Origin of the sequence: uncultured Pseudoflavonifractor sp. (assembly GCF_944387275.1) — a bacterium.
Lineage (GTDB): Bacteria > Bacillota > Clostridia > Oscillospirales > Oscillospiraceae > Pseudoflavonifractor > Pseudoflavonifractor intestinihominis.
In genome coordinates, this window is the sequence record NZ_CALXEG010000015.1 from 1 (window position 1) to 56,455 (window position 56,455).

Sequence of the window (56,455 nt, forward strand, 5' to 3'; positions counted from 1 at the left end):
GTTGCCCAATCCTGCCTGACAGATGCCATAATCATAATTCTTTCAAATCACTTTCTTATGAGCACCTGTCCCATGGCAGCGGGTATTTTTTGCGCAAAGATTCGGGTTCAGCCGGACATGGGCACGCCGTACCCGCCGCAGAAGCCGCCGGGACAGGCGGCGCTGCCCATGGCGGTGCCGCTGTTGGTGATGGGGGTCGTGTCGGGCTGGGAGGTCCAGCCCGTGCCGGGCATGGACGGCGTACCCGGCATGGCCACGCCGGGCATGGGGGCCGCACTGGGGGTGTACATGCTGCCCGGGGCGTAGGTGGCCGCGGGCACCCGGTAGGGCCGCTGACCGGGGAGATAGAAGGTGACGAACTTCACCGAGAAGATGTCGCAGACCACAAAGGTCTGACTGGTCTCCTCGTACAGGGTGAGCACGCTGCGGCCCACGGAGTAGAGCACGCCCTGCTTCCGGGTGAGGGCGTTGGTGCCGATGAGAAACTCCACCACCACGTACTCGCCCAGATTGTCCGCCAAAAACTGCTGGAGCGAGCCCTGCATGGCGGGGGTGTTGAAGTTCTCCTCCGGCGGCACCACCAGGGAGCCGCCATTGCCGGAGCTGTTGAGGGCCGTGTCTCCTGCTGTGCCGGGATAATACTGTGCCATAGGGGATAACCTCCAGATTTCAGGTGTCCGCATAGGCGGCGGTGGGGTTGTAGAAGCAGTGGTCGCCGATGCGGATCGCGAATTCTCCCACCTGGGAGGGGAAAAAGGGACGGCACTCGGGGCTGTACGGGTTGAAGAACCACAGGGCGAAGCCCAGGTTGGTCAGGCGGTTGCCCGCCATGGCCCACTCCGCCACGTCCCAGTGGGTCTGCTCCAGGGACATGTTGTAGAGGTTCTGGGCGTTGTACTGTCCACCCACGGTCTCCATGGCGCACACGAACTGCCGGGGCTGGAAGACCACCTCCCGGACGGTGTGGAGCCGCCCGTACTCGCCGTATGTAATGTTGACCCGGTTCATCACCACCGAGGCCACCGCCCGCATGCCGTTGAGTCCCTCGCCGCCCGCCTCGCACTTGACAATGCGGGCCAGCAGCTCCAGGTCTGAATATGCCATTGAATGTTCCTCCTGACAGGGCCGGTCAGCCCGCAAGGGTGTGGGAGGCGGGAGATGAGGCGGAGTCGTCCAGGTCGTCCAGCCGCACCACCGCGGCGGCCAGCACCAGCATGGAGGCCCACAGGTTGCGCCCGGCCGACCGGCGGGCGGCACAGCCGCTCTCCGGGGTCAGGCTGTGCCAGGCCTGGACGGCCAGACAGAGGAAAAAGCCCAGGGACCCTACGGCCAGCGCGCTGGCCCGCCGCCGCACCGGCAGTACCGACGGCACGGCTGCCGCCTCCTCCGTCCTGCCAGCCAGGGCCAGACACAGCTGCCGCCGTTGGGTGAGGGAGGCGCTGAGGGAGAGCAGCAGAGAACCGAGCAGCACCAGCAGAAAGAACACCGCCCCGTCGGCGTCTGAGAGCTGCCGCGCCAGGGTCTCCCGATCCGTCTCTTCCATCCGACCGCCTCCTCTCGTCCGGCAGGCTCCGCCCGCCTCCGCAGTATCCTATGCACGGGGGAGAGGAGATGTCACATGCCGCCGAAGGCCTGGGCCAGGTCGCCCACCGCCTTTGGGGCGGCGGCCACGTCCAGCCCGGCGAAGCCCAGCACCAGGGAGCCGGGCAGGGGAGAGGCGCCCCGGCAGTACTCCCCCAGGGTGCGCACCCGGTAGCCAGCCGCCGCCGCCCTGGCGGCCAGATCGGCTTCATCCCGGCCGGGCAGGGTGAGGAGCAAGTGGAGCCCGGCCCCGGCTCCAGACACCCGGCCCTGGGGAAAGGCCTCCTTCAGCGCGGCGGTGAGGGCGGCGCACCGGGCCCGGTACAGGCTGCCCGCCCGCCGCAGGTGCCGCCCGTACTGCCCCGAGGACAGGAAGCGGCAGAGCACCTGCTGCTCAAACCGGGACACCGTGGACGCGCCGTGGGCAAACCGGGCCCTGTACACCTCCAGCAGCGCCTCGGGCAGGATGAGGTAGGCGGCGCGGATGGAGGGGGCCAGGGTGCGGCTGAAGGTGCCGGTGTACACCACCCGGCCGCCGGTGTCCATGCCCTGCATGGCGGGGATGGGCCGGGAGGCGTAGCGGAACTCGCTGTCGTAGTCGTCCTCAATAATATAGCGGCAGGGGGCGGCGTAGGCCCAGCGGAGCAGCTCGGTCCGCCGTCCGGCGGGCATGGCCGCGCCGGTGGGGAACTGGTGGGAGGGGGTCACATAGGCCACCCCTGCCCCGGAGGCGGCCAGTGCGGCGGGTACCATGCCCTGTTTGTCCACCGGCACGGGGACGGCGGAGCGGCCCAGATTCTCCAGGGTGCGGTAGGCGGCGTTGTACCCCGGGTCCTCCAGGGCCACCGGGGTGGCCGGGTCAAAGAGCTGGAAGAGCACACTGAGCAGGTATTCCATGCCCGCGCCCACCACTACCTGCTCGCTGCGGCACCGCACGCCCCGACAGGACTGGAGAAAGTCACACAGGGCCTCCCGCAGGGGCAGATCCCCCTGGGGATCCCCCCGCTGGAGCAGCTCCGGGTCCTTCAGGGCCTCCCGGGTCAGGCTGGCCCACACCGAGGAGGGGAAGATGTGGGTGTCCACGGCGGCGGTGGAGAAGACGTCGCTGAGGGCGGGGGCCGCCGGGGCGGGCTCAGAGACGGTGGGCTGAGGGGCCGCCGCCGGAGCGTCCAGGGGCAGCAGGGAGCACACCCGGTATCCGCTCCGGGGCTGGGATTGCAGGTAGCCCTCGGCCACCAGCATGCCGTAGGCGGTCTCCACCGTGGACAGGCTCACCCCCAGTTGGGCGCACAGCTGCCTTTTGGAGGGGGCCCGCTCCCCGGCGGCCAGGCGGCCGGTGCGGATCTCCTCCACCATGCGGCGGTAGATCTGCTCGTAGAGGGGGAGAGCCCCCTCCTGGGGCACAAAGAAGGATGTGGACATCAGAACCGCCTCCAAACTGACCTGATAAAAAATAATAAAACTGGATATTTTAAAGATGCCAGTTGCGTGTATAATACAGCATCAGAGAGTACAAGTCAATCCTCAGGAGGGAAGCGTTATGATTCTCAATTCCAGAAACACAAGGGACCAAAAGCTGATGTTCGCCGTCATGGCGGGCCTGATGGCCGCCCTGGTGGCGGTGGGCTCCGCCCTGCGGATCACCCTGCCCGTGAACGTGGGCACCACGTCCTTTCACCTGGGCAACATCATGTGCGCCCTGTCGGGCATTTTCCTGGGCCCGGTGGGGGGCGGCCTGGCGGCGGGCATCGGCTCGGCCATCTATGATATGACCAACCCCCTGTACATCTCCGAGTGCTGGATCACCTTTATCACCAAGGGCGCCTACGGCGTGGCGGTGGGCCTCATCGCCTGGAGCGCCGGCCGCCGGGGTGAGCGGTACGGCTGGAATCTGGCGGGCACGGTGACCGGCGCGGTGGTGTACGCGGCTTTGTACCTGTTCAAGGGCTTTGCCTGGGACGGCCTGCTGCTGGGCGGCCTTCAGGCGGGCCCCGCCCTGGCGGCCCTGGTGCCCAAGCTGCCCGCCACCACCTTCAACGCTGTGGTTGCCATTGTCTGCGCCCCGGCCCTGGCCGCTGCGGTCCAGAAGGCCCGGCATTCCGTGACTGCCGCTCAGCAGGGGTAAAGAGAGACAAAAAAAGCGCTGTCCCGTACCGGGACAGCGCTTTTTTGCCGGTTCAATCGGCGCGTTCCTGCTCCACCCGGTGGGCCAGCCGGACCTTCAGCTCCAACTCGCCGGGGGCGTACCCCATGGCGGTCATCATCTTCCGCAGGTCGTTGACCTTGGTGTGGCTGGAGCTGTTGACCTCCACGTCCACCCCGGCCTTCGGTACCCGGGCTGTCTTGGAGGAGTCCCGTTTGCAGTCGAAGAGGGTGGACAGGTCGTGAGCGGCGGGGGAGGCCTGGATGGCCCGGAATTTCTCCGGGTCCCGCTCATAGAGGATGTCCAGCACCTGGGTGAGCAGGGCGCTGTATTTGCGGACAGGCGTCTCCTGACCGAAGAGGCGGAAGGCCTCCAGCTGGGAGCCGTTCCAGCCGGGGAGCTTCCGCAGATTGTCAAAGACAATGGGCTCGTCGATCTTGTGATAAGCGGCCGTATCGTCCAGCCGGTTCTGGTAGCGTACGCCCTTGCCGGTGTTGCCGTTGGCGGAGATAAACCGGCTGACCGGGACGTCCGCCTCGGCGGTAGTGGTGGCGGAGAAATTGAGGATGTTCTCCAGCAGCCTCAGATCCTCCCGGGTGAGGGCCTGATCGGAGGCCGCCAGGGCGGTGCGGAAGCTCTCCATAAAATCGGTGATCCGGTTCACATCGGCGGAGCCGTCCAGGCCCCACTGTTCAAACAGCTCCTGGAGCAGGGGGTCGGTCTCCTCCATGTCCTCGTCCAGCTCATCGCCGGAGAGCAGGGCGGCGTACCGCTCAGGCTGGGCCAGCTGGTTGAAAAACTCCGGCGTCAGCCGGCCGCTGCTGCGGACCACAAAGTTGTATACCTCCTCGTAGGACAGCTGGAGACAGAGCACGGCAAAGAGCAGCCGCTTTTCGTGGTCCTGATCCAGATGCTCGCCGCTGTGGATGCGCTGGAGCAGGAGAAAGGCGTTGAGCAGACGCTTGATGCCGCGGGGATTGTAGCCGATGGAGGTGCGGATGAGGGCCACATAGGGGGCCGCGTCTGCCACGGGCAGGCGCATCTGCTCCATGGCGGCCCGGACGAATTTCTCAATGTCGTAGTGGGCCACCGGCATCTTGAAGGGAACCTGGATGATCTTGTCGAAAAAGCTGCGGCCCTTGTCCATGCCCAGGCTCTCGCCGTACTTCTGCCGGATGCCCTGGGAGACCACGGCGTAGTCGATGGCCAGAAGGAACACGCACTTGTCGCAGTCCAGGAAGAGCTTGAGCACCTCCAGCAGCTCTACCGCCCGGGCCGGCTCCAGCCGGTCCAGGTCGTCCACAAAGATGACCACCCGGTCCTTCTTCTGCTCCTTCAGGGCCTGCTTCACGCAGTCCTGGAACCGGGCCTTCAGGGTGGAGATGGCCTCGGTCACGTCCTCCTCTTCGGAGTTCATGGCGGACTCCGCCGCGCCCGCCACATCCAGACCGGTGACGGTGCTGGCCGCCGACAGGCCAACCCGGAACAGTACGCTCCCCAGAGTGCGCAGGGAGCTCTTGATGGAGTCGGCCTGGATGCCCTTGAGGCCCAGGGAGGCCGTCAGCCGGGACACCAGCAGCAGGGGCAGCCGGTCCCCCAGGTTGAACTGGGAGAACTGCCAGGTGTTGAACCAGACGGGGAGCACCTTGTCCTCCAGCTCCTCCCGGATGAGCATCATAAAGCTGGTCTTGCCGCTGCCCCAGTCCCCCTGGACCGCAACGGTCATGGGCGTGTCGCACTCCAGAATAAAGCTGCTCAGGCCCTTGATGTACTTCTCCACGTCAAAGATGTCTTCGCTGCGCCCGCTGAGTGGCTTGTCTGTAAAGCCGGCCATGATCCTTCCTCCTGATTTGACAGAAATAGAGGGTATCCGCTGTTATTTTCCATCATAGCAGAGCGGAGGAGGGATGGCAAGGCGGGATTGAAACAATCAGGGAGTGTGCTCCGGCATCGGAGCACACTCCCTGATTGTTTCAGATAAACTTACTTCTGCCAGCCGCCGCCGAACTCCAGCAGGGTGAGCTGCTTGTTGCGCTCGCTGGTCCAGTTGATGGCCCACTGGGTGGCGAAGAGGAGCAGCTGGTTGCCCTTGTAGTCCTCCACCAGCTTCACGCCGTCGCCCAGGATCAGGTCCTCCTCCTTCACCGGCTCGCCGTCCTCGGTCTCGATCCAGCGGAGGTACTCATAGGGCAGGCCCTCCATATAGAGGTCCACGTTGTACTCGTTCTTCAGCCGGTACTCCAGCACGTCGAACTGAAGGGTGCCCACCACGCCCACGATGACCTCCTCCATGCCGGAGTAGGGGGTTTTGAAGATCTGGATGGCGCCCTCCTGGGCGATCTGCTCCATGCCCTTGAGAAACTGCTTGCGCTTCATGGTGTCCAGGCTGCGCACCCGGCGGAAGTGCTCGGGGGCAAAGGTGGGGATGGGGTCGAACTTGAACTTCTTCCCCGGAGCGCACAGGGTGTCGCCGATGGAGAAGATGCCCGGGTCGAACACGCCGATGATGTCCCCGGCGTAGGCCTCCTCAATGATCTCGCGCTCGGCGGCCATCAGCTGCTGAGGCCGGGAGAGGCGGATCTTCTTGCCGCCCTGGACGTGGTAGACCTCTTTGTCCGCCTCGAACTTGCCGGACACGATGCGCATGAAGGCGATCCGGTCCCGGTGGGCCTTGTTCATGTTGGCCTGGATCTTGAACACAAAGGCGGAGAAGCTGTCGTCCATGGAGTCGATGAGAGTGTCGCCGGCGGTGCGGGGCAGGGGGCCGGTGGTCATGCGGAGAAAGTGCTCCAGGAAGGGCTCCACGCCGAAATTGGTCAGGGCGGAACCGAAGAACACGGGGGACAGCTTGCCGTGGCGCACCCGGTCCAGGTCAAACTCGGCGGCGGCGCCGTCCAGAAGCTCGATCTCGTCGGTGAGCTGCCGGTGGAGCCGCTCCCCGATCAGGTCGTCCAGGTTGGGGTCCCCCAGCTCCACCTCGGTGGCGGTGGCCGCCTTGGAGCCGCCGTTGGAGGTGAAGTGGATGATCTTCTTGCTGCCCCGGTCGTACACGCCCTTGAACTCCTTGCCGCAGCCGATGGGCCAGTTGACGGGGTAGGTCTCAATGCCCAGCTCCTTCTCCAGTTCCTCCAGCAGCTCGAAGGAGTCCCGGGCCTCCCGGTCCATCTTGTTGATGAAGGTAAAGATGGGGATGTCCCGCATGGCGCACACCTTGAACAGCTTCCGGGTCTGGGCCTCCACGCCCTTGGCCGCGTCGATGACCATGACGGCGCTGTCGGCGGCCATCAGGGTGCGGTAGGTGTCCTCGGAGAAGTCCTGGTGGCCGGGGGTGTCCAGGATGTTGATGCAGAAGCCCTCGTACTGGAACTGCATCACCGAGGAGGTGACGGAGATGCCGCGCTGCTTCTCGATCTCCATCCAGTCGGAGGTGGCGGCCCGGCTGTTCTTCTTGCCCTTGACCACGCCGGCCTGGGCGATGGCGCCTCCGTACAGGAGGAATTTCTCGGTCAGGGTGGTCTTACCGGCGTCGGGGTGGGAGATGATGGCAAAGGTGCGGCGGCGGGAAATTTCAGCTTCGTATTTTGACATAGATGCAAACCTCTCTACAGTTTTATACAGCACACAGGAGAAAGCGCCCTCAGGGGGGACACATGGCCGCCAGTGCGGCGGGGATGTCGGCAAAGGCGCGGACGGCGGGTACGCCCTCAATGGGGCCGCCGAAGCCGTAGGCCGCGTGGAGGAAGGGGACCCCGGCCTCCCGGGCGGAGGTGCAGTCCAGCAGGGTGTCCCCCACGTAGACCGGCCGCTCCAGGCCGTACTGCCGGGCCACCAGGGCGATGTTGTAGCTCTTGGGCTGTCCGGTGCGTCCGGCGCACTCAAAGCCGGTGAAATACCGGTCCAGCTTGTGGGCGGCGTAGAAGGTCTGGATGTATCCGTCCTGGCAGTTGCTCACCACAAAGAGCTTTGCCCGAGCGGAGAGGGCGGCCAGGGTCTCCTCCACGGCGGGGTAGAGCACGCCGCCCTGGGTCCGCAGGAGCACAAACTCCTCATCCTCCTGCTCCTGGAGCATCATGGCCCGGGTCTCCTCGCTCTCGTTGGGGAGGATCTTACGGGCGATGTCGGGCAGGAGCAGGCCCATGGTGGCCTCCACCTCGGGCACGGTCACCGGCGGCCGGGAGATCTCCGGGTGCCGGGCCAGGGCCCGGTTCCAGCCCTCGCAGATGCGGACGGTGGCGTTCCACAGCGTGCCGTCCAGGTCAAATAAAACGCCGTCAAACATGGCGGGAAATCCTCCCTCGCATGGAAAATACATCGCAGGATCGATTCAGCAGACACTACTTTATCGTATTTCCGCCCCAGTGTCAACAAAGAACGGGGGTAGGCCGGGGTTTCACAGAAATTTTCGTGCAAAATTCAACCGGAAGAGAGAAAAGCGGCGGGGAGGAGGGGCAAAACCGCCGGTGGGGCGCTGGAATATCCCCCGGGGCTATGATAAAATAAAATAATCACAAAACAGGGGACCCCGGGACGGGGAGACACGGAGGGAGACAGCGCATGATTTCCATTGCCATTGTGGAGGACGAGGAGATTTTTGCCAATCAGATGCTGGAATATGTGCACCGGTTCGGGGCCGAGACCCACCAGGCGGTCCAGGCCCAGGTGTTCGGGGACGGTGCCACCTTCCTGGACGAGTACGACGGCCGCTTCCAGATCATCTTCATGGACATCGTCATGCCCCACATGGACGGGCTGGACGCCGCCCGCCGCCTGCGGGAGACCGACCAGAACGTGTGCCTCATCTTTCTCACCAGCATGGCCCAGTACGCCATCCGGGGCTACGAGGTGGCCGCCCTGGACTTTGTCATCAAGCCCCTGGCCTACGACCTGTTCAAGATCAAGCTGGAGAAGGCCATCGCCCACATCAAGGTGGACGAGAGCTTCCATATCCCCGTGTCCAACGGGATTCAGACCGTCCGCTTCTCCCAGATCAGGTACGTGGAGAGCAGCAAGCACTACCTCTATTTCCACACGGAGACCGGCGACTACCGGATGCGGGGGTCCATGCGGGACATCACCGCCACCTTCCTGGCCAACGGCTTTGCCGCCGCCAGCGCCTCGCTGCTCATCAACCTGTCCTACGTGGAGCAGGCGTCGGGCAGCGAGGTGACCGTGGCGGGGGAGCGCCTCTCGGTGGCCCGGACTTATAAAAACGACTTCTGGAACCGGCTGACGGTGTACATGAGCGGAGGGATTTTGAAATGATGGGAGAGGGCCTGTTTCAGATCACCCTTTACCACGGCTATCTGCTTCAGATCCTGGCGGCGGAGCTGATCTTTACCCGGCCCCTACCCCGCCGGAGCCATTTCTGGCTGCGGCTGACGGCAGGGGGAGGGGTCTATATAGTGCTGTCGGTGGTCATTCCCAACTTTATCGCCCGCTATGTGTCCGGTTTTTTCTACCTGACCATCTTTCTCCTGTCCCTGGGGCTGTGCCTGTTCTGCTTCCGGGCCCGGCTCAGGGAGGTGCTCTTCTGCTGCGTGGGCGCCCAGCTGACCCAGAACCTGTCCTACAATGTGGAAAACCTCATTTACCAGCCCTTTGCCGCCTCCTTCAGCCAGGTTGGATGGCTGTGCCTCTCCCTGGCCGTCACCGCGGTGGTCTACGGGGCGTGCTGGTGGTTCTTTGCCCGGCAGACCGAGCGCTGCGGGGAGATCCGCCTGCCGGGGCGCTATGTGTACGCCATCTCCCTGGACTCCGCGCTCTTTGTGTACACCATGCAGTTCCTCTTCCAGAGCTACGGCATCGACAGCCTGTGGATTATCCGTCCGCCCCTGATCCTCTGCTGTATTGCCGGTCTGTGTCTCCAGTACGGCCTGCTGGCCCTGCGCAATGCCCGGGAGGAGAACCAGCTGCTGGAGCGGTTCATGCGCAAGGAGCAGAAGCAGTACGAGATCACCCGCAACAGCATGGACCTCATCAACATGAAGGCCCACGACCTGAAGCACCAGATCACCCTTATGCGTATGCGGTCTCTGGGCAGCTGCGACAGCCGTGAGCTGTCCGAGATTGAGGCGGCGGTGGCTCAGTACGAGACCAGCAGCAACACGGGGAACAAGGCCCTGGACGTGATCCTCACCGAGAAACAGCTCCGCTGCCGGGAGGACCGCATCGAGATGACCGTCATGGCCCAGGGGGAGGCCCTGTCCTTCCTCCAGCAGGCGGACATCGCCTCCCTGTTCGGCAATATCCTGGACAACGCCATTGAGTATGAGCGGACCGTGGAGCCGGCCGCCCGGCGGTGCGTGGCCCTGACGGTGGCGGAGAAGAACGGTTTTGTCTGCATCCGGGCGGAGAACTATTGCCCCGTCTCCCCGCCCATGCGGGACGGGCTGCCTGTCACCTCCAAGTCCAACCGGGACTACCACGGCTTTGGCCTGCGCAGCGTGCGGTACATTACGGAGAAGTACGGCGGCACCCTCCACATCGGCCAGGAGGGGGAGCTGTTCGTGGTGAGCATCCTTCTGCCCAGGCCGGGCGGCAATCCCTGAGCGGCGACAGATTTGCCAGAAAATCTGACGGATTTGCCAACACCCCCTATCTCCTTTGATTTGTGGTATGTTGAGCTTACCCAAAAGACAGGGAGAAAGGGGAAATACACAGTGAAGAAAAAGAGCGCATCCGCCTCCCGCGGCGTCATCGCCGTGGCGAGCACCCTGCTGGCCGTGGCCATCGGCGTCACGTCCGGCGCAGCCTCCTACCGGTCGCTGATCTGCAGCGCCATAGGCGGCGACATGTACAAGACCGTGGACGAGAGCGGAACGGAGGTCACCGACCGCTATCCCGACAACGGCGTGAGCCTGGAGGACTGGAAGGCCCAGGCCGACGCCCTGGTGGAGGAGGTCACCGGGGAGGGTATCGTGCTGCTGAAGAACGAGAACAGCACGCTGCCTCTGGCCAAGGGCTCCAAGGTGACCCTCTTCGGCCGCTCCTCGGCGGACCTGGTGCTGGGCGGCACCGGCGCCGGCGGCATCGACGCATCCATTGCCGTCAACCTGAAGGACGCCATGGAGGCCGACGGCATGTTTGAGGTCAACAGTACCGTCTGGGACTTCTACAAGAGCTATGACGGCAAGGACGGCTATACCCGCAGCAACGGCAGCTACATGGGCGCCAAGGCGGAGGACATCTTTATCGCCGAGGTGCCTGTCAGCGAGTACACCGACGCGGTGCGGGATTCCTACGACGCTTACAGCGATGCGGCCATTGTGGTCTTCTCCCGGGTAGGCGGCGAGGGCTCCGACATGCCCACCGGCGACTTTGGCGACGGCACCAAGTATCTGTCCCTCCAGGAGCAGGAGAAGGATGTCCTGCGGGAGATCCAGGACAGCGGCAAGTTTGACAAGGTCATCGCCCTCATCAACACCTCCAACGCCATGGAGCTGGGCTGGGTGGACCAGGAGGAGTACGGCATTGACGCCTGCATCTGGATCGGCGGCGTAGGCCAGAGCGGCGCCCGCGCGGTGGCCAAGGCCCTGTGCGGCGAGATCAACCCCTCCGGCCATCTGGCGGACACCTATGCCGCCGATTCCTTCTCCTCTCCGGCCATGCAGAACTTCGGGGACTTCACCTTCACCAATGCCAGCGAGATTGAGGCCCAGATCGGCGCGGATAACAACGGCACCAAGTATGTGGTGTATGCCGAGGGCATCTACGTGGGCTACCGGTACTACGAGACCCGCTACGCCGACAGCGTGCTGGACCCGGCGGGCACCAACGCCGCCTCCTCCGCCGGCGCCTTTATGGGCGACACCTGGAACTACACCGACGAGGTGTGCTACTCCTTCGGCTACGGCCTGAGCTACGGCGCTGAGGACGGCCAGCCCTACCAGCAGGAGATCCGCTCCGCCCAGATGGGGGCGATGGTCTGACCCTTACCGTGGAGGTCACCAATACCGGCACCGCAGCCGGAAAGAGCGTGGTGCAGGTCTACCTCCAGCAGCCCTACACCGCCGGCGGCATTGAGAAGTCCGCTGTGCAGCTGGCCGCCTTTGCCAAGACCGATGTGCTCCAGCCCGGCGAGAGCTGCCAGGTGGAGCTGACCGTGGACCGGCAGGACATGGCCTCCTACGACTACAAGGACGCCAAGACCTACGTACTGGACGCCGGCGACTACTACTTTGCCCTGGGCAACGGCGCCCACGACGCCCTGAACAATATCCTGGCCGCCCGGGGCAAGACCGTGGCCGACGGCATGGACTATGAGGGCGACGCCGCCCTGACCTACCGCTGGAGCAACCCCGCCAAGGAGCTGCTCAACCAGTCTTACAGCGGCAATGAGATCACCAACCGGCTGGACAGCGCCAGCCTGGAGTACTACGGCTACGAGACCGGCTATCTGACCCGCAGCGACTGGACCACCTTCCCTGAGACCTATACCGACCTGACCGCCACCGACAAGATGATCGCGGACATCGACGCCGAGGGCAGCTATGAGCCGGGCAGCAGTGATATCTCCTCCATCATCACCGGCCAGGACAACCAGATGACCCTGGCCAAGATGACCGGGGTGGCCTTTGACGACACGGAGGCCTGGGACAAGATCCTCAACCAGCTCACCGTGGATGAGATGGTGAAGATCGTCACCGGCTCCGGCCTGTCTCCCATTCCCTCCATCGCCTACCCCGCCATGTTCATGAAGGACGGCCCCCAGGGCAACAACCAGCGCACCTACACCGAGGACGGCAGCACCGCCACCGGCTACTGCGGCGAGGTGGTCCGGGCCTCCACCTTCAACACCGAGCTGCTCCGCCGGGTGGGCGAGGCCATGGGCGAGGACTGGCTGCGCACCGACACCGAGGGCGCCTACACCCCCGCCGTCAACATCCACCGCACCCCCTACGCGGGCCGCAACTTTGAATACTTCTCTGAGGACGGCTACCTCTCCGGCCAGATGGCCCTGGTGGAGGTGGAGGGCCTCCAGAGCAAGGGCATCATCCCCTACATCAAGCACTTCGCCCTCAACGACCAGGAGACCAACCGGCAGGGCATCTGCACCTTCTCCAACGAGCAGGCCATCCGTGAGATCTACCTGAAGGCTTTTGAGGCCGCCTTTACCGAGGGCGCCGTCAAGGGCACCATGGGCTCCTTCAACCGCATCGGCTGCACCTGGTCGGGCGCCTGCGCGGGCCTGATGAAAGACATTGTCCGCACTGAGTGGGGCTCCACCGCCATTATCGACACGGATATTGCCATCAATACCACTCTCCAGAGCGTCTTTGCCGGCCTGGAGAACGGCAGCACCATGTGGGCCACCTCGGGCACTGTGTTCTATGCCCACGTCATCAACCAGGCCTCCACCGACGCCAAGCTGCTGGAGAACCTGCGGGAGGCCTGCCATATCATCCTCTACAATCTGGCCGACAGCATTGGCGTCAACGGCCTGTCCCCTACGGCGCACGTGGTGGAGACCACCCCCTACTGGGAGGCCGCGGCCTACGCTGTGATTGCCGTGCTGGCCGTCATCGACCTGGCCGCCGTGGTGGTGCTGGTCCGGGGCAGCCTGGGAAAAAAGAAGGAGGCGTAACACAATACCATGAAAAAGATGTTGAATAAGAGCAGTATTCTCCCCCTGGCCGCCGCTGTGCTGGCTGTGGTGACCGCCATTGTCTACGCCGGCGCCAAGGCCCGGGAAAACGCGCCCGCCATTATCATTCTGCTGGCTGCCGCCGCTGTGCTGGAGCTGGTGGCCGTGGCAGTCCGGAAGGCTTCCTTTCTGGAGTACCTCCCCTTTGTCTGCGCCCTGGCCGGGCTGGCCGTGTTTATCGACCTGGCTTTTGACGAAATCGGCGACATCCTCTCCAAAATCAACATGGACGGCCTGAGCGCCTCCTGGATTGCCAGCGCCGTGCTGCTGGTGGTCACCGTCATCGCCGCTGCCCTGGCCACTGTGTGGCCCGCCAAGGACTGAGGGGGCACCAGCCTTGCATACGCCTGAAGGAAAAAAGAAAGCCATTGGGGCAGAGGGCATCTGCCTGCTGGCCATAGTTCTCATCGCCCTGGTGGCGGTGGTGGATGTGGTGCGCTACGCCCTGCTGGCCAGCGCCCTGCCCCTGATCAACCTGTGCCTGTTTGAGGTGCTCTTCCTGCTTGTGTGTCTGCTGGCCTGGCAGAGCCGCCTGCCCGCCCTGCTGCTGGCGGTGGCCGTGCCGGGGCTGATGCTGGGCATCACCACCAACTACCTGGAGACCACCCTCTTCAACCTGGGCTTCTTCGTCCAGGCAGGTGTGGCCCTGATTGCCGCCGTTGCCGGCACCGTGTTCCAGCTCCGCCACAAGACCCCGCCCCGCCGGCCCAGAATCTGGACCGTGGTGGTGCTGGCGGTGGTGCTGGTGGGCGGCCTGGCCTTCTGGCAGGGCAGCGCGGCGTCCAGCCGGGCGGTACAGACCGCCGGACGGGCCATCTGGGCGGTGCCCGACCGGTTCTCCCAGCCCTGTGAGCAGGGAGGGACGGTGGAGGAGCTGACCTACCAGACCAAGGCCTACGCCACTGACCAGCGGGAGGTGGAAAAGACGGCCTATGTCTATCTGCCCGCCGGGTACGACCCGGATACCCAGTACAATATCCTCTACCTGCTCCACGGCACCGGCGACACCGAGCGGGCCTGGCTGGTGGAGCACAGCGAGAACAAGGACATGGTGGACCAGCTCATCGCCCAGGGGGTGATCGAGCCCCTCATCATCGTCACCCCCACCTTCTATGTGGAGGACGACTGCGCCGGCGACCTGGACCAGCTGACCTACTCCTTTGCCCAGGAGCTGCGCAACGACCTGATGCCCGCCGTGGAGAGCCGCTATTCCACCTACGCCGCTACCTGCGACGAGCAGGGCTTTGCCGAGAGCCGGGACCACCGGGCCTTTGCCGGGCTGTCCCGTGGGGCAGTGACCACCTATCACTCGGTGCTCTGCGGCAGCCTGGACTACTTCTCCTGGTTCGGCACCTTCAGCGGCAGCCGCACCAGCGCCGACTACTTCCGGGAGACCATCCAGTCCGAGGCCTTTGGTGACTACCCCATCCACTACCTGTATGTCTCCAGCGGCACCCTGGACTTCGCCCTGCCTGGACAGCTTCAGGACTACGCCGCCCTGCTGGAGCTGGAGCCCCGGCTGACCAGCGGCGTGAACACCAATTTTGACGTGTTCCCCATGCAGTCCCACTCCTGGGAGAGCTGGCACCTGGCCCTGTACAACTATTTACAAAAGATTTTTTGAAAAAAGCGGACCCCGGCCTGCCGAAAGGCAGGCCGGGGTCCGCTTCGCTCATTTCTTCTCGATGAGGGCCCGGAGGGCGTCCGGGGTCATGCCGGTGTGGACAACGCCGTCCCACCGGACGCAGGGACCCTTGCCGCAGTTTTTCATGCAGCCGCCGGTCTGGAGCCGGAAGCCCGCCGGAGCCACGCCGCCGGGCTCCACGCCGTACTCCCTAGACAGAAAGTCCAGCAGCTCCCGCCGCCGCCCGCAGGAGGGGCCCTGGCACACGGTCAGACTGTGCCGCACCGCCTCGGTCTTGATGGAGGGGTAGCGCTTGAGCACAGCCGGGAGAAAGGTCTCCCGGAAGCCCAGGACGCGGGCGATCTCGTCCAGGGCGTGCTGGGGGATGACGCCGCCGTACAGTTCCTGGGTCTCCCGCAGCAGCGCCACCAGCTCATTCTGGTCGCTGGCCACGCCCCGGCCCTGATAAAAGGAGAGAATCTGCGCGAATTCTTCCTGAATCATAAAAATGCCTCCTTAAAAAGATACGGCCTGCGCCGTGTCTCACCCCGGAGCGGACCGCGCCGGGGCTTGGACATTATATCAGGAATTCTGCCGACGGACAATCCGAAACCGCCTGGAATACCGTGGAATCCCCTTTCCGGCCGGCCCAAAAGGGACAAGCCGCTGTTTTCGGAGGAAAACAGCGGCTTGCAGCCCTTCACGGTATGGATTTCGGGGCTCAGCAGCAGGGGTTCTGAGCGATATGGATGTGGTGGCTGCTGTAATTGCCGGGCACGGCGGCGTGGAAGGACTTGGCCAGGGCCAGCAGGCGGTCGAAGTCGATGCCGGTGTCGTAGCCCATCAGGTGGAGCATGTACACCAGATCCTCGGTGGCGGTGTTGCCCGAGGCGCCGGGGGCAAAGGGGCAGCCCCCCAGGCCGCCCAGGGTGGACTGTACGCCGTCGGCGCCGCACTCGATGGCGGCCAGGGTGTTGACCATGCCCATGTTCCGAGTGTCGTGGATATGGACCTGGAAGGCGCTGTCGGGGAAGGCGGCCTTCACCGCCGTCAGGGAGCCGCGGACCTGGGCCGGGTCGGCCACGCCGATGGTGTCGCACAGGCAGAAGGTCCGGACGCCCAGCTGGTGGACCTGGCCCACAAAGTCCAGCAGGGCCTGTCGGGCGGGCCGGCCCTCAAAGGGGCAGCCGAAGGCGGTGGCCACGTCCACGCACACCTCCAGCTCGGGCAGGCTGTCCCGGATGCGGGAGAGCTCCTCCAGGGACTGGGCCCGGGTGCGGTTGATGTTGGCCTTGTTGTGGCTCTCGCTGAGGGAGATGACGTTGGCCACCTTCTTCATGCCCAGCCGCTGGGCGGTCTGGGCCCCCCGCAGGTTGGGCACCAGGGCGAACAGATCGGCCTGGGGACAGCGCTCCAGGCAGGTGCGGGCCACCTCCTCGGCGTCCTGCATCTGGGGGATGGCCTTGGGGCTGACAAAGGAGGTGATCTGTAGGTGGGACACCCCGGCCTGGATCAGGCCGTCGATGAGGGCCAGCTTCTCCCGGACGGGCAGATAGTCCTTCAGGTTCTGGAGGCCGTCCCGGGGGCCCACCTCCACCAGCCGGATTTTTCTGGACTCAGCCATGGAACACCTCCTTCCGGACATAGACCTGTCCCTCCATAATCATGCGGGCGGTGCGGTACACGCCCAGCTTCTTGATCTCGGTGCGGCCGGGCGCGCTGTCCGCCAGGGCCTCGATGGGGATGATGCCCGAGGGGTGGCCGATGCGGAGCACGCCGTCCGCCTTGGCCTTGTCGCTGAGCAGATCCCACACCACGCTGCCCTGTACCCGGGCCACCGCGCCGGTGGCCACGGTGCCGGTGACCGGGTAGGCCTTGTGCATCTTGAGCATAAAAGTGAGCCGGGATACCACGTCCACCTGGTCGGCCGCCACCTCCACGCCGTTGAAGCAGGTGTGGGCGGCGGGGGCGCTCACCATGGCGAAGAAGGGCTGGTAGGGAGTGAGCCGCCTGGCGTCCTCCCACCGCTCCACCAGGCCGATCTTCTGGCAGACCTTGCCCCGGATCTCCTCAATGCGGTCCATGAGGGCCTGGTCGCCGTCGATCTGGGCGGGGGTCTCGGTGCCGGTGAGGCCCAGCTCCTCGGCCCGGATGAACACCACCACGTTGCCCGCGTCCACCACGGACACGCAGTAGTCCCTGCCGCCGGCCTGGATCACGTCCCTGGGGCTGCCGGTGGGCAGCAGGCGGCCGGTGATGCCGCCCACCACGTCCGACCAGTCCAGGGTGATGCGGGCGCCGGTGCCGGGTACGCCGTCAATGGCGAAGTCCCCCTCCACCGCCGCCTTGCCGCCCCTGACGGGGACCTGGGCGGTGAGGATGCGGCCGGTGTTGGTCAGGTGGATGCGCACCGTGGTCACCGGCTCCACCGCCTCCACCAGGCCCATGTCAATGGCAAAGGGGCCCACGGCGGAGGAGATGTTGCCGCAGTTGCCGCCGTAGTCCACAAAGGGGTCGGTGATGCTCACCTGGCCGAAGGTGTAGTCCACGTCGGCGCCCTCCTTGGTGGCCGGGCCGATGATGGCCAGCTTGCTGGTAAGGGTGTCCGCGCCGCCCAGGCCGTCGATCTGCCGCAGGTCGGGGCTGCCGTAGATGGCCAGAATGGCCTTGTCCCGCAGGACGGGGTCGGCGGGCAGCTCGTTCTTCATGATAAAAATGCCCTTGCTGGTGCCGCCGCGGACAATGGCGCAGCGCAGGGCCTCCATTTCAGGGTGCATAACGTTACCTCCTTATGATGTCTTGATGCGTCCCTTCAGGTACTCCACCAGCCCGCCCCGGGCCACCAGGTCCATGATATGGCTGGGGATGGGGTCACAGGGCAGCTCCCGGCCGGTGGTCAGGTTGTGGATGACGCCGTTCTGGTAGTCGATCTCCAGCTTATCGCCCTCGGAGATCTTGTCGGTCTCAGGGCACTCGATGGCCAGAATGCCCAGATTGATGCAGTTGCGGTAGAAGATACGGGCGTAGGACTGGGCCACAATGGTCTTGATGCCCAGGGCCCGGAGGGTGAGGGGGGCGGTCTCCCGGCTGGAGCCGGAGCCCAGGTTCTTCTCGGCCACAAAGAGGTCGCCCGGCTTGCAGCGGGCGGCAAAGGTGTCTTCCACAGGGCTCATGGCGTACCGGGCCGCCTCCTCGATGGGCAGCTCCATGTAGGCCGGGGGAGAGATGATGTCGGTATTGATGTTGTCGCCGTATTTCAGGGCGGTGCCGTAAATCAGATGTGACATAAGGGGGCCTCCTTTCCGTTAACAGATATCCCGGGGGTCAGTGAGCCGTCCGGTGAGGGCGGAGGCGGCCACCGTGAGGGGGGAGGCCAGATAGACCTGGCCCTGCTTGCTGCCCATGCGCCCGATGAAGTTGCGGTTGGTGGCGGACACGCACACCTCCCCGGCGCCGATGGCGCCGGAGTGAATGCCCAGGCAGGCTCCGCAGCTGGAGGCCAGCACCGTGGCCCCCGCCTCGGAGAGGGTGGTGAGGATGCCCTCCCGGGCGCAGCGCTCCCAGATCTCCCGGGAGGCGGGAGACACCAGCAGGCGAATGCCCTTGGCAATCTTTCTGCCCCGGAGGAGGCTGGCCGCCTGGGCCAGGTCGTGATACCGTCCGCCGGTGCAGGAGCCCAGATAGGCCTGATGGATGGCAACATCGGTCACCTGGCGGACCGGGGCCACGTTGTCCACCTCGTGGGGGCAGGCGCACAGGGGCTCCAGGGCGCTGGCGTCAAAGTGCAGGTCCTGACAGTACACCGCGTCCGGGTCGCTCTCGCAGGGCCAGCCGCCGTCCACGCCCAGCTCCCGCAGATAGGCCTGGGTAATGCTGTCATAGGGGATGAGGCCGTTTTTGGCCCCCGCCTCCACCGCCATGTTGGCCACGCACAGCCGCTCATCCATGATCATGGACCGGAAGGTGGAGCCGCAGAACTCCATGGCCTTGTAGGTGGCGCCGTTGTGGCCCACGGTGCCGATGGCCCGCAGGGCCACGTCCTTGGCCATGACCCCGGGCTGGAGGGCGCCGTCAAACCGCAGGCGGATGGTCTGGGGCACCTTGAGCCAGATCTCGCCGGTGGCCAGCACGCCCAGCATCTCGGTGGAGCCGATGCCGGTGGCGAAGGCCCCCAGGGCGCCGTAGGTACAGGTGTGGGAGTCGGTGCCCACCACCACCTCGCCGGGGGCCACCCGGCCCTTCTCCACCATCACCTGGTGGCAGGGACCGGCGAACTCGTAGTAGTGCTCCACATGGTTCTCACAGGCCCACTCCCGGGTGAACTTGACGATCTCCGCCTGCTTGGCGTTGGCGGGGGGCGTGTAGTGGTCGGAGATAATGGTCACCCGGTCCGGGTTCCAGACCTTGGCGCCCAGCAGCTTCAGCTTCTCCGCAATCTCCACCCGGGGGCCCAGGATGTCGTCCATCATGGCCTTGTCCACCTTGGCCCAGACGATTTCGCCCGCCTTGACCGACGACCGGCCGGAGGCCCGCGCCAGTATTTTTTCACTTATGGTCATTCCCATAAAATTTCCTCCTTGCTGCCCTATCAGCCGTAGGGCGTGAAATTATAGCCGCCGATGAAGGCGAAGAGCACCGCCATCATGACCGAGAAGATGGAGGTGAGGAACAGCTTGATAAAGAGCTTGTTGTGGTCCAGGGGGATGTTGTGGTCCTTCAGGTCGCCGGCCAGGGAGGCCATGATGAGGCCGCCGCCGGTGGAGGCGGGGCTGATACCGGCGCAGGAGGAGCCCACCGTCAGGGCGGACACCATCAGCATGGGCGGGATGGAGGCGGCCCCGGGGCCCAGGTTGGACAGGATGGCGGGCACGGTGGGGATCATGGTGGGCATGACCACGCCGGAGGTGGAGCTGAACCAGCTCATGACGCCGGAGGCCAGGGCGATGAGGGCGGGGGCGGTGCGGGGGATCATGATGCTGGCAAGGCCCCTGGCCAGCAGCTCGATGCCGCCGGCGGTGATGACCACGTTCATCAGCACGCCGATGCCGGTGATCAGCAGGATGGTGTTCCAGGGGATGGACTGGACGCCCTCCCGGATGTCAGCCACCTTCAGGGCCACCAGGATGCAGGCCAGCAGGAAGCAGGTCAGGCCGATGTCGGTCTTGAACACCACCACGCACACCACCATGACCAGAATGGCCGCCAGGGTGAGCCACTGGTTGCGGTTGAACCTGGGGATGTCCTTCCAGCTCTTGCGGTCCGCGCTGCCCTTGACCCGCCAGCCCCGGTAGAGGATGAACAGCAGGACCGAGACAAAGAGGGTGCCCAGCAGGGTGTTGAGGAACAGAGGCAGGGCCACATTCTCGGTGTATCCCGCCTCGGCGGCCTTGGTGATGCCCACCACGCCGGTGGGGGCCCAGGGCACCATGCCGCCGGCAATGGCCCCCATCTGGCCGATGGTGCAGAACAGGAAGGGGTCGGCCTTCATCTCCAGGGCCAGGGGCACGCCGAACATGGCCGCGATGCCGAAGCCGGGGATGGTGCCGGGGCCCAGGGCGGCCACCAGGGCGCCCAGCAGGAACATGAAGATGGGCACGGACCACCCTCTCCCGCCCGCCAGGGCCACCACCTTCTTGGCCAGCAGGTCCATGGTGCCGTTGATCTGGGCGATGCCGAAGAGGAACATGGAGCCCAGCAGGATGATGAACAGCGAGGTGTTGAAGCCGGCCACGATCTGCTTCTGGGTCATGCCGGCCGCCATTCCCATCAGCAGGGCGGCGCCGAAGGAGAGAATGCCTACATTCCATTTTTTCAGAAAGCCAAGGGCGATCACGCCGATAAGAACGGCCAGGGAAATGCCGGAGATCAGGACGGAGTCCATTGCTCATACCTCCTTGTCAAATTCGGGTTGGTGCGGATGCCTCCGGAAGGGGGTCACAGGACGCCGGACGCGGCCAGCTCTTCCACCTCCTCCGCCGTCAGGCCCAGCATGTCTCCCAGGACCTGGCTGTTGTGCTCTCCCAGCAGGGGGGCGGGGGTGAAGGTGTCGATCTTGTTGTTGGTCAGCTTGATCTGGTTGCCGGTCATCTTCAGCCGGCCGGCCTTGGGGTGGTCGATCTCCACGAACATCTCCCGAGCCCCGGCGATGTGGGGGTCGGCGGCCACCCGGTCGATGGTGTTGATGGGGGCGGCGGGGATGCCCACGGCCAGCAGCCGCTCCACCGTGGCGTCAATGGTCTTGTCCTTGAGCCACTCCTCGATGTAGGGCTTGAGCTGGGCGTTGTTGAGCACCCGCTGGTTGTTGCAGTTGAAGCGGGGGTCCTCCAGCAGCTGGGGCATCCCCATCACCCCGCACAGCAGGCCGAACAGCTTGTCGTTGCCCGCGCCGATGACCAGGCTGCCGTCGGCGGCCTTGAAGGAGTCGTAGGGGTAGATGGCCTCGTAGCGGTTGCCGATGCGCTGGGGGATCTTACCGGTGCACAGGTAGATGATGTTGATGATCTCCAGGGAGGACACCATGGAGTCCACCAGGGCCACGTCCACCTTTTCGCCCACGCCGGTCTTGAGGCGGTTGATGTAGGCGGAGAGAATGCCGGTGCAGCAGCTCAGACCGGCCATCACGTCGGCAATGGCGGTGCCGGTGCGGGTGGGCTCGCCGCCGGGCCAGCCGGTGGTGCTCATCAGGCCGCTCATGGCCTGGCCGATGATGTCGTAGCCCGCCCGCTGGCTGTAGGGGCCGTAGTGGCCGAAGCCGGAGACGCAGCCGTACACCAGGGCGGGATTGAGCTTCCGCAGGTCCTCATACCCCAGGCCCAGCTTCTCCATCACGCCGGGCCGGTAGTTCTCGATGAGGATGTCGCTCTTCTTCACCAGCTCCCGGAAGATCTCCTTGCCCTTCTCCGACTTCAGGTTCAGGGTGATGCCCTGCTTGTTCCGGTTCAGGTTCATGTAGTAGGCGCTCTCGCCGTTGACAATGGGGAAATTGCTCCGGGCGTCATCGCCCCGGCCGGGGAGCTCCACCTTGATGACCGTGGCGCCCATGTCGGCCAGCATCATGCCGCAGTAGGGGCCGGCCAGCACCCGGGACAGATCCAGTACCACCACGCCGCTGAGCAGTCCTTTCTTGCTTTCCATATTCCATGCATCCTTTCTGGAGTGGAGTTTTGTTAGACGCCCTAAATAAGAGCAAGCGGCGTGCCAACCTCTCGCCCGATTCCCGGAAAGCCCTGGCACCAGGGCATAAAAAAAGCGGGAAGATCCGTGAAAACGGACCTTCCCGCTGTTGAGCGGAGGTACATCCCGGGCGGGATGTTTCATATAGTTTCAAGATATTTCGACGCATATGAAACGCTGTGAAACATCAGGGCTGGATGCCGTACTGCTTCAGCTTGCGCCATAGGGTGGTGCGGCTGATACCCAGGTCGGCGGCGGTGCGGCCAATGGCGCGGCCGTTGCGCAGCAGGGCGGCGGTCAGCACCTCGGCCTCCGAGGGGAGCGTGGGCGACGCCTTCTCCGTGCCCTCCATCTGGTAGTTGATGAGCTCACCCAGCAGGCCGGCGGGCACCTGGGCCAGCTGGGACACGGTGAGCAGCACGGACAGCCGCTCCACAAAGTTCTGCAGCTCCCGGATGTTGCCCGGCCACTGGTAGGCGGACAGCTGGTCCAGCACCTGGCAGAGAAAGGGATGCAGGGTGTCGTACTGCTCTCCCACAAATTTGCGGAAAAAGGCGTCGGCCAGAATGGGCACGTCCTCGGTCCGCTGCCGGAGCGGGGGAATCCGCAGGCTGAGAATGTTCAGCCGGTAGTAGAGGTCGGCCCGGAACTGCCCCTGGGCCACCTCCTGAGCCAGATCCCGGTTGGTGGCGGCGATGATGCGCACGTCCACCGGCACCACGGTGCCGCTGCCCAGCCGGCGGATCTCCCGCTCCTGAAGGACCCGGAGCAGCTTGGCCTGAAGGTCCAGGGGGATTTCACCGATCTCGTCCAGAAACAGGGTGCCGGTGTGGGCCAGCTCGAACAGGCCGGTCTTGCCCCCCTTCAGCGCCCCGGTAAAGGCGCCCTCCACATAGCCGAACAGCTCGGACTCCAGCAGGTTTTTGTCCAGCGTGGCGCAGTTGACCACCACAAAGGGCCCGCCCTGCCGGGGGCTGGCGGTGTGGATGCTCTGGGCAAAGAGCTCCTTGCCCGTGCCCGTCTCACCCATGATGAGGACGGTGGCCCTGGCGGCGGCGTAGCTCCGGGCGATCTCCACCGCGGAGGTCAGACCGGGGGAGACCCCCAGAATGTCCTCAAAGGAGTACTTGGCGGTGAGGCCCTTGGCGTGGAGGCCGATGCGGATTTTCCGCTCGCTGCTCTGGAGGCTTTTCACGTCCTGGAAGGTGGCCACCACCCCTCGGAGCTGTCCGCCCACCTCAATAGGGATGCTGTTGCTGTATACCGTGGTGCCCTTGATGTCGTTGAGGGTGTCCAGCTGGGGCCGACCGGTCTGGAGGGCGGTCCACAGATTGGAGCGGGGGATCTCGTCCAGGATGAACCGGCCCAGGGCGGTCTTGCCCGGCCGGTTCAGAATCCGCTGGGCCACCGGGTTGATCAGATCCACCTGTCCGGACTGATCAATGGCGATAATCCCGTCGTGGGTGAACTGAAAGACGGCCTGGTACCGCTCCAGCTGGAGCTGAAGCTGCTCCTGCTTCATGCGCTCCTGCTGCTTCAGTTTCAGCATCCGCATGGCGGTGCGGATGGCGGAGGTGATGGACTCCGCGGAATTCTCCAGGGGCAGATAGGGCAGTCCCAGCCGCCGGGCCGGGATCTCGGTCACCGCGCCGCCTACGCCCAGCACCATACCGTCGGCAATGGCCTGGCGGACACAGGGCTCTCCGTCCGCCATAGAGCGGAAGCCGTAGTGCCGGGCGTCAATGTGAAGCAGGGAGCAGATGGTCTTGACGTCGTCGGTCAGGCTGTCGTAGGCGAAAAAAGCCACCGGCCCGCCGGCTCTCTGAGCGCCGTCCAGAATTTCCATGTAGTCGGAGAGCATGGTGGGGATGCCCACCACGGTGGCGTCCAGCGCCTGCTCCAGCAGGGCCTGGGTCCCGGTGCGGCTGATAAATACCTGTGCGCCCCGCTCCATCAGCTGCCGCGCGCACTGGGCGGCGTCCTCCAGAGAGGCCTGATAGACCGCCACCGGCGCATCCATCTCCCTGATGATGGCCTGGGCCTTTCTAGCCAGACGCTCCGACGGGGCGATAAGGCAGATTTCCCGCACCTGGTCTCCCATAGCAGCCTCCTTAGTTTCGGTAGGTCCCCTTGATGGTGACCTGATCCAGAATGTGTCCCTCCATCTGGCGGAACATCTCGTGGAACCAGAAGCCGTCCTTCAAATCCAGCAGGGTGTCCAGGGCGTAGACGTGGAGCTCATAGGTGTGGGGCTCGTTGGGGGGCGCCATGCCGCCGTAGCAGACGGAGAGGGCGGGGTCCTGCTGGCCGCCCTGGAGGCTCACCCAGCTGTTCAGGCCCTGGACGAAGTCGGGGTTGTTCTGGCTGGCGTTCTCCTCCACCTTGGTGCTGGTGATGTTGGCCGCCACCCAGTGGACCCAGGAGAAGCCGCCGCTCACCGCGCAGGCATCCTTGTCCTCCAGGAAGAGGGCAAAGCTCTTGGCGCCCTGGGGGGCGTCGTGGATCTCCAGGGGCAGGGAGTAGGTGGGAACGCCATTCTCGTTGTGGTGCTCGCCGTGCTTGCCGTAGCGGTCGTGGATGACGCCGTCTACAATGCCGTGGCTGGTTACTCTCATAGGAAAAACCTACTTTAATGGTCTGTAAGGCCATCATAGCAAGGTTTTCCTCCCGCGTAAATTACCCACTTTTTCGTGGGTATGGCTCACAGCAGGCCCCGCTCCCGCAGGGGCTCCTCCATGCCGTGGGCCTTCATGTAGTCAATGCCGATTTCCTGCATGATGGTGAGGGCGGCCAGCACCCGCTCCCCCTGGGGACGGGTGAGAAAGTAGACGGTCTTGAGGGGGTAGCCCCCTGACACCTCCTTGTCCACAAAGCCGAAGGCGGCCAGCTCCTTCAGGTGCTCCAGCAGCATCTTCTGGGTGATGCCGTCAATGTCCCGTTCCAGCTGGGCCAGGGTGGTCTTTCCCAGCCGCAGCCGCCACAGGATGATGGGCTTCCATTTGCCCTTGAGCATGTCGTGGGTCAGCTCCAGCGGGCAGGTAAAGGTCTGACGCAGTTTCATGGCGGCCTCCTCTTCTGGTTGGATTCCGGTGGGTAGGGGCGGCGCGTAAGCGTGGTTTGTGCTGGCATTGTAGCATACAAGCGCCGCGGTTTCAAATGGAATCCCGCCGGGAGAGAGCCTCCCCTGGGGCTGGAGTCCGTCCCGGGGGTTGGTCCCGGGCGCTCACCGGAGGGGAAAGGCCACGGCGATGGTGGTTCCCTGCTCCGAACTCTGCTCCACCCACACGCAGCCGCCGTGGATGGCGGCGATTTCCCACACGAGGGACAGGCCCAGACCGACCCCGCCGCACTCCCTGCTGCGGGACTGGTCCACCCGGAAGAAGGGGTGGAAGATGCTCTGCCGGTATTCCTCCGGGATGCCCCGGCCGGCGTCGGCGATGCGGATGAGCAGGTGCTCCGGCTGTGAGGACACGGATACCCGCACCGCGCCGCCGGGGCGGTTGTACTTGATGGCGTTCTCCGTCAGATTGAAGAGCAGACGGTAGAGGAGCGGATCGCTGCCCGTCATGGCGGCGTCGCCCTCCCGTTCCAGCACAATGCCGCTCTGCTCCGCCAGGGGGGCCAGATCGGTGAAGATCTCTTCGATCATGGGCCCCAGCTGGATGTGGTCCGTGCGGGATGCCGACTGCAGGCTGCTCATCTCCAGCAGGGTCTTGGACATCTGGGTCAGCCGCTCCGTCTGCTCCCGCAGCAGCCGGAGAAACTCCGCCGTCTCCGGCAGCACGTCGGGGTGCTCGGCGGAGAACAGCTCCAGCTGGGCCTGCATCAGGGCCAGGGGCGTGCGCAGCTCATGGGCGGCGTTGCCGGTGAACTGCCGCTGGGCCTCAAAGGCGCGGCTGAGCCGCTCCAGCATCCGGTTGAAGGAGCGGCTCAGCCGGCGGAACTCCGGCAGGACCTCCTCGTCCATCTGCATGTCTCCCAGGTTGTTCAGCTGTACCCGCTCCACCCGGGCGGTGAAGGCGCGCAGGGGCCGCAGGGCCCGGCCGCTGACAAAATAGGCCAGCACGCCGCTGGCCAGGGTGACCACGGCGGTGATAAGCCAGTTGGTCATACAGAAGGACTCCTGGGCCTCGTAGATCACGGCGGGGAGCGCCCGGTTCAGCCCGGAGAGCTGGGGATCGGAGGCCTCCGGCCCGCCGTAGGCGCGGACAAAGTCGCCGATGTCGTCCATGTAATGCATGCCGGAGGAGCAGAGCAGCAGCTTCATGGAGACGCAGGTGACGCCGATGAGCAGGGCGGTCATCAGGGTGATGCGCCACTGGAGAGAAAGCTGTCTCATGGCTCCGGCCCTCCCATCAGATAGCCCTCGCCGATGCGGTTGCGGATGGGATCGTAGCCCAGGGCGGCCCGGAGCTTCTTCCACAGGGCCGAGATATGGACCCGGATGGAGTTGCTGAAATTGTCCACACTGTTGTCCCAGACGTGCTCCAGCAGCTCCTCCTGGCTGACGGGGCGGCCCTGGTGGAGCATCAGGTACTCCACGATGCCGGTCTCCTTGCGGGTGAGGGTCAGCGCCTGTCCGCGGACCAGGGCGGCGCGGGCCTTGGTGTCAAAGGTCAGCGCCCCGCAGGTGAGCAGCACGTCGCGCTGGGTGAACTGCCGCAGGGTCAGACTGCGGATGCGCGCCTCCAGCTCCGCCAGGTGGAAGGGCTTTGACAGGTAGTCGCTGGCCCCGGCGTCCAGCCCGGCCACCTTGTCGGACACCTCGTTCCGCGCGGATAAAATCAGCACCCGGGTCTCCCGGTCGGTCTGCCGCAGCGTGCGGAGCACGGTCATGCCGTCCCTGCCGGGCAGGTTCAGGTCCAGAATCACCAGGTCGTACCGCTCGGTCTGGAGCAGCTCCAGAGCCCGCTCCCCGTCATAGCAGTGGTCCACGCTGTACGCCAGCCGCCGCAGGCTCCGGACGATGGTCTCGCACAGGGCGCGCTCGTCCTCCACGACCAAAAGATGCACGGCGGTCCCTCCTCTCTTGCCGTATTGTCAGGATGTCAACATTATACCAGAGAGGGATAAAGTTTGTGTTAAGTTTTTGTTCTTAACAGGGATTTTAACTGCGGCGGAGTATGATAGGGCCAACCTGGCTGAGGAGGAATCGTGTTGCGTCACAGAACAAAGATTGCCGTCCAGCTGCTGCTGCTGGCGACGGGCGGAGCCATGGCGGCCTATGGCGCCTGGCGGGGAGAGGCGGCCCTGGTACTGGGAAAGGCCGTCAAGATATGTCTGGAGTGTGTGGGCATTGGATAAAAAACGAGTTCGGTTGTCCCCGCTCGCGGCCCGTCTGCGGGGCTGGATACAGGCCGGGGCAGTTCTGCTGACCAATCTCCACCTCCCCAATTTTCTCCGGGGCGGCCTCTACCGGGGGCCAGGCAAGACGGTGTGCGTGCCGGGACTCAACTGCTACTCCTGCCCGGCCGCGGCCGGAGCCTGTCCCATCGGGGCCTTTCAGGCGGTGGCGGGCTCCTCCAAGTTCCATTTTTCCTACTATATCACCGGGCTGCTCATTCTGCTGGGCGTGCTGCTGGGGCGTTTTATCTGCGGGTTTCTGTGCCCCTTCGGCTGGTTTCAGGAGCTGATGCACCGTATTCCGATCAAAAAGCGCTCCACCAGACGTCTGGCCCCCCTGACCTGGGTCAAATACGGGGTCCTGCTGGTGATGGTGGTGCTCCTGCCCGCACTGGCAGTGAACGATGTGGGACTGGGAGATCCCTTTTTCTGCAAATACCTCTGTCCCCAGGGAGTGCTGGAGGGCGCCATCCCGCTGGCGCTGACCAATGAGAGCATCCGGGCGGCGCTGGGGACGCTGTTCACCTGGAAATTCGGCATCCTGCTGGCAGTGCTCGCCCTGAGCGCCGTATTCTTCCGCCCGTTCTGCAAGTGGCTCTGTCCGCTGGGCGCTTTTTACGCCCTCTTCAACCGGGTCTCCATGGTCCGGATGGATGTGGACAGGGCAAAGTGCATCTCCTGCGGAAAGTGCGCCAGAGCGTGCAAGATGGATGTGGATGTGACCAGGACGCCCAACCACTCCGAGTGCATCCGCTGCGGAATGTGCGTCCGCCATTGTCCCACCGGAGCAGTCCGCTTCCGCTGCGGCCTCGGGACAGGAGAGGACAGGGACCGTGCATGCGCGAGAAAAGGGAAACACCTAGAAAAACCAACGGAATCAATGAAAGGAGAACAAACATGATGATGAGACGAATGACCGCCCTTCTGATGGCAGCGCTCCTGATGCTGTCTCTGGCATCCTGTGGTACAATGAACAGCAAGAAGGGCATGGGCGATAAAGGGTCTGCGGGCAGTATGGAACCCGCCATGACGGACAAGCAGGACATGGACGGCAAGGACGCCATGATGGACAAGGACATGGACGGCAAGGACGCCATGATGGACAAGGACATGGGCGGCAAGGACGCCATGATGGACAAGGACATGGGCGGCGAGGACGCTATGATGGACAAGGAGGGCATGGACTCCGCGGAGGGAGATATGATGCACTTTCCGGCCTTTGAGGGCATGGATCTGGAGGGCAATGCGGTCAAGAGCGACGAGCTCTTCGGCGGCAGCGCCGCCACGGTGGTCAACTTCTGGTTCACCACCTGCGGTCCCTGCGTGGGAGAGCTTTCCGAGCTGGACGCACTGAACCGGGAGCTGTCGGAGAAGGGAGCCGCCCTGATCGGCATCAACGCCTTCACACTGGGCGGCGACAAGACCGCCATTGCCGACGCGAAGGACGTGCTGGCCAAGAAGGGGGCCACCTACCGGAACGTGTACTTTGATGCCGACAGCGAAGCCGGCATGTTTGCCTCCGATGTGTATGCCTTCCCCACGACCTATGTGGTGGACCGGAATGGGGCCATTGTGGGAGGACCCATTGTCGGGGCGCTGACAGAGCAGAAGCAGATGGATGCCCTTCAGGAGCTGGTGGATCAGGCGGTGGCCATGGATGCCAAGCATATGGGCTAGGAGCGCGGCGTGTCCGGAAGAACAGGAGGTTTCCACTGTGCATCGAAACAGATTGGCGCCTTTGCTGGCCCTAGTGCTGCTGCTGAGCAGCTGCGCCGGCCCCGTTGGGGCGGCGCAGGGGCGGACAGAGACGAAACAGAATCATGAGCAGGCGGCCGTGCACACCGGTGACATGTCCGCGAAGGAGCGTATGCAAATGGACACAGAAGAGAATGTGATTTATCTGGCCGGCGGCTGTTTTTGGGGGATCGAGGCGCTGATGCAGTCCATCCCGGGCGTGATTGACGCCCAGAGCGGCTATGCCAACGGCACCGGTGAGGCCGACGCCAACTACCGGACGGTCTCCACCGGCGAGACCGGCTTCCGGGAGACGGTGCGGGTGGAGTACGACCCGGAGCAGGTCAGCCTGGACGCCCTGTTGCTGGCCTACTTCTACGTCATCGACCCCACGGTGCAGAACCAGCAGGGCAACGACAAGGGCAGCCAGTATCAGACCGGCGTCTACTACACCAATGACAAGGCCAGAGAGACAGTGGAGCGCATCGCGGACATCGAGCGCAGCCGCAGCAAGGCGTTTTTTGTGGAGATCGGCCCGCTGGTGAACTTCTATCCGGCGGAGGAGTACCACCAGGACTATCTGGAGAAGAACCCCGGCGGCTACTGCCACATTCCCCGGGAGGAGATGCGGCTTTTCTCCCAGCTGCACATCGACCCCGGCGACTACCAGAAGCCGGCGGCGGAGGCCATCCGGGACAAGCTGACCGCCGAGCAGTACCGGGTCACCCAGGAGAGCGGCACCGAGCGGCCCTTTGCCAACGAATTCTGGAATCAGTTTGAGAAGGGCATCTATGTGGACGTGGTCACCGGCGAGCCGCTGTTCTCCTCCACGGACAAGTTTGAGAGCGGCTGCGGCTGGCCCGCCTTTTCCAAGCCGATCGAAGCGCCCGCTCTGGTGGAGCTCCCGGACGACAGCCACGGCATGCACCGCACCGAGGTCCGCAGCCGGGCCGGGGACTCCCACCTGGGACACGTCTTTACCGGAGATCCCGAGTCCCCCAACGGCGTGCGCTACTGCATCAACAGTGCGGCCCTGCGGTTTGTCCCCTACGCCAAGATGGAGGCCGAGGGGTACGGCTATTTGCTCTATCTCTTTGACAATTGACACGGCGCAGCCGGAGCTGGTTTCCGGGAGGGTTCGGGTGCGCCTAATCGCGCGCATACCCCGGTGCTTTTTATTGGACCGGGGCGCGCCCGCATCTGCCGGACGGGAAAACAGGAAAACACCCCGGCGCCTGCTTCAAGCATGGCGCCGGGGTGTTTTGCGTTCCAAGCTGCGTATATTGTTCCGTTCAGTTTGAATAGACCGCCGAAAGGGCAAAGTTCTGTCCGTGAAAATGACAAAAGCCCTGAAGACTTACGGCTTCAGGGCTTTGTACTGTGGTGGACGATACAGGATTCGAACCTGTGACCTCCCGCACGTCAAGCGGATGCTCGTACCAGCTGAGCTAATCGTCCAAAGGGCAAAATCTATTATATCCATGAAGGTGCCCTTTGTCAACAGTTTTTTTAAAAAAGACTGAGAAAAAATAAAATCGCCTCTAAGGCGGCGGAGGGGGAGGGTATGCAGCAGGGGAAAATGCTGTTATACTGAGGACAGTTCAGCGGCCGCCAGGGGCGGAAGGAGGAGCGATACCATGATATATGAGCGATTCGGACGGGAACAGATCTGTCCCGCCCTGCCGCAAGGGGCGACGGAGATCTCCCTGACTGCCTACGCCAGGGAGAAGACCGGAGCCGCGCCCTGGGGAGAGCGCTGGGGCGTGTTGATCCTGCCCGGGGGCGGCTACCGGCTGACCGCAGACAGCGAGGCCGAGCCGGTAGCCCTGGACTTCCTCCACGGCGGGGTGCAGGCCTTTGTGCTGCGTTACAGCGTGGAGCCCGACCGGTGGCCCCAGGCCCTGCTGGAGGCCGCGGCGGCGGTGGCCTTTCTCCGCCGGAACGGGGCACGGTACGGCATCCGGCCCGACCGCATTGCGGTGTGCGGCTTTTCCGCCGGCGGCCACCTGGCGGGCTGCCTGGCCAACCTGTGGGGCGACCCGGTCATCGGGGAGAAGCTGGGCCTGACTCCCGAGGAGGTGCGGCCCGACGCGGCCATCCTCAGCTACCCGGTGATCTCGGCGGGGGAGTGGGCCCACAGGGACAGCTTCTTCCGCCTGACCGGCCGGGAGGCGCTGCCGACTGAGCTGGAGAAGCTGTCCCTGGAGAAGAGCGTGACGCCGGGCAATCCGCCCACGTTTATTTGGACCACGGACACCGACCGCACCGTCCCGGCGGAGAACACCCTGCTCTACGCCTGGGCCCTGCGGCGGCAGGGGGTGCCCCTGGAGCTCCACTACTACGGCCACGGCCCCCACGCCATGGGCACCGCCACCGCCGAGTCGGGGGGCGACCCGGGCTGGCAGGACGAGCAGGCGGCCACCTGGCTGCCCCTGTGCGTCCGGTGGCTGCGCCGGGAGACCTGGCGGAACAACGACTGAGAGGGAGAGAGATATGGAACAGAAGACAGCCCTGATCACCGGGGCATCCCGGGGCATCGGCGCGGCCACGGCCCGGCGGCTGGCCCGGGCGGGATACGCCGTGGCGGTGAACTATTGCCGCAGCGAGGAGAAGGCCCTGGCCCTGGTGGAGGAGCTCCGGGAGGCGGGACACACCGCCATGGCGGTGAAGGCCGACGTGGCCGACCCGGAACAGGTACAGTTTATGGTTGACAATGTGTTGGATAAATTTTGTCAACTTGACATTCTGGTGTGCAACGCAGGCAGGAGCTGGGTGGGCCTGTTGGGGGACATGACCCCGGCGGACTGGCGGCAGCTGATGGCCGTCAACCTGGACGGCCCATTCTACTGCTGTAAAGCGGTGCTTCCTCACATGATCCACCGGAAAAAGGGGAAAATTATCACCATTTCCTCCATGTGGGGCCAGGTGGGCGCCTCCTGCGAGGCGGCCTACTCCGCCTCCAAGGCGGGGATCATCGGCCTGACAAAGGCCCTGGCCAAGGAGCTGGGGCCCTCCGGAATTGCGGTAAACTGCGTGGCGCCGGGGGTGATCGACACGGAAATGAACCGAAATCTCACCGCCGAGGACCTGGACGCCCTGCGGGAGGAGACCCCTCTGGAGCGCATCGGAAAGGCGGAAGATGTGGCGGAAAGCGTGCTGTTTTTGGCGTCGGAGGGGGCGGATTTCATCACCGGACAGGTGCTTTGCCCCAACGGCGGCCTGGTCATCTGACCGGCGGAAACGCCCCGCTGGGGGGTGAAACGGGGCGGATTGGTACAAAGCGCCGAGAGAGGGAAGGGTGCAAAGACCTCCTGTTGTGCAAGAATGAGGTTGACAATTCCGAAGGCGAAGATTATAATTGTCAACAACCTTAAAGGAGGTAAATGAAATGAAGAAGTTTCGTGTTCTCTCTCTTGTAATGGCCTCCGCGCTGTGCCTCTCCATGCTCGCCGGCTGCGGAAGCGACGGCAGCACCGGCGGCGATACCACCGGCAACAACAGCCCCGCTCCCAGCGCCAGCACCGGCACTGAGACCAACGGCACCGGCGATACCACCGGCACCATCAAGATCGGCGGCATCGGCCCCCTGACCGGCTCCGCCGCCGTGTACGGCCTTGCCACCAAGCAGGGCGCCGAGGTGGCCATTGAGGAGATCAACGCCCTGGGCGGCCTGCAGTTCTCCCTGGACTTCCAGGACGATGAGGGCGACACCGAGAAGGCTGTCAACGCCTACAACAAGCTCATCGGCGACGGCACCCAGATCATCTACGGCTGCACCACCACCAACCCCTGCGTGGCCGTGGCCGCCGAGACCTACTCCGCCCGCTACTTCCAGCTGACCCCCTCCGCCTCCTCCACCGACGTGACCGAGGGCAAGGACAACGTGTTCCAGGTCTGCTTCACCGACCCCAACCAGGGCAAGACCGCCGCCAACTACATCAAGGATAACAACCTGGGCACCAAGGTGGCCGTTATCTACAACAACGGCGACGCCTACTCCACCGGCATCTACACCGCCTTCCAGTCCACCGCCGACGAGATCGGCCTGGAGGTTGTCACCGTCCAGACCTTCCCCGACGACAACAACACCGACTTCAACGTGCAGCTGACCGCCGCCAAGGACGCCGGCGCCGACCTGGTGTTCATGCCCATCTACTACACCCCCGCTTCCCTGATTCTGTCCCAGGCCAAGAGCATGGGCTATGCGCCCACCTTCTTCGGCTGCGACGGCATGGACGGCATTCTGGACCTGGAGGGCTTTGACACCTCCCTGGCCGAGGGCCTGATGCTCATGACCCCCTTCAACGCCTGGGCCACCGATGACCGCACCGTCCAGTTCGTGGAGGAGTACGAGTCCGCCTACGGCGGCCTGCCCAACCAGTTCGCCGCTGACGGCTATGACTGCATGTACGCCATCTATGAGGCCTGCCAGGCCGCCGGCATCACCGCCGACATGAGCGCCCAGGACATCTGCGAGGCCCTGATCGCCCAGTTCACCTCCGCCGACTTCAGCGTGGACGGCCTGACCGGCACCGGCATGACCTGGTCCACCAACGGCGAGGTCTCCAAGGCCCCCGTGGTGGTCAAGGTCGAGGGCGGCGTGTACGTCACCCAGTAAGTTGATCCAGCTCCGCTGACATAGGGATTGAAAGCGGGTTGCCGGCGCACCCGGCAGCCCGCTTTTCCCCGTATTATCCGTTTGTATGGCGGACACATCCGCAGCCCGGCGGGCCGCTGATGTTTCTGCCATACACAGTGCCTGAAATACACAGAGAGAGGTGAATGGCTTGAGTTTCCTCAATAATCTCATCACCGGCATCAGCCTGGGCAGCGTCTACGCCATCATCGCCCTGGGCTACACCATGGTATACGGCATCGCCAAGATGCTGAACTTTGCCCACGGCGACGTCATCATGGTGGGCGCCTACATGATTTTCTTCGCCACCGGCAGCTTCGGGCTCAACCCCATCGTGGGCATCCTGCTGGCCGTGGTGGTGTGCACCGTCCTGGGCGTGGTCATCGAAGGCCTGGCCTACAAGCCCCTGCGCCAGGCGTCCTCCCTGGCGGTGCTCATCACCGCCATCGGCGTCAGCTACTTTTTGCAGAACGCCGCCCTGCTGCTGTGGGGCGCCGACCCCAAGGTGTTTACCTCCGTCATTCCCGAGGGCTCCCTGCCCATTGAAGGGGTGAACATCACCTACGTGTCCCTGGTCACCGTGCTGGTGTGTATCGTCATCATGCTGGCCCTCACCTGGTTCACCAGCAAGACCAAGATGGGCAAGGCCATGCGGGCCTGCTCGGAGAACAAGGACGCGGCCCGGCTCATGGGCATCGACGTCAACCGCACCATCTCCATGACCTTTGCCATCGGCTCCGCCCTGGCGGCCATCGCCAGCGCCCTGCTCTTCTCCAGCTACAAGAACCTGATCCCCACCAGCGGCTCCCTGCCCGGCATCAAGGCCTTTACCGCCGCCGTGTTCGGCGGCATCGGCTCCATCCCCGGCGCCATGCTGGGCGGTATCCTGCTGGGCATCATCGAGACCTTTGCCAAGGTGATCAACACCAACATCTCCGACGCGGTGGTCTTCGCCGTGCTCATCATCGTGCTGCTGGTCAAGCCTGCGGGCCTGCTGGGCAAGACCATCCGCGAGAAAGTGTGAGGTGGCCGATATGAAAAAGCTCTCTACCGGCCGCAAGCGGCTGGTCAACAACTCCATCACCTACGCCATCGTCATCGTCGCCTTCATCATCCTCCAGGCCTGCAACGCGGGCGGCCTGCTGTCCCCCTCCATCCAGGGCCAGCTGGTGCCCATCTGCGCCTATGTGGTCATGGCCATCGCCCTGAACCTGGTGGTGGGCATCTCCGGCGAGCTGAGCCTGGGCCACGCCGGCTTCATGAGCGTGGGCGCCTTCTCCGGCGTGGTGGCCGCCATGTCCCTCCAGAACGTCATCCCCAACGACGGCCTCCGCCTGGCCATCGCCATGGTGGTGGGCGCGGCTCTGGCCGGCGTGGCCGGCGTCATCGTGGGCGTGCCCGTGCTTCGCCTGCGGGGCGACTACCTGGCCATCGTCACCCTGGCCTTCGGCGAGATCATCCGCAACATCTTCAACGTGCTCTATGTGGGCGTGGATGAAAAGGGCTTCCACTTCTCCCTGCAGAACGAGATGGCCCTCAACCTGAGCGAGAGCGGCAAGTCCATCCTGAAGGGGCCCATGGGCTTTACCAGCAACGCCAAGCTGGCCAGCTTCACCGCCGGCTTCATCCTGATCCTCATCACCCTGACCATCACCCTCAACCTGGTGAACAGCCGCTCCGGCCGGGCCATCATGGCCCTGCGGGACAACCGCATCGCCGCCGAGAGCGTGGGCATCGGCGCCACCAAGTACAAGCTCATGGCCTTTGTCACCTCCGCCGTGATGGCGGGCGCCGCCGGCGTGCTCTACGCCATGAACTACTCCTCCATGGCCCCCAAGAAATTCGACTTCAACACCTCCATCCTCATCCTGGTCTTCGTGGTGCTGGGCGGCATCGGCAACATCCGCGGCTCCATCATCGCCGCGGCCTTCCTCACCGTGCTGCCCGAGCTGCTGCGCAGCTTCAACCTGGATCAGTACCGGATGCTGGTGTATGCCATCGTCCTGATCCTGGTCATGATCGCCACCAACAACCCGGCCATCCGGGGCTTCTTCGCCCAGCTGAAGAGCCGCATCACCAAGGCCGACCTGGAAGAGCAGAAGGGAGGCGCGGCACAGTGAGCAGACCACCTCGTCCCGAGACCAAGCTGGTCCCCGTGCCCAGCAAGAACATGATCCCCGAGCGGGACATCGACAAGGACCCCATTCTGGAGGCCCAGCACCTGGGCATCGACTTCGGCGGCCTGACCGCCGTGGACGACTTCAATATGGCCATCGGCCGCACTGAGATCGCCGGCCTCATCGGCCCCAACGGCGCGGGCAAGACCACGGTCTTCAACCTGCTGACCAAGGTGTACCAGCCCACCCGGGGCACCGTGCTGCTGGACGGCGTGGACACCCACAACATGAACACCGTCCAGGTCAACCGGGCGGGCATCGCCCGTACCTTCCAGAACATCCGCCTGTTCTCCAACCTGAGCGTGGAGGACAACGTGAAGATCGGCCTGCACAACCAGGTGGGCTGCGGCATGTGGCAGAGTATTTTCCGCCTGCCCGGCTACTGGAAGAGCGAGAAGCTGGCCCACGACCGGGCCATGGAGCTGCTGAGCATCTTCGACATGCAGGACCTGGCCGGCGCCAAGGCCGGCTCCCTGCCCTACGGCGCTCAGCGCCGGCTGGAGATCGTCCGCGCCCTGGCCACCAACCCGTCCCTGCTGCTGCTGGATGAGCCCGCCGCCGGCATGAACCCCTCTGAGACCTCCGAGCTGATGGACAACATCGTCAAGATCCGGGACACCTTCCAGATCGCCATCCTGCTCATCGAGCACGACATGAACCTGGTCATGGGCATCTGCGAGGGCATCTGCGTGCTCAACTTCGGCCAGGTCATCGCAAAGGGCACCCCCCAGGAGATCCAGAACAACCCGGAGGTCATCAAGGCCTACCTGGGCACCGGAAGGAGTGAGTGACGCCGTGTCCATGCTGAACGTAGAGAACATCAATGTGTATTACGGCGCCATCCACGCCGTCAAGGGGGTCTCCTTCACCGTGGAGGAGGGGGAGATCATCACCCTCATCGGCGCCAACGGCGCCGGCAAGTCCACCATCCTGAAGACCGTGTCCGGCCTGCTCCACAGCCACACCGGCTCCATCACCTTCCAGGGGGAGAACATCGGCGGCATCCCCGCCCACAAGCTCATCCCCAAGGGCCTGGCCCAGGTGCCCGAGGGCCGGGCGGTGTTCCTCCAGATGAGCGTGGAGGAGAACCTGCAGATGGGCGGCTATACCCGCCCCGCCGCCGAGATCCCAGCCAGCCTGGAGCGGGTGTACGCCCAGTTCCCCCGGCTGAAGGAGCGGCGCAAGCAGGTGGCCGGCACCCTGTCCGGCGGCGAGCAGCAGATGCTGGCCATGGGCCGCGCCCTCATGTCCAAGCCCAAGCTGCTGATGCTGGACGAGCCCTCCATGGGCCTGGCCCCCATCCTGGTGGAGCAGATCTTTGACATCATCAAGCGGCTGCACCAGGCGGGCACCACCATCCTGCTGGTGGAGCAGAACGCCCAGATGGCCCTGTCCGTGGCCGACCGGGGCTACGTGCTGGAGACCGGCCGCGTGGTGTCCACCGGCACCGGCGCCGCCCTGCTCCAGGATGAGAGCGTCAAGAAGGCCTATCTGGGCGGCTGAGAATGTCATGGGCCCCAATAGGAATTAAAAAAACAGCGCGCCCCTGTCCCGTTTCGGGACAGGGGCGCGCTGTTTTACGTTTTTTTCCGGTATCTCAGGGGATAACATATCGATGGGGGCTGGTGGTATAGCCATTTCCATACTCCACGGTCATATAGAGGGTGTCCTGGCTGTTCTCCAGCTTTACATAGCATACGCCGTTTTCAAAACGGTCCGTGATGTCGATGCTCTGGCCGCACCAGTAGACCCAGACCGAACCGTTCTCCTGGTATTCCACATCTGGCATGGACAACTCTTCCAGGATCTCCTTCTCCGTGAGGGGACGCTCGCTCCCGTCGGGATTGAAGGCCACGCCGCCGCCGAACTGTTCCTGGATCTCGCCGTTCTCGTCGGGGTACTCCAGGCAGTAGCTGCCGTCGTCAGCAATCTGGATGGTGGCTGTCGTCTGGTCTCCGTGGATCCAGAGCTGGACCGTGCGCTGGATGCCGCCTACATCGGCGGTATAGGTGGCTGTGGCAGTGCCAACCAGCAGAATACAGGCGGCAGCCAGAACCACCGCTGTTTTCAATCGATGGTGCCTTACAGTATGTTTCATGGTTTCAACCTCCAAAGAAAATTCCCGAGAGGCATGAAGGGCGGAAAAAGCCTGCTTATACTTCTCACGATTCGTCATCTTCCCATGCCTCCTTCAATATGCCGCGTAGGGATGCTCTCCCGCGCGACAGCCTGGTTTTCACGTTCCCTGGCGTAATGTGCAGAATATCCGCGATTTCTCCTACTGTATAATCCTCATAGTAAAACAGATGGATTACAATGCGGTACTTCTCCGGCAGAGCCATCACCGCCTCAAACAGCCCCGAGGACTCTTCCGAAACAAAGACCAGGGTTTCCATATAGTCCTCCAGCGGCAGCGCTTTCCGCCGGAAAAAGGTACGGGTCTTGTTTTTCGCCTTATTGATTGCCACCCGGAGAAGCCACGCGCGTACATGCTGCTCCGTCTCAAATTCTTTTTTCTGTGTCCAGTACTGGAGAAGGGTGTCCTGGACCACATCCTCGGCATCCTGGGGACTTTTGCAGACGCTGAACGCTGCGGCATAGAGACGATTTTGGTAGTCTTTTACTACCGCTTCGAGGGATGGCTTCATAGGCGTGCTCCTTACATGGATTGAAAGGCCTTTCACTGATTATACAGTTGAGGGGGTGGGAAAGGTTACAAAAGAGCGGGAAAAAATTTCTGCGCCGGAGGACAGAAAGCCATTCTCTCCCACACTCTCCAATGGACTGTCTGAAGATACCAATGCTCCGGCTGGCGGAGTTTTATCACAAGGCGCGGGACGATATTCTGGTCCTGACCAACGTGCGGAAGCCCCATCCAAGGGCATAAAAAATGTCCGGTGCACCGTGAGGTGCGCCGGACATTTTGTCCTGCATTATTCGTCCCGGTCGGGCAGGCCGGTGAGATACCGCCGGACCATGTCGAAGGCGTTGGTGGCGGCAACGGTACGGATGCGGGCGCGGCCGTTGATGAGGTGGAGTTCCCGCACCCGGGTGCCCTCGGGGGTGTCCAGGGCCACGTAGATCAGGCCCACCGGGTTGTTCCGGTCGTCCGGGTCGGGGCCCGCCACGCCGGTGAGGGACACGGCCAGGTCGCAGCCCAGCACCTTCCGGGCGCCCTGGGCCATGGCCCGGGCCACCTGGGCGCTCACCGCGCCGAATTCGTCCAGCATGGCCTGGGGCACGCCCAGCACCCCGGCCTTGACCTCATTGGTGTAGCTCACCACGCCGCCCTTGAACACGGCGGAGGCGCCGGACAGGTCGGTGAGCCGCTTGGCCACCAGACCGCCGGTGCAGCTCTCGGCGGTGCCCAGCGTGAGCCCCTTCTCCTTCAGCAGGCCCAGCACCACCTCCTCCATGGAGGAGACGTCGGCGCCGTACACCAGGGGGCCGAAGATGCCCCGCACCTCCTGCTCCACCGGCACGATGAGGGCCCGGGCCTCCTCCACGGTGGGGGCCTTGGCGGTGATGCGCAGCTCCACCTCGCCGGTCTTGGCGTAGGGGGCCAGAGTGGGGTTGGTGAGGGCGTTCATCCGGTCCCGCAGCTTGGCCTCCACCGCCGACTCGCCCATGCCGAAGATCTTCAGCGTCCGGGAGGCGATGACCCCGTCGGCCAGGGAGCGTAGGTAGGGCACAGCCCGGTGTTCGAACATGGGGCCGCACTCATTGGGGGGACCGGGGAGCATGATGACCCGGACTCCGTCGGCCTCAAAGGCGCAGCCCGGGGCGGTGCCCCAGTCGTTGGAGAAGATGGTGCAGCCCTCGGGCAGGTAGGCCTGCTGGAGGTTGTTGTCCGTCATGGGACGGCCGGGGTGGAGCCGCTGGAAGTAGTCCCGGATCCGCTGGGCGGACGCCTCGTCATACACCAGCTTCTTGCCAAAGCACTCGGCCAGCACGTTCTTGGTCAGGTCGTCGCAGGTGGGTCCCAGGCCGCCGGTGGTGATGATGATGTCGGCCCGGCCCTTGGCCACCTCCACCGCCGCCTTCAGCCGCTGGGGATTGTCCCCCACCACGATGTGGTAGTACACGTTGATGCCCAGGGCGCTCAGCCCCTTGGAGAGCATCTGGGCGTCGGTGTTGGCGATGTTGCCCAGGAGCAATTCGGTGCCTACTGCGATGAGTTCTGCGGTATGCGTCATAACAAAAGACCTCCGAAGCGCCGGGAATGGCCCGGCGAAGATATACGAAACAGGAGGGGCGGCTCAGGGGTTGACCTGGATCCGCTCGATATTCTTTACAGCCTCGTCCACCAGGGCCTCAATGTCCAGGGTGGCCTCGGCGGCCTCGATCTCGCCGGGCAGGGGCCGCAGCCGGGGATGGCGGGGGGTGAACACGGTGCAGCAGTCCTCGTAGGGCAGTATAGAGGTCTCAAAGGTGCCGATCTTCCGGGCGATGCGGACGATCTCCTCTTTGTCCATGCCCACCACGGGCCGGAGGATGGGCAGGTCGCACACCGCGCCGGTCATCCGCATGGCGGACATGGTCTGGCTGGCCACCTGGCCCAGGCTCTCTCCGGTGACCAGGGCCCCCGCGCCCACCCGGTAGGCCACCCGGCAGGCGATACGCATCATAAAGCGGCGCATGAGGATGGTGAACAGATCCTCGGGGCAGGAGCGGCGCAGCTCCTCCTGGATCTTGGTGAAGGGCACCACGTGGACCGTCAGGCAGCCGCACCAGGGGGTGAGCAGCTGGGCCAGCTCGATGACCTTGTCCTTGGCCTCGGGGGAGGTGTAGGGGTAGGAGAAGAAGTGGACCATGTCCAGAGCCAGGCCCCGCTTGGCCATCATCCAGGAGGCCACCGGGGAGTCGATGCCGCCGGACAGCAGGCTCACCGCCCGGCCGCCGATGCCCACCGGCAGGCCGCCCGCGCCGGGCTCCGGGTCGGCGTGGACAAAGGCGGCGTAGTCCCGCACCTCCAGATGGACGGTCAGCTCCGGGTTGTGCACGTCCACCCCCAGGTTGGGGAAGGCGTCGTGGAGCTCGCCGCCCACGTACTGGGCCAGCTCGATGGAGGTCATGGGGAAGGTCTTGTCCGCCCGCTTGGCCTCCACCTTGAAGGTGCGGGCGGTGGACAGCTGGTCGTGGAGGTAGGTCTTGGCGGTCTCCAGCATGGCGTCCTTGTCCTTGGCGCAGGCCCGGGCGCGGCTCAGACCCACCACGCCGAACAGGCGCTTCATGGCCTCCCAGGCGGCGTCCATGTCGCAGCTGTCGTCCTTGGGCTCCACGTACATGGTGGACTGCTTGGAGTACACCTTGAAGCTGCCGCAGTGCTTCAGGCGGCGCTGGGCGTTGGCGATGAGCTTGTCTTCAAAGCTGCGGCGGTTCAGGCCCTTGAGCACCAGCTCGCCCAGCTTCATCAGGATGATCTCGTCCATGTCGTTCGTTCTCCTTAATAGTTACATCCGTTATTTTACAAGGTAGGCCCCGGGCCGGTACTGGAGTGCCTCGGCCAGATGGGGCACCTGGATCGCGTCGCTGCCGTCCAGGTCGGCGATGGTGCGCCCCACCCGGAGGATGCGGTCATAGCCCCGGGCGGTGAGGCCCATGCGCTGGAAGGCCCCCTTCATCAGCGCCTCACAGGCGCTGTCCAGCTGACAGAATTCCCGCAGCTCCCGCTGGCCCATGTGGGCGTTGCAGGAGGGACCCTCCGGGCCGAAGCGGGCCGACTGGATGCGCCGGGCGGCGTTGACCCGGGTCCGGATATCCGCCGACGACTCGGCGGGGGCGGCGTGGGACAGCTCGTGGAACTCCAGGGGCGGCACCTCCGCGTGGAGGTCGATCCGGTCCATCAGGGGCCCGGACACCCGGCCCTGGTACTTCTCCACCGCCGCCTCGGTGCAGCGGCACCGACCGGAGGGGTGGCCGTACCAGCCGCACTTGCAGGGGTTCATGGCGCACACCAGCATGAACCGGGCGGGGTAGGACACGGTGCCCGCCGCCCGGGAGATGGTGACCTGCCCCTCCTCCAGGGGCTGGCGTAGCACCTCCAGCACCTCGGGCTTGAACTCGGGCAGCTCGTCCAGAAACAGCACCCCGTTGTGGGCCAGGGAGATCTCCCCGGGCCGGGGGTTGGAGCCGCCGCCCGCCATGCCCATGGGGGAGATGGTGTGGTGGGGGGAGCGGAAGGGGCGCTGGAGCAGCAGGGGCTCCTCCGCCGTGGTGAGCCCGGCCACCGAGTGGACCTCCGTGGCCTCCAGGGCCTCCCGCTCCGTCATGTCGGGCAGGATGGAGGGCAGACGCCGGGCCAGCATGGACTTGCCGGAACCGGGAGGACCCACCATGCAGATGTTGTGTCCCCCGGCGGCGGCAATTTCCAGCGCCCGCTTCACGTGCTCCTGGCCCTTCACCTCGGAGAAATCGGGCCCGGCGGCGCGGGCGTCCCCCGGCGTCCAGGGGGGTGAGGGGGAGAGGGGCTCCTCCCCCGTCAGGTGGCGGATGCGGGCGGTGACGCTCTCCACCGGGTAGACCGCCATGCCGCCGCCGGCCAGGGTGGCCTCGGCGGCGCTCTCGGCGGGGACATAGAGGGCCTCCACCCCCGCCCGGGCGGCGGCCAGGGCCATGGGCAGCATGCCCGCCACCGGCCGCACCTCCCCGGACAGGGACAGCTCCCCCACAAAGGCCGAGCGGGACAGGTCGCACCGGAGCTGGCCGCCGGCGGCCAGAATGCCCACCAGAATGGGCAGGTCGTACAGGGTGCCCGCCTTCCGCTGGGCGGCGGGGGCCAGATTCACCGTGATGCGGGACACAGGGAAGGTAAAGCCGCAGTTCTTCACCGCGGCCCGCACCCGTTCCCGGGCCTCCTTCACCGCCGCGTCGGGCAGGCCCACAATATCAAAGGCGGGCAGGCCGCCGGACAGGTCGCACTCGGCCCGCACCTCGTACCCGGCCACGCCGGTCAGACCCAGAGAGCGTACCTCACAGAGCATAAAAATCGCCGCCCTTTCTCCATACGGCATCAGTATACCACGGAGAAAGGGCGGCTGCCAAGAAAAAACCTCTCTTGGGAACTCAGCTCTGGGTCAGCTGATACAGCCGCAGGACGGTGAGGATGCACTGCTCCCTGGTGTAGGCGCCCTGGGGGGTGAAGGCGCTGCCGTTCCCCTCCATAATCCCGGCGGCCTGGACCTGGCCCACCCCGGCGGCGGCCCAGGAGGCGATGGCTGCGCTGTCCGAGAAGGCGGGGGCCGCCTGGGGCAGGGGATGGCCCATGGCCTCCGCCAGGCGGGCCAGGATGGTGGCCGCCTGCTCCCGGGTCAGGGTGCCGCCGGGGTCGAATTTTCCGCCGCCCACGCCGTTGACTACCCCCAGACCGGCCATTTTCTGGACGTTGAAGTCGGTGGTGTCGGAGAATGTGGCCCGCTGGGTGATGGTCTCGCCCGTCGCCTTCTCATAGAGCCTCACCGCCAGGGCGCAGAACTCGGCCCGGGTGGCGGCCTGAGTGTACCGGCTCTCGAAGCTGTCGGGCACAATGCCGGCGACGGCGGCCTGGCTGAGCTGTCCCGCGGCCCAGGAGGAGGGCAGGTCCCCTTCCGCCGCCACGATGAAGGTCACCGGGATATCGAAAGACTGGAACGTATCCCCGCCAATATGGGAACTGGTGAAGTTGCCCCGTACATGTTGGATATAGATACCGGGCTTCAGGCCGGTCTGGGGCTGCACGGTATAGGTGACAGTCTCGTGGGGCGCGATGCGTGCGCTCATGTGCCCGTGCGAATAGACGAACCCGCTCTTGCTCCACTCAACCCTTAATTCGGACGTCCCGTTCAGGCTGATTTTATAGTCGTCCTCGTTGGTGAAGGAGATGCTGCGGGGAGCGGGCTGGGCGTATCCCACCTCCACCGCGCCGAAGTCTATGGCCTCCGTGCTCACAGTCACCCGGAAATTCGGAGTCTGCACGGTATAGGACAGATGCAGGTCGGCGCTGGCTCCCTCCTGGGTGGTGACGGTGACGGTCTCGCTGTGTGTTCCATAGTCGCGCCCGGGTCTGGGTTCCACGGTAAAGGTACAGCTCTCTCCGGCTTCCAGAGTTCTGACGCTCGAACCGAGCCAGCTGTAGTCGCTCTCCCAGTGGAATATCCAATCGGGGCGATCGTCAGGCAGTTTCAGAACGAGTGACCTGTCGCCGCTGTTGGTGACGGTGACAACCCTGGGTTCCGGCTGATAGTCATTTCCTGTGAGAGTGGTGCCGAAGTCCACGGTGGAGGGACTCAGAGAGATGCCGTATCCGGGGACGGATTCTCCCTCATAGATGACGGAGTGGACGAAGTTCCGTGAGGACCAGTCTTCATAGCCAGTAGCCCCTTTGGGGATGACAAAAACGACCTCACCGTTGCCCTCGCGGTAGGCGGCATAGGGGTTGAAATAGTATTCAGGGGCTACCATACCCTCCATATAGACGGTATCCAGCGCGTTGCTCCATCGAAAGGGATTATCCATCTCCTCCACGCTGGCGGGGATGGTAATCTCTTTCAGGGCGTCGCAGCTTGCGAAGGCAAGTTCGTTGATGTAGATAAGACTTTCACTCAGCTTGACGTCGGACAGGGAGTTGCAATAAGCAAACGCTAACCTTCCAATCGAGATTACACTGTCCGGGACGGTCACGCCGGTGATGTTCGTCTCCTCAAAGGCCTTTTCCCCGATGACGGTCACAGGGTACTCCTGCCCGTTCTCATCGGTGACGGAGGCGGGAATGTCCGCATAGGTGGAGTCGGCCAGGGACTCGTCATAGCGGGTCAGGGTGGCCGTGCCGTCGAACCATATCTCAAAGGTGTAGGGGCCGACCTGGACGGTGGATTCCACAACCGATGCCGAGGCGGCGGGCATGAGGGAGAGGCACAGGCACAGGGCCAGCAGCAGGGAAAGAGCACGCTTTTTCATGTGAAACTCCTCCTTCTTTCTCACTTTTTTCAGTATAGCACTAACAAAGACGAAAAACACTCTGCTGGCTGCATAGTATTCCGGCTTTTTTGGCCGTCAGGCATGGCGGGAGAGGAGCGCAGGACAGACGGAGCCCGCCGTCCGGACATCCACCCGGAGTGCAAAAAGGGAAGCCCTCCGGACCGACAGAAATGCAGGCTGAAAAGCAGGAAACAACAGGAAGAACAGGGAGAAATCCCACAGGAAAAGTGGGGGTGAAGGCAGCCCGGTTTTGACAGAAAAAAAGCGGTCCTGACCGGGTTTTTTCGCTCCTTATTTCTGCCAACGAAAAAAATAGTGGGAAAATTACCGGTTTCGCACAAGAGACAATTTACAAACGGGGAAGATGGTGATAAAATATCTGCGCTGAATCATTTAGAAGCCATTCATGCAAGTTCACATAAGGAGGAATTGTTCAAAATGGCGAGAAAACTCAAAACCATGGACGGCAATACCGCGGCGGCGCATGTATCCTATGCGTTCACTGAGGTTGCGGGTATCTACCCCATCACCCCGTCCAGCCCCATGGCCGACAACGTGGACCAGTGGGCCGCGGCCGGCCGCAAGAACATCTTCGGCGACACTGTCAAGGTCATCGAGATGCAGTCTGAGGCCGGTGCTGCCGGTACCGTCCACGGCTCCCTGGCCGCCGGCGCCCTGACCACTACTTACACCGCTTCCCAGGGCCTGCTGCTGATGATCCCCAACATGTACAAGATCGCCGGCGAGCTGCTGCCCTGCGTGTTCCACGTCTCCGCCCGTACCGTGGCCGCCCAGTCCCTGAACATCTTCGGCGACCACTCCGACGTTATGGCCTGCCGCCAGACCGGCTTCGCCATGCTGGCCGAGACCAACCCCCAGGAGGTCATGGATCTGGGCGCCGTTGCCCACCTGGCCGCCATCAAGGGCCGCGTCCCCTTCCTGAACTTCTTCGACGGCTTCCGTACCTCCCACGAGATCCAGAAGATCGCCATCTGGGATTATGACGATCTGAAGGAAATGGTGGATATGGACGCTGTGGAGGCCTTCCGCAAGCGGGCCCTCAACCCCGAGCGCCCCGTCATGCGCGGCTCCCACGAGAACGGCGATATCTTCTTCCAGCACCGTGAGGCCTGCAACAAGTACTACGACGCCCTCCCCGAGATCGTTGAGGAGTACATGGGCAAGGTCAACGCCAAGCTGGGCACCAACTATCAGCTGTTCAACTACTACGGCGCCCCCGACGCCGACCGCGTCATCATCGCCATGGGCTCCATCTGCGACGTGACCGAGGAAGTCATCGACTACCTGAACGCTCACGGCGAGAAGGTTGGCCTGGTGAAGGTCCGCCTGTACCGTCCTTTCCGCGCCGACAAGCTGCTCTCCGCCATCCCCGAGACTGCCAAGCACATCGCCGTGCTGGACCGCACCAAGGAGCCCGGCGCTCAGGGCGATCCTCTGTACCTGGACGTTGTCACCGCCTTTGCCAACGCCGGCCGTCAGGCCACCATCATCGGCGGCCGCTACGGTCTGGGCTCCAAGGACACCCCGCCCAAGAGCGTGTTCGCTGTCTATGAGGAGCTGCAGAAGGCCGAGCCCAAGCGTCAGTTCACCATCGGCATCGTGGACGACGTCACCAACACCTCCCTGGTCGAGCACGACTGCCCCAACACCGCTGCTGAGGGCACCATCGAGTGCAAGTTCTGGGGTCTGGGCGGCGACGGCACCGTGGGCGCCAACAAGAACTCCATCAAGATCATCGGCGACCACACCGACAAGTACGTCCAGGCTTACTTCCAGTACGACTCCAAGAAGACCGGCGGCGTGACCATCAGCCACCTGCGCTTCGGCGACAAGCCCATCAAGAGCCCCTACTATATCAACAAGGCTGACTTCGTGGCCTGCCACGTGCCCAGCTATATCACCAAGAGCTTCCCCATCGTCCGGGACGTGAAGCCCGGCGGCACCTTCCTGATCAACTGCCAGTGGTCCTTCGAGGAGCTGGAGCACCACCTGGATGCCGCTTCCAAGCGCTACATCGCCAAGAACAACATCCAGCTCTACACCATCAACGCCATTGACCTGGCCATTGAGATCGGCATGGGCAAGCGCACCAACACCATCCTCCAGTCCGCCTTCTTCTCCCTGGCCAAGATCATGCCTGAGGCCGAGGCCATCCAGTACATGAAGGATGCGGCCACCCACTCCTACCTGAAGAAGGGCCAGGACATTGTGGACATGAACCACAAGGCCATCGACCTGGGCGCCACCGCCTACAAGAAGGTGGAGGTCCCCGCCTCCTGGGCTACCGCCGAGGACGGCAAGAAGGAGAGCGTGCTCACCGGCCCCGAGAAGCTGGTGAAGATGGTGGAGTCCATCCTGGACCCCGTGGACCGCATGGACGGCGACAGCCTGCCCGTGTCCGCCTTCGTGGACCACGTGGACGGCACCTTCGAGCTGGGCGCCTCCGCCTATGAGAAGCGCGGCGTGGCCGTGACCGTGCCCACCTGGGATTCCAGCAAGTGTATCCAGTGCAACCAGTGCTCCTTCGTCTGCCCCCACGCCACCATCCGTCCCTATGCGCTGACCGAGGAGGAGGCCAAGAACGCCCCCGAGGCCGCCAAGATCGTGGACGTGAAGGCCGGCAAGGGCAAGGGCGTCTATAAGTTCTCCATCGCCATCTCCCCCCTGGATTGTATGGGCTGCTCCGTCTGCGCCAAGAACTGCCCCGTCCAGGCTCTGACCATGGTGCCCCAGGAGCAGGAGGCTGCTCAGCAGCCCGTGTTCGACTACATGGTGGCCAAGGTTGCCCCCAAGGCCGACATGGAGGGCATCAAGACCGTCAAGGAGAGCCAGTTCAAGCAGCCTCTGCTGGAGTTCTCCGGCTCCTGCGCCGGCTGCGCCGAGACCGCTTACGCCCGTCTGGTCACCCAGGTCTGCGGCGACCGGATGTACATCTCCAACGCCACCGGCTGCTCCTCCATCTGGGGCGGTCCTGCCGCTACCTCTCCCTACACCGTCAACAAGGACGGCCACGGTCCCGCTTGGGCCAACTCCCTGTTCGAGGATAACGCCGAGCACGGCCTGGGCATCTATCTGGGCCAGAAGGCCATCCGCGACCGTCTGGCTGAGAAGACCCGCCAGCTGATCGCCATCGACTATGTGGACGAGGGCATCGCTGCTGCCGGTCAGGAGTGGCTGGACACCATGAAGGACGGCGAGGCCAACGCCGAGGCCACCAAGAAGTACGTTGCCGCCATGGAGTCCGTTGTGGCTGCCCGCGGCGAGTGCTCCTGCGAGGCCTGCACCCTGGCCCGTGAGATCCTCTCCGAGAAGGAGTACCTGGCCAAGAAGTCCGTCTGGATCTTCGGCGGCGACGGCTGGGCCTACGACATCGGCTACGGCGGCCTGGACCACGTCCTGGCTTCCGGCGAGGACGTGAACGTCTTCGTGTTCGACACCGAGGTGTACTCCAACACCGGCGGACAGGCTTCCAAGTCCTCCAACATCGGCCAGGTGGCTCAGTTCGCCGCTGCCGGTAAGACCATGGCCAAGAAGTCCCTGTCCGAGATCGTGATGCAGTACGGTTATGTCTACGTGGCCCAGGTGGCCATGGGCGCCAACCCCAACCAGACCCTGGCCGCCATCCGTGAGGCCGAGGCCTATCACGGTCCCTCCCTGGTCATCGGCTACGCCCCCTGCGAGATGCACTCCATCAAGGGCGGCATGAGCAACTGCCAGGTCGAGATGAAGAAGGCTGTCGAGTGCGGCTACTGGAACCTGTTCCGGTTCAACCCCGCTGCCAAGGCCGAGGGCAAGAACCCCTTCACCCTGGACTCCAAGGCCCCCGCTGGCGGCTATCAGGAGTTCCTGATGAACGAGGCCCGTTACTCCTCCCTGACCCGGTCCTTCCCCGACCGCGCCAAGGAGCTCTTTGCCCGCAACGAGGAGTCCGCCAAGGAGCGTTACGAGCATCTGACCAAGCTGATCGAGCTGTACAAGTAATCGAAAAGCGTATGACACCCCCGGACGCATTCGCGCCCGGGGGTGTTTTTTGTGGCGGACTCCTCGTTGCTGAGAGCACGTCCGCCAAGGAGCGTTACAAGCACCTGGAGGGGGCCCCAACACAGCTGCTTGGCTGTGTTGGGGAGAGGAGGCGCAGCGGCGCGAGGGAGGGGGACCGCCTGCGGGCCCCCGAGGGATGCAGAGCTTGTGCCGACGAGATCGAGCTGTGCAAGGAATCGAAAAGAGCACCGCGCCCCGGATGCCATGCATCCGGGGCGCTTTTTATACTGCCGCGGCCATTGACGGGACCGCCCGCCGCCCCATATAATAAAATCAGAGAAAAAACCCGCAAAAGGCTTGACTGTAAACCAGGTTCATACCTTATCCTGAGCACAACAAGAGGAAAGGCGGGATGAAGATGACCATACGGGAAGCGGAACAGCGCACCGGTCTGGACCGGGCCACCATACGGTTCTACGAGAAAGAGGGGCTCATCAGCCCCGGGCGGCAGGACAACGGCTACCGGGATTACGGCGATGGGGAGATCACATCTCTGCTGCGGATCAAGCTGCTGCGGGAGCTGGGGGTGTCCCTGGAGGAGATCCGGGCCTTGCAGCAGGGGGAGCAGGCTCTGCCGGTCACCCTGGAGCACCGGATGGCCGCTTTGGAACAGGAGATAGCGGACGCGGGAGCGGCCCGGGAGACCTGCCGGGCCATCCGGGATGAGGGCGTGGACTACGGAAGCCTGGACCCGGAGAAGTACCTGAACCGGGAGAACGCCCCGGTGTTCCGGGACGCGCCGGCCCCGGTCCTGTGCCCCTGGCGGCGGCTGTTCGCCCGGCTGCTCGACATGGAGCTGTACCAGCTGTTGTGGATCGCCCTGCTCTCCCTGGGGTTCCACATCAACATGGCGGAGCGGAACGCACTGTTGTGGTGGCTGGACTCAGTCATCTGCCTGGTGTTCATGATTATGGTGGAGCCCATCCTGCTGAGCCGGTGGGGGACCACGCCGGGCAAGGCCCTCTTCGGCCTGCGGGTGGAGAAGGCGGAGGGCGGCCGCCTGACCTACGGAGAGGGCAACGCCCGCACCATGTCCATGGTCTGGAAGGGGCTGGCTTGGAACATCCCCATCTACACCCTGTTCCGGCTGGTGAAATGTTATGACGTCTACTGCAAGCGGGGCGCGCTGCCCTGGGACGAGGCCCAGGACCTGGTGGTGGAGGCAAAGCCCAAAAGCAGCCTGCGAAACGCCGCCTTTGTGGCGGCCACGGCGGCGGTCCTTGCGCTGTCTGTGCTGGTGTCCTTTGCGGGCGCCTTTCCGCCCCACCGGGACGGCCTGACCCCGGCGGAGTTCGCAGAGAATTACAACTTCCTGGCGGAATATTACGGCAGCCCCACGTATATTCTGGAGCAGGACGGGAGTTGGACGGCCCTGGAGACCCGGGGCGGGGCCTACGTGATCCAGCTGCCGGGGATGGAGCGGCAGCCCCTGACCTGGGAGACCGACAGCCAGGGGAACCTGACCGCGGTTACCGCCTCCTGGAACTGGGACGGAACCGCCTTTGCGGAGTGGCCGGGGCTGGATATGCAGATGATGGCCCTGGCCTTTGCGGCCGGGGAGGGGAATTGGTTTGCCTACTGGGGCAAGCTGGAGCTGATGGACACGGTGGCCCATGCGGATGTGTTCTCCAGCCTGAGCCGGACGGACCAGGGAATCAGGCTGGACTGGGACACCCGGCTGGAGGGCGACGTGATAGTGGGGGACTATTTTGCGGTGGGGGAGGAGGACGCCGTGTGCAGCGGCCGGATCACCTTCACCATCCGCCGGGCATGAGATATGACAAGGGCGGAGGCTGACAGAAAGGGAAGCAGCCTCCGCCCGGCGGCTCAGCGGTCACTGACCTGCCATTCGGACTCCATATAAAAGATGTAGTCATCCACATCCTCCCGGGGGTCCGCCACCGGCGGCTGGGCGGGAAGGGAGACAGGCTTGTGCTCGGACATAGGCGCCCTCCTCTCAGAGAAAATTTTGCCCCTCATATCATGGTATGCGGCGGGGCGGAGAAGATGCCCGCCGCCCAGAAGGCTCACCGATTTAAAATACGCCGTCGGGGCGGAACAATGCAGTCGAAGCGGGGAGAAAGAAAATTTAAATTTTGCATTGACAAAGTGTCTTGCATATGGTATTCTTAATAAGCACCTAAAAGGACGGAGAACTGGATCGTAAATGCCGGAGTGGCGGAATTGGCAGACGCCCGGGACTTAAAATCCCGTGGGAGGAATCCCGTGCCGGTTCGACCCCGGTCTCCGGCACCAATATCGCGGGGTAGAGCAGCTTGGTAGCTCGTCGGGCTCATAACCCGGAGGTCAGAGGTTCAAATCCTCTCCCCGCAACCAGAAAAGGCTCCCTGACCTTTAAGGTCAGGGAGCTGATTTTATGCTGAACGACGATAGGAGGCACTCATGCTTCAATTTGATGAGTACAAGGTAAAGCTCAATAACCTGAAGCCCGAGCTGGACGACCTGGGCCAGGCCCTGGGCCTGGAGGCCGCGGAGCGGGAGCTGGAGATGCTGGAGTCTGAGAGTGCCTCGGACGGCTTCTGGGACAATCTGGAGAAGGCTCAGAAGATCCAGCAGCGCATCAAGCAGCTCCACCACAAGGTGGACGGCCAGAAGAAGCGGCTGGGCGAGTGGGAGGACCTGCTGACCCTGTGCGAGATGGGCAACGAGGAAGAGGACGAGTCCCTGGTCCCCGAGCTGGAAGAGGGCTTCAACAAGCTCTCCGCCGACATGGAGGAGGCCCGGCTGTCCACGCTGTTCACCGGCGAGTACGACGACAACAACGTGGTGCTGGCCATCCACGCCGGCGCCGGCGGCACCGAGGCCCAGGACTGGGCCCAGATGCTGCTGCGGATGTACACCCGCTGGGCCGAGCGCCACGACTTCGAGTACCAGGTGGTGGACTTCCAGGACGGCGATGAGGCGGGCATCAAGTCCGCCACCGTGATGATCCAGGGTGAGAACGCCTACGGCCACCTCCGCAGCGAGCACGGCGTCCACCGTCTGGTCCGCGTCTCCCCCTTTGACGCCAACGCCCGCCGGCAGACCTCCTTTGCCGCTGTTGAGGTCATGCCCGACCTGCCCGAGGACGCCGACGTGGAGATCCGCCCCGAGGACTACGAGATGCAGGTGTTCCGCTCCTCCGGCGCAGGCGGCCAGCACATCAACAAGACCTCCTCCGCCGTCCGGCTGATCCACCACGCCACCGGCATCGTGGTCTCCTGCCAGACCGAGCGCAGCCAGTTCCAGAACAAGGACACCTGCCTGCGCATGCTGCGTGCCAAGCTGGTGGAGCTGAAGATGCAGCAGCACGCCGAGAAGATCTCCGACATCAAGGGTGTGCAGCTGAAGATCGAGTGGGGCAGCCAGATCCGCTCCTATGTGTTCATGCCCTATCAGCTGGTGAAGGACAACCGTACCGGCTACGAGACCAGCAACGTCAACGGCGTCATGGACGGCGATCTGGACGGCTTCATCAATTCCTATCTCAAGTGCGAGGCCACCGGCACCTGGGTCAGCAAGTAAAAAAAGAAAAAACTCCCACAAAATGCCCTGGAATTCCAGTTCCAGGGCATTTTGTGCGTTTTGGGGCGAAAAATACCGCCGTTGGCAGGGTAACGCAAAAAATAAAAAACTTGTAAACCGGCTTGTTTTTCTGCCACCGTTTTGTTACTATTAAGGTGTCTTGAGGAAAGGGAAGGGAGAGTGCCCGATGCCGTTTCCAGTCCCGGAGACGCGGCTTCCGGCGGAGCAGGGGGGCCAGCCGGATAAAAGACGCGCCCGGGAAAAGACGGCCAGAGCATACGACCGCACCCTTTCCTGAAAAGGAATGAAAGGTGGAATGTCTCAGATGAAGCGTACGAGTAAGTTCCTGTCCCTTCTCCTGGCGCTGGCAATGGTGTGTTCCCTGTTCGTGCCCGCCATGGCCGCGGAGGGGGAAGACGGTATCGTGGTGCTCTATACCAACGATATCCACTGCACCTCGGACGACGGCCTGTCCTATGCGGCCATCGCCGGCTACAAGGCTCAGATGGAAGACACCTATGGCGCCGACAACGTCACCCTAGTGGATGACGGCGACGCCATCCAGGGCGGTATTCTGGGGTCCATGTCCAGCGGCAGCTGGATCATCGACATCATGAATGCCGTGGGCTACGATCTGGCCATCCCCGGCAACCATGAGTTCGACTTCAAGATGGATACCTTCCTGGACATCGTGAAGAACCAGGCTGAGTTCCCCTATCTGAGCTGCAACTTTGTGGATGCCGACGGCAACCCCGTGCTGGACGCCTACAAGATCATCAGCTACGGCGACGTGGATGTGGCCTATGTGGGCATCTCCACCCCTGAGACCCTGACCAAGTCCGCCCCCGCCTACTTCCAGGACGAGGCCGGCAACTACATCTACGGCTTCTGCCAGGGCAACGACGGCAAGGACCTGTATAACCAGGTCCAGAAGACCGTGGACGCCGCCCGTACCGCCGGCGCGGACTACGTGGTGGCTCTGGCCCACCTGGGTGTGGACGCCCAGAGCTCCCCCTGGATGTCCACCGAGGTCATCGCCAACACCACCGGCATTGACGTGGTGCTGGACGGCCACTCCCACAGCACCGTCGCCTCCCAGACCGTGAAGAACGCGGCCGGTGAGGACGTGCTCCTCAGCCAGACCGGCACCAAGGCCGAGAACATCGGCAAGCTGGTCATCGCCCCCGACGGCACCATGACCACCGAGCTGGTGGCCCTGGCCGACGTGGACACCACCAGCAAGGCCTACACCGATGCCAAGACCTTCGTGGAGGGCATCCAGGCTGAGTACAGCGAGAAGGCCAACGAGGTCGTGGCCACCAGCAGCGTGGACCTGACCATCAACGACCCCGTCACCGGCAGCCGCGCCGTCCGCTCCGCCGAGACCAACCTGGGCGACCTGTGCGCCGACGCCTACCGCATCCTGCTGGGCGCTGACATCGGCTGGGTCAACGGCGGCGGCGTCCGCGACAACATTGCCGCCGGCGACATCACCTACGGCGACATCATCGCCGTCCACCCCTTCGGCAACCTGGCCTGCCTGGTTGAGGTCACCGGCCAGCAGGTGCTGGACGCCCTGGAGCTGGGCGCCATGCAGGTGGGCGTGTCGGAGAGCGGCGGCTTCCTCCAGGTCTCCGGCATCAAGTTCACCATCGACCCCACCATCCCCTCCTCCGTGGAGCTGGATGACGCCGGCAACTTCGTGAAGGTGGCCGGCGACCGCCGCGTGTCCGACGTCCAGGTGCTGGACAGCAAGACCGGCGAGTACAAGGCCATTGACCCCGCCGCCACCTACACCCTGGCCTCCCACAACTACATGCTCAAGGACGGCGGCGACGGCTACGCCATGTTCGGCAAGGACAACATCACCATCCTCAAGGATGAGGTCATGGTGGACAACGAGGTCCTCATCAACTATATCAAGGACGAGCTGGGCGGCGTGGTCGGCGAGGAGTACGCCGATCCCTACGGCCAGGGCCGCATCACCATCAAGTACAAGGGCGTGGTGCCCGGCACCTGGTATGTGGAGGCTGCCCGCTACGTGATGGACAACAGCATCATGACCGGCTCCGGCAACGGCTTTGATCCCGACGGCATCGTCACCCGGGGCACCGTGTTCCAGACCCTGTACAATATGGCGGGCACTCCCGACGTGACCGAGGCCGCCACCTTCTCCGACGTGACCGGCAAGTGGTATGCCAAGGCCGCTGCCTGGGCCGAGGACGAGGGCCTGACCTCCGGCACCGGCACCGGCCTCTTCAACGGCGACGCCGCCATCACCCGCCAGGAGCTGGCCAAGATCTTCGCCGACTACACTGCGTCCAAGAATATCCTGCCCACCGAGGACGCGGACCTGAGCACCTACACCGACGCTGACAAGATCCCCGCCTGGGCCTCTGACGCCATGGAGACCGCCGTGTCCCTGGGCATCGTGAAGGGCTCCAACAACCAGCTCAACCCCGGCGGCACCGCCACCCGCGCCGAGCTGGCCCAGATCCTGCTGAACATCTCCAAGCTCAACGCGGTCTACACCGAGCAGACCGTGTCCATTGAGGTTCCCGCTCAGGACGGCGTGCCCGCCCACACCATGACCGCCGTCGTCACCGTGCCCACCTCCGCCACCAAGGACGCCAAGGTCCCCGGCGTGGTGATGCTCCACGGCACCGGCTCCAACCTCCACGAGGTCAACGGCGCCTATGACATGGCCGCCGCTGAGATGGCCAAGCAGGGCCTGGCCACCATCCGCTTCAACTTCCAGGGCATTGACGAGGGCACCGAGGCCCTGTATGTGAACTACAGCTACACCTCCGCCAACATCGACGCCAAGGCCGCCGCCGACTATCTGGCCGGTCTGGAGACCGTGGACGGCGACAAGCTGGGCGTCATGGGCTGGAGCCAGGGCGGCACCAACGCCTTCCTGGCCGCCGCTGCCTATCCCGACACCTTCAAGAGCGTGGTCACCTGGGCCGGAGCTCTGGACCTGACCACCATGTTTGAGGACTTTGACGCCGCCTATGCCGAGGCTGAGAAGAACGGCTCCTTCACCATGGAGTTTGACTGGCGTACCGCCCTGCCCACCGGCTTCCAGTGGTTCAAGGACGTGAAGGACACCGACGTGCTGGAGAAGGTCAAGACCATCAAGGCCCCCATCCTCACCATCAACGGCGCGGCTGACACCGTGGTGGACCCCGCCAGCGGCAAGACCGTTGCGGACGCCGCCCAGAACGAGGCCTCTGCCAACCTGATCATTGAGAACTGCGACCACACCCTGAACATGTTCTCCGGCGACTACACCGCCATCAATCAGGTCATCTCCGCCACCACCGCCTACTTCGTCTCTACCCTGGGCGGCACCGTGGCTGCTGACCAGGCCGCCTGAGAAAGAGTATCGTCAACGCCATAGCGCAAAGAGGCCCCGCCGGTATATCCGGCGGGGCCTCTTCATCTGTCCGGGGGAGTCCGCTATTTCAGGCAAAGCGCCTGGTCTGGCGGCCGACAAAAAAGGGCCCCCGGAACAGCGTTCCGGGGACCCAAAGTCTGGCGTTTGATTAATACATGCCGTCCGCCCTTCCCGGGGATTTTAAGGCTTGCCCACGCAGGTGTGTACAAGCCTCCGTATCCCTTCTGCCGCAGGGATTTTGCGGGATTTTGGGGTGAGCATCCGATGTTCGGATCTCCTGCAAATCTACACAGATATGGATAAGTCTTGACGCAAATGGTGTAAGAAGCGGTGTATGGAAAATGTCCGGTTTTAATCCTGTCATAGGTTGGCTGCGATCTGCTCAAAGGCGTGCTTGACGGAGTTGTAGTCCGTGTGGGTATAGACATCCAGGGTGACGCTGGCGCTGGAGTGTCCCAT

47 protein-coding genes and 3 tRNA genes are annotated in these 56,455 nt (G+C 64.0%); 24 read left to right on the top strand and 26 right to left on the bottom strand.

The window, feature by feature from the left end; all coding sequences use genetic code 11:
* Window positions 1–107: 107 nt before the first annotated feature.
* The 4 genes from Q0K23_RS05365 to Q0K23_RS05380 form a co-directional block, all read right to left on the bottom strand.
* Complete coding sequence (locus Q0K23_RS05365) at window positions 108–650, bottom strand: hypothetical protein (protein WP_294518842.1); 543 nt, start codon at window positions 648–650, stop codon at window positions 108–110.
* A gap of 19 nt (window positions 651–669) precedes the next feature.
* Window positions 670–1,104: a cell wall hydrolase gene (locus Q0K23_RS05370; protein WP_294518844.1), complete on the bottom strand. Its 435-nt coding sequence runs from the start codon at window positions 1,102–1,104 to the stop codon at window positions 670–672.
* Between the two features lie 25 nt (window positions 1,105–1,129).
* A complete protein-coding gene (locus Q0K23_RS05375) occupies window positions 1,130–1,543 on the bottom strand; it encodes a hypothetical protein (protein ID WP_294518847.1) in 414 nt (137 codons plus the stop codon).
* A 71-nt stretch (window positions 1,544–1,614) separates the two neighbouring features.
* Window positions 1,615–3,003: a PLP-dependent aminotransferase family protein gene (locus Q0K23_RS05380; RefSeq protein WP_294518850.1), complete on the bottom strand. Its 1,389-nt coding sequence runs from the start codon at window positions 3,001–3,003 to the stop codon at window positions 1,615–1,617.
* 118 nt (window positions 3,004–3,121) lie between these two features.
* Between Q0K23_RS05380 and Q0K23_RS05385 the strand changes: the two genes are divergently transcribed.
* Window positions 3,122–3,706, top strand: a complete 585-nt coding sequence (locus Q0K23_RS05385) for an ECF transporter S component (RefSeq protein ID WP_294518853.1) — start codon at window positions 3,122–3,124, stop codon at window positions 3,704–3,706.
* A 52-nt stretch (window positions 3,707–3,758) separates the two neighbouring features.
* Here Q0K23_RS05385 and Q0K23_RS05390 read toward each other — a convergent pair whose 3' ends face one another.
* The 3 genes from Q0K23_RS05390 to Q0K23_RS05400 all read right to left on the bottom strand — a co-directional run bounded on the left by Q0K23_RS05390 (window position 3,759) and on the right by Q0K23_RS05400 (window position 8,003).
* Window positions 3,759–5,558, bottom strand: coding sequence for a P-loop NTPase fold protein (locus tag Q0K23_RS05390; protein ID WP_294518856.1), 1,800 nt, complete (start codon window positions 5,556–5,558; stop codon window positions 3,759–3,761).
* 149 nt (window positions 5,559–5,707) lie between these two features.
* Window positions 5,708–7,312: a peptide chain release factor 3 gene (locus Q0K23_RS05395; RefSeq protein ID WP_294518859.1), complete on the bottom strand. Its 1,605-nt coding sequence runs from the start codon at window positions 7,310–7,312 to the stop codon at window positions 5,708–5,710.
* Between the two features lie 49 nt (window positions 7,313–7,361).
* Window positions 7,362–8,003 (bottom strand): HAD family hydrolase, encoded by a 642-nt coding sequence (locus Q0K23_RS05400; RefSeq protein WP_294518863.1) that lies wholly within the window; start codon window positions 8,001–8,003, stop codon window positions 7,362–7,364.
* A gap of 275 nt (window positions 8,004–8,278) precedes the next feature.
* Here Q0K23_RS05400 and Q0K23_RS05405 point away from each other — a divergent pair, with 275 nt between their 5' ends.
* The 6 genes from Q0K23_RS05405 to Q0K23_RS05430 all read left to right on the top strand — a co-directional run bounded on the left by Q0K23_RS05405 (window position 8,279) and on the right by Q0K23_RS05430 (window position 14,991).
* Window positions 8,279–8,986, top strand: a complete 708-nt coding sequence (locus tag Q0K23_RS05405) for a LytTR family DNA-binding domain-containing protein (protein WP_294518865.1) — start codon at window positions 8,279–8,281, stop codon at window positions 8,984–8,986.
* Window positions 8,983–10,272: an ATP-binding protein gene (locus Q0K23_RS05410; protein WP_294518868.1), complete on the top strand. Its 1,290-nt coding sequence runs from the start codon at window positions 8,983–8,985 to the stop codon at window positions 10,270–10,272. Before Q0K23_RS05405 ends, Q0K23_RS05410 begins: the two co-directional genes overlap by 4 nt.
* A 111-nt stretch (window positions 10,273–10,383) precedes the next feature.
* Window positions 10,384–11,652: a glycoside hydrolase family 3 C-terminal domain-containing protein gene (locus tag Q0K23_RS05415; RefSeq protein WP_294518871.1), complete on the top strand. Its 1,269-nt coding sequence runs from the start codon at window positions 10,384–10,386 to the stop codon at window positions 11,650–11,652.
* An 8-nt stretch (window positions 11,653–11,660) separates the two neighbouring features.
* Window positions 11,661–13,307: a glycoside hydrolase family 3 N-terminal domain-containing protein gene (locus Q0K23_RS05420; protein WP_294518874.1), complete on the top strand. Its 1,647-nt coding sequence runs from the start codon at window positions 11,661–11,663 to the stop codon at window positions 13,305–13,307.
* A gap of 9 nt (window positions 13,308–13,316) precedes the next feature.
* Window positions 13,317–13,691 carry a hypothetical protein gene (locus Q0K23_RS05425; RefSeq protein WP_294518878.1) on the top strand — a complete coding sequence of 125 codons (375 nt, stop codon included), beginning with the start codon at window positions 13,317–13,319 and terminating at the stop codon, window positions 13,689–13,691.
* Between the two features lie 13 nt (window positions 13,692–13,704).
* The gene (locus Q0K23_RS05430; RefSeq protein ID WP_294518881.1) at window positions 13,705–14,991 is read left to right on the top strand and encodes an esterase family protein; all 1,287 of its coding nucleotides are present in this window, start codon (window positions 13,705–13,707) and stop codon (window positions 14,989–14,991) included.
* 48 nt (window positions 14,992–15,039) lie between these two features.
* Here Q0K23_RS05430 and Q0K23_RS05435 read toward each other — a convergent pair whose 3' ends face one another.
* The 12 genes from Q0K23_RS05435 to Q0K23_RS05490 form a co-directional block, all read right to left on the bottom strand.
* Window positions 15,040–15,495: an NAD(P)H-dependent oxidoreductase subunit E gene (locus Q0K23_RS05435; protein WP_294518884.1), complete on the bottom strand. Its 456-nt coding sequence runs from the start codon at window positions 15,493–15,495 to the stop codon at window positions 15,040–15,042.
* Between the two features lie 217 nt (window positions 15,496–15,712).
* On the bottom strand, window positions 15,713–16,615 hold the full coding sequence (locus Q0K23_RS05440) for a hydroxymethylglutaryl-CoA lyase (RefSeq protein WP_294518887.1): 903 nt from the start codon (window positions 16,613–16,615) through the stop codon (window positions 15,713–15,715).
* Window positions 16,608–17,768: a 2-methylaconitate cis-trans isomerase PrpF family protein gene (locus Q0K23_RS05445; RefSeq protein WP_294518890.1), complete on the bottom strand. Its 1,161-nt coding sequence runs from the start codon at window positions 17,766–17,768 to the stop codon at window positions 16,608–16,610. The genes Q0K23_RS05440 and Q0K23_RS05445 overlap by 8 nt, the downstream gene beginning before the upstream one ends.
* A 12-nt stretch (window positions 17,769–17,780) precedes the next feature.
* Window positions 17,781–18,278: a 3-isopropylmalate dehydratase gene (gene leuD, locus Q0K23_RS05450; protein WP_294518893.1), complete on the bottom strand. Its 498-nt coding sequence runs from the start codon at window positions 18,276–18,278 to the stop codon at window positions 17,781–17,783.
* A gap of 18 nt (window positions 18,279–18,296) precedes the next feature.
* Window positions 18,297–19,556, bottom strand: a complete 1,260-nt coding sequence (locus Q0K23_RS05455; RefSeq protein WP_294518896.1) for a 3-isopropylmalate dehydratase large subunit — start codon at window positions 19,554–19,556, stop codon at window positions 18,297–18,299.
* Window positions 19,557–19,579: 23 nt separating this feature from the next.
* The gene (locus Q0K23_RS05460; protein WP_294518899.1) at window positions 19,580–20,872 is read right to left on the bottom strand and encodes an SLC13 family permease; all 1,293 of its coding nucleotides are present in this window, start codon (window positions 20,870–20,872) and stop codon (window positions 19,580–19,582) included.
* A gap of 53 nt (window positions 20,873–20,925) precedes the next feature.
* Entirely contained in the window at window positions 20,926–22,125 is a 1,200-nt protein-coding gene (locus Q0K23_RS05465) for a CaiB/BaiF CoA-transferase family protein (RefSeq protein ID WP_294518903.1), read from the bottom strand.
* Between the two features lie 226 nt (window positions 22,126–22,351).
* The gene (locus Q0K23_RS05470) at window positions 22,352–24,265 is read right to left on the bottom strand and encodes a sigma-54-dependent Fis family transcriptional regulator (protein WP_294518906.1); all 1,914 of its coding nucleotides are present in this window, start codon (window positions 24,263–24,265) and stop codon (window positions 22,352–22,354) included.
* Between the two features lie 10 nt (window positions 24,266–24,275).
* Window positions 24,276–24,779: a YbhB/YbcL family Raf kinase inhibitor-like protein gene (locus Q0K23_RS05475; RefSeq protein WP_294518909.1), complete on the bottom strand. Its 504-nt coding sequence runs from the start codon at window positions 24,777–24,779 to the stop codon at window positions 24,276–24,278.
* Between the two features lie 86 nt (window positions 24,780–24,865).
* Complete coding sequence (locus Q0K23_RS05480) at window positions 24,866–25,225, bottom strand: helix-turn-helix domain-containing protein (protein ID WP_294518912.1); 360 nt, start codon at window positions 25,223–25,225, stop codon at window positions 24,866–24,868.
* Between the two features lie 162 nt (window positions 25,226–25,387).
* Complete coding sequence (locus tag Q0K23_RS05485; protein ID WP_294518916.1) at window positions 25,388–26,503, bottom strand: cell wall metabolism sensor histidine kinase WalK; 1,116 nt, start codon at window positions 26,501–26,503, stop codon at window positions 25,388–25,390.
* On the bottom strand, window positions 26,500–27,177 hold the full coding sequence (locus Q0K23_RS05490) for a response regulator transcription factor (RefSeq protein WP_294518919.1): 678 nt from the start codon (window positions 27,175–27,177) through the stop codon (window positions 26,500–26,502). The genes Q0K23_RS05485 and Q0K23_RS05490 overlap by 4 nt, the downstream gene beginning before the upstream one ends.
* Before the next feature lie 141 nt (window positions 27,178–27,318).
* Here Q0K23_RS05490 and Q0K23_RS05495 point away from each other — a divergent pair, with 141 nt between their 5' ends.
* Genes Q0K23_RS05495 through msrB form a run of 4 tightly spaced genes read left to right on the top strand, consistent with a single transcriptional unit; the run spans window position 27,319 to window position 30,346 of the window.
* The gene (locus Q0K23_RS05495; RefSeq protein ID WP_294518922.1) at window positions 27,319–27,468 is read left to right on the top strand and encodes a CD1871A family CXXC motif-containing protein; all 150 of its coding nucleotides are present in this window, start codon (window positions 27,319–27,321) and stop codon (window positions 27,466–27,468) included.
* The gene (locus Q0K23_RS05500; protein ID WP_294518925.1) at window positions 27,461–28,408 is read left to right on the top strand and encodes a 4Fe-4S binding protein; all 948 of its coding nucleotides are present in this window, start codon (window positions 27,461–27,463) and stop codon (window positions 28,406–28,408) included. The genes Q0K23_RS05495 and Q0K23_RS05500 overlap by 8 nt, the downstream gene beginning before the upstream one ends.
* Window positions 28,405–29,184: a TlpA disulfide reductase family protein gene (locus tag Q0K23_RS05505; protein ID WP_294518930.1), complete on the top strand. Its 780-nt coding sequence runs from the start codon at window positions 28,405–28,407 to the stop codon at window positions 29,182–29,184. Before Q0K23_RS05500 ends, Q0K23_RS05505 begins: the two co-directional genes overlap by 4 nt.
* 37 nt (window positions 29,185–29,221) lie before the next feature.
* Window positions 29,222–30,346, top strand: a complete 1,125-nt coding sequence (msrB, locus tag Q0K23_RS05510; protein WP_367179033.1) for a peptide-methionine (R)-S-oxide reductase MsrB — start codon at window positions 29,222–29,224, stop codon at window positions 30,344–30,346.
* A gap of 276 nt (window positions 30,347–30,622) precedes the next feature.
* On the opposite strand, the gene Q0K23_RS05515 is transcribed toward msrB, so the two are convergent.
* Window positions 30,623–30,699, bottom strand: a tRNA-Val gene (locus Q0K23_RS05515).
* Window positions 30,700–30,878: 179 nt separating this feature from the next.
* On the opposite strand from Q0K23_RS05515, the gene Q0K23_RS05520 reads away from it, so the two are divergent.
* The 7 genes from Q0K23_RS05520 (at window position 30,879) to Q0K23_RS05550 (ending at window position 37,557) form a co-directional block, all read left to right on the top strand.
* Entirely contained in the window at window positions 30,879–31,721 is an 843-nt protein-coding gene (locus Q0K23_RS05520) for an alpha/beta hydrolase (protein ID WP_294518936.1), read from the top strand.
* A 13-nt stretch (window positions 31,722–31,734) separates the two neighbouring features.
* The gene (locus tag Q0K23_RS05525) at window positions 31,735–32,472 is read left to right on the top strand and encodes an elongation factor P 5-aminopentanone reductase (protein ID WP_294518938.1); all 738 of its coding nucleotides are present in this window, start codon (window positions 31,735–31,737) and stop codon (window positions 32,470–32,472) included.
* A gap of 157 nt (window positions 32,473–32,629) precedes the next feature.
* On the top strand, window positions 32,630–33,859 hold the full coding sequence (locus Q0K23_RS05530; RefSeq protein ID WP_294518941.1) for an ABC transporter substrate-binding protein: 1,230 nt from the start codon (window positions 32,630–32,632) through the stop codon (window positions 33,857–33,859).
* A gap of 169 nt (window positions 33,860–34,028) precedes the next feature.
* Window positions 34,029–34,901 (top strand): branched-chain amino acid ABC transporter permease, encoded by an 873-nt coding sequence (locus Q0K23_RS05535; protein ID WP_294518944.1) that lies wholly within the window; start codon window positions 34,029–34,031, stop codon window positions 34,899–34,901.
* Window positions 34,902–34,911: 10 nt separating this feature from the next.
* Complete coding sequence (locus Q0K23_RS05540) at window positions 34,912–35,997, top strand: branched-chain amino acid ABC transporter permease (protein ID WP_294518947.1); 1,086 nt, start codon at window positions 34,912–34,914, stop codon at window positions 35,995–35,997.
* A gap of 50 nt (window positions 35,998–36,047) precedes the next feature.
* On the top strand, window positions 36,048–36,845 hold the full coding sequence (locus tag Q0K23_RS05545; RefSeq protein ID WP_294518979.1) for an ABC transporter ATP-binding protein: 798 nt from the start codon (window positions 36,048–36,050) through the stop codon (window positions 36,843–36,845).
* A gap of 10 nt (window positions 36,846–36,855) precedes the next feature.
* Window positions 36,856–37,557, top strand: coding sequence for an ABC transporter ATP-binding protein (locus tag Q0K23_RS05550; protein ID WP_294518982.1), 702 nt, complete (start codon window positions 36,856–36,858; stop codon window positions 37,555–37,557).
* A gap of 94 nt (window positions 37,558–37,651) precedes the next feature.
* Here Q0K23_RS05550 and Q0K23_RS05555 read toward each other — a convergent pair whose 3' ends face one another.
* From Q0K23_RS05555 to Q0K23_RS05580, 6 genes are all read right to left on the bottom strand, one after another.
* Window positions 37,652–38,152 (bottom strand): hypothetical protein, encoded by a 501-nt coding sequence (locus Q0K23_RS05555; protein WP_294518950.1) that lies wholly within the window; start codon window positions 38,150–38,152, stop codon window positions 37,652–37,654.
* Window positions 38,153–38,216: 64 nt separating this feature from the next.
* Window positions 38,217–38,702, bottom strand: coding sequence for an RNA polymerase sigma factor (locus Q0K23_RS05560; RefSeq protein ID WP_294518953.1), 486 nt, complete (start codon window positions 38,700–38,702; stop codon window positions 38,217–38,219).
* Window positions 38,703–38,987: 285 nt separating this feature from the next.
* Window positions 38,988–40,250 (bottom strand): competence/damage-inducible protein A, encoded by a 1,263-nt coding sequence (locus Q0K23_RS05565; protein WP_294518956.1) that lies wholly within the window; start codon window positions 40,248–40,250, stop codon window positions 38,988–38,990.
* Between the two features lie 63 nt (window positions 40,251–40,313).
* Complete coding sequence (thiI, locus tag Q0K23_RS05570) at window positions 40,314–41,486, bottom strand: tRNA uracil 4-sulfurtransferase ThiI (protein ID WP_294518959.1); 1,173 nt, start codon at window positions 41,484–41,486, stop codon at window positions 40,314–40,316.
* A 30-nt stretch (window positions 41,487–41,516) separates the two neighbouring features.
* On the bottom strand, window positions 41,517–43,037 hold the full coding sequence (locus tag Q0K23_RS05575) for a YifB family Mg chelatase-like AAA ATPase (protein WP_294518962.1): 1,521 nt from the start codon (window positions 43,035–43,037) through the stop codon (window positions 41,517–41,519).
* Between the two features lie 82 nt (window positions 43,038–43,119).
* The gene (locus tag Q0K23_RS05580; protein ID WP_294518965.1) at window positions 43,120–44,988 is read right to left on the bottom strand and encodes a leucine-rich repeat protein; all 1,869 of its coding nucleotides are present in this window, start codon (window positions 44,986–44,988) and stop codon (window positions 43,120–43,122) included.
* Window positions 44,989–45,447: 459 nt separating this feature from the next.
* On the opposite strand from Q0K23_RS05580, the gene nifJ reads away from it, so the two are divergent.
* The 6 genes from nifJ (at window position 45,448) to Q0K23_RS05610 (ending at window position 55,975) form a co-directional block, all read left to right on the top strand.
* Window positions 45,448–49,011, top strand: a complete 3,564-nt coding sequence (gene nifJ, locus Q0K23_RS05585; RefSeq protein WP_294518968.1) for a pyruvate:ferredoxin (flavodoxin) oxidoreductase — start codon at window positions 45,448–45,450, stop codon at window positions 49,009–49,011.
* Window positions 49,012–49,423: 412 nt separating this feature from the next.
* Complete coding sequence (locus Q0K23_RS05590) at window positions 49,424–50,845, top strand: MerR family transcriptional regulator (RefSeq protein ID WP_294518971.1); 1,422 nt, start codon at window positions 49,424–49,426, stop codon at window positions 50,843–50,845.
* A 395-nt stretch (window positions 50,846–51,240) separates the two neighbouring features.
* A tRNA-Leu gene (locus Q0K23_RS05595) sits at window positions 51,241–51,327 on the top strand.
* A gap of 4 nt (window positions 51,328–51,331) precedes the next feature.
* Window positions 51,332–51,408: transfer RNA gene (locus tag Q0K23_RS05600), tRNA-Met, on the top strand.
* Between the two features lie 66 nt (window positions 51,409–51,474).
* Window positions 51,475–52,596 carry a peptide chain release factor 2 gene (prfB, locus tag Q0K23_RS05605; RefSeq protein ID WP_294518974.1) on the top strand — a complete coding sequence of 374 codons (1,122 nt, stop codon included), beginning with the start codon at window positions 51,475–51,477 and terminating at the stop codon, window positions 52,594–52,596.
* 325 nt (window positions 52,597–52,921) lie between these two features.
* Window positions 52,922–55,975 (top strand): alpha/beta fold hydrolase, encoded by a 3,054-nt coding sequence (locus tag Q0K23_RS05610; RefSeq protein ID WP_294518976.1) that lies wholly within the window; start codon window positions 52,922–52,924, stop codon window positions 55,973–55,975.
* The last annotated feature ends 480 nt before the right edge of the window (window positions 55,976–56,455 follow it).

Excerpts from the sequence above, each read along its gene's own strand:
- Q0K23_RS05565 (WP_294518956.1), bottom strand. The coding sequence starts at position 40,250 with ATGACGCATACCGCAGAACTCATCGCAGTAGGCACCGAATTGCTCCTG.
- Q0K23_RS05555 (WP_294518950.1), bottom strand. The coding sequence starts at position 38,152 with ATGAAACATACTGTAAGGCACCATCGATTGAAAACAGCGGTGGTTCTG.
- Q0K23_RS05375 (WP_294518847.1), bottom strand. The coding sequence starts at position 1,543 with ATGGAAGAGACGGATCGGGAGACCCTGGCGCGGCAGCTCTCAGACGCC.
- Q0K23_RS05580 (WP_294518965.1), bottom strand. The coding sequence starts at position 44,988 with ATGAAAAAGCGTGCTCTTTCCCTGCTGCTGGCCCTGTGCCTGTGCCTC.
- Q0K23_RS05370 (WP_294518844.1), bottom strand. The coding sequence starts at position 1,104 with ATGGCATATTCAGACCTGGAGCTGCTGGCCCGCATTGTCAAGTGCGAG.
- Q0K23_RS05425 (WP_294518878.1), top strand. The coding sequence starts at position 13,317 with ATGAAAAAGATGTTGAATAAGAGCAGTATTCTCCCCCTGGCCGCCGCT.
- Q0K23_RS05530 (WP_294518941.1), top strand. The coding sequence starts at position 32,630 with ATGAAGAAGTTTCGTGTTCTCTCTCTTGTAATGGCCTCCGCGCTGTGC.
- Q0K23_RS05465 (WP_294518903.1), bottom strand. The coding sequence starts at position 22,125 with ATGGAAAGCAAGAAAGGACTGCTCAGCGGCGTGGTGGTACTGGATCTG.
- Q0K23_RS05590 (WP_294518971.1), top strand. The coding sequence starts at position 49,424 with ATGAAGATGACCATACGGGAAGCGGAACAGCGCACCGGTCTGGACCGG.
- Q0K23_RS05445 (WP_294518890.1), bottom strand. The coding sequence starts at position 17,768 with ATGCACCCTGAAATGGAGGCCCTGCGCTGCGCCATTGTCCGCGGCGGC.
- Q0K23_RS05400 (WP_294518863.1), bottom strand. The coding sequence starts at position 8,003 with ATGTTTGACGGCGTTTTATTTGACCTGGACGGCACGCTGTGGAACGCC.
- Q0K23_RS05485 (WP_294518916.1), bottom strand. The coding sequence starts at position 26,503 with ATGAGACAGCTTTCTCTCCAGTGGCGCATCACCCTGATGACCGCCCTG.
- prfB (WP_294518974.1), top strand. The coding sequence starts at position 51,475 with ATGCTTCAATTTGATGAGTACAAGGTAAAGCTCAATAACCTGAAGCCC.
- Q0K23_RS05455 (WP_294518896.1), bottom strand. The coding sequence starts at position 19,556 with ATGGGAATGACCATAAGTGAAAAAATACTGGCGCGGGCCTCCGGCCGG.
- Q0K23_RS05470 (WP_294518906.1), bottom strand. The coding sequence starts at position 24,265 with ATGGGAGACCAGGTGCGGGAAATCTGCCTTATCGCCCCGTCGGAGCGT.
- Q0K23_RS05560 (WP_294518953.1), bottom strand. The coding sequence starts at position 38,702 with ATGAAGCCATCCCTCGAAGCGGTAGTAAAAGACTACCAAAATCGTCTC.
- Q0K23_RS05385 (WP_294518853.1), top strand. The coding sequence starts at position 3,122 with ATGATTCTCAATTCCAGAAACACAAGGGACCAAAAGCTGATGTTCGCC.
- Q0K23_RS05460 (WP_294518899.1), bottom strand. The coding sequence starts at position 20,872 with ATGGACTCCGTCCTGATCTCCGGCATTTCCCTGGCCGTTCTTATCGGC.
- Q0K23_RS05440 (WP_294518887.1), bottom strand. The coding sequence starts at position 16,615 with ATGGCTGAGTCCAGAAAAATCCGGCTGGTGGAGGTGGGCCCCCGGGAC.
- Q0K23_RS05380 (WP_294518850.1), bottom strand. The coding sequence starts at position 3,003 with ATGTCCACATCCTTCTTTGTGCCCCAGGAGGGGGCTCTCCCCCTCTAC.
- Q0K23_RS05475 (WP_294518909.1), bottom strand. The coding sequence starts at position 24,779 with ATGAGAGTAACCAGCCACGGCATTGTAGACGGCGTCATCCACGACCGC.
- nifJ (WP_294518968.1), top strand. The coding sequence starts at position 45,448 with ATGGCGAGAAAACTCAAAACCATGGACGGCAATACCGCGGCGGCGCAT.
- Q0K23_RS05405 (WP_294518865.1), top strand. The coding sequence starts at position 8,279 with ATGATTTCCATTGCCATTGTGGAGGACGAGGAGATTTTTGCCAATCAG.
- thiI (WP_294518959.1), bottom strand. The coding sequence starts at position 41,486 with ATGGACGAGATCATCCTGATGAAGCTGGGCGAGCTGGTGCTCAAGGGC.
- Q0K23_RS05505 (WP_294518930.1), top strand. The coding sequence starts at position 28,405 with ATGATGATGAGACGAATGACCGCCCTTCTGATGGCAGCGCTCCTGATG.
- Q0K23_RS05410 (WP_294518868.1), top strand. The coding sequence starts at position 8,983 with ATGATGGGAGAGGGCCTGTTTCAGATCACCCTTTACCACGGCTATCTG.
- Q0K23_RS05575 (WP_294518962.1), bottom strand. The coding sequence starts at position 43,037 with ATGCTCTGTGAGGTACGCTCTCTGGGTCTGACCGGCGTGGCCGGGTAC.
- Q0K23_RS05525 (WP_294518938.1), top strand. The coding sequence starts at position 31,735 with ATGGAACAGAAGACAGCCCTGATCACCGGGGCATCCCGGGGCATCGGC.
- Q0K23_RS05540 (WP_294518947.1), top strand. The coding sequence starts at position 34,912 with ATGAAAAAGCTCTCTACCGGCCGCAAGCGGCTGGTCAACAACTCCATC.
- Q0K23_RS05395 (WP_294518859.1), bottom strand. The coding sequence starts at position 7,312 with ATGTCAAAATACGAAGCTGAAATTTCCCGCCGCCGCACCTTTGCCATC.
- Q0K23_RS05480 (WP_294518912.1), bottom strand. The coding sequence starts at position 25,225 with ATGAAACTGCGTCAGACCTTTACCTGCCCGCTGGAGCTGACCCACGAC.
- Q0K23_RS05545 (WP_294518979.1), top strand. The coding sequence starts at position 36,048 with ATGATCCCCGAGCGGGACATCGACAAGGACCCCATTCTGGAGGCCCAG.
- leuD (WP_294518893.1), bottom strand. The coding sequence starts at position 18,278 with ATGTCACATCTGATTTACGGCACCGCCCTGAAATACGGCGACAACATC.
- Q0K23_RS05435 (WP_294518884.1), bottom strand. The coding sequence starts at position 15,495 with ATGATTCAGGAAGAATTCGCGCAGATTCTCTCCTTTTATCAGGGCCGG.
- Q0K23_RS05520 (WP_294518936.1), top strand. The coding sequence starts at position 30,879 with ATGATATATGAGCGATTCGGACGGGAACAGATCTGTCCCGCCCTGCCG.
- Q0K23_RS05365 (WP_294518842.1), bottom strand. The coding sequence starts at position 650 with ATGGCACAGTATTATCCCGGCACAGCAGGAGACACGGCCCTCAACAGC.
- Q0K23_RS05550 (WP_294518982.1), top strand. The coding sequence starts at position 36,856 with ATGCTGAACGTAGAGAACATCAATGTGTATTACGGCGCCATCCACGCC.
- Q0K23_RS05390 (WP_294518856.1), bottom strand. The coding sequence starts at position 5,558 with ATGGCCGGCTTTACAGACAAGCCACTCAGCGGGCGCAGCGAAGACATC.
- Q0K23_RS05610 (WP_294518976.1), top strand. The coding sequence starts at position 52,922 with ATGAAGCGTACGAGTAAGTTCCTGTCCCTTCTCCTGGCGCTGGCAATG.